Annotated in this window: 53 protein-coding genes (2 of these 53 cut by a window edge); 33 read left to right on the forward strand and 20 right to left on the reverse strand. The window is 37.1% G+C overall.

From position 1 onward, the window contains the following. Positions 1–343, forward strand: partial view of a methyltransferase domain-containing protein gene (locus BCF58_RS09900; RefSeq protein ID WP_121461628.1) — the 3' end only. 422 nt of this gene lie to the left of the window's left edge; only the last 343 of its 765 coding nucleotides appear in the window; the start codon falls outside the window, past its left edge; the stop codon is at positions 341–343. 12 nt (positions 344–355) lie between these two features. Then, the gene (locus BCF58_RS09905) at positions 356–799 is read left to right on the forward strand and encodes an adenylyltransferase/cytidyltransferase family protein (RefSeq protein ID WP_121461629.1); all 444 of its coding nucleotides are present in this window, start codon (positions 356–358) and stop codon (positions 797–799) included. Positions 800–834: 35 nt separating this feature from the next. On the opposite strand, the gene BCF58_RS09910 is transcribed toward BCF58_RS09905, so the two are convergent. The 5 genes from BCF58_RS09910 to pnuC form a co-directional block, all read right to left on the reverse strand. Beyond that, a complete protein-coding gene (locus BCF58_RS09910; RefSeq protein ID WP_121461630.1) occupies positions 835–3,339 on the reverse strand; it encodes a TonB-dependent receptor domain-containing protein in 2,505 nt (834 codons plus the stop codon). A gap of 167 nt (positions 3,340–3,506) precedes the next feature. Next, positions 3,507–4,532 (reverse strand): endolytic transglycosylase MltG, encoded by a 1,026-nt coding sequence (mltG, locus tag BCF58_RS09915; protein WP_121461631.1) that lies wholly within the window; start codon positions 4,530–4,532, stop codon positions 3,507–3,509. Positions 4,533–4,563: 31 nt separating this feature from the next. Then, the gene (dapF, locus tag BCF58_RS09920; protein ID WP_121461632.1) at positions 4,564–5,331 is read right to left on the reverse strand and encodes a diaminopimelate epimerase; all 768 of its coding nucleotides are present in this window, start codon (positions 5,329–5,331) and stop codon (positions 4,564–4,566) included. Positions 5,332–5,421: 90 nt separating this feature from the next. After that, the gene (locus tag BCF58_RS09925) at positions 5,422–6,060 is read right to left on the reverse strand and encodes a hypothetical protein (RefSeq protein ID WP_121461633.1); all 639 of its coding nucleotides are present in this window, start codon (positions 6,058–6,060) and stop codon (positions 5,422–5,424) included. Continuing rightward, a complete protein-coding gene (gene pnuC, locus BCF58_RS09930; protein WP_121461634.1) occupies positions 6,057–6,734 on the reverse strand; it encodes a nicotinamide riboside transporter PnuC in 678 nt (225 codons plus the stop codon). The genes BCF58_RS09925 and pnuC overlap by 4 nt, the downstream gene beginning before the upstream one ends. 165 nt (positions 6,735–6,899) lie before the next feature. Between pnuC and BCF58_RS09935 the strand changes: the two genes are divergently transcribed. The 4 genes from BCF58_RS09935 (at position 6,900) to BCF58_RS09950 (ending at position 11,849) form a co-directional block, all read left to right on the forward strand. Further along, a complete protein-coding gene (locus tag BCF58_RS09935) occupies positions 6,900–8,429 on the forward strand; it encodes an APC family permease (protein ID WP_121461635.1) in 1,530 nt (509 codons plus the stop codon). A 53-nt stretch (positions 8,430–8,482) separates the two neighbouring features. After that, a complete protein-coding gene (locus BCF58_RS09940; RefSeq protein WP_121461636.1) occupies positions 8,483–9,496 on the forward strand; it encodes a WD40/YVTN/BNR-like repeat-containing protein in 1,014 nt (337 codons plus the stop codon). Positions 9,497–9,665: 169 nt separating this feature from the next. Continuing rightward, positions 9,666–11,024 carry an oxygen-independent coproporphyrinogen III oxidase gene (gene hemN, locus BCF58_RS09945; protein WP_121461637.1) on the forward strand — a complete coding sequence of 453 codons (1,359 nt, stop codon included), beginning with the start codon at positions 9,666–9,668 and terminating at the stop codon, positions 11,022–11,024. A gap of 42 nt (positions 11,025–11,066) precedes the next feature. Then, positions 11,067–11,849 (forward strand): hypothetical protein, encoded by a 783-nt coding sequence (locus BCF58_RS09950; RefSeq protein ID WP_121461638.1) that lies wholly within the window; start codon positions 11,067–11,069, stop codon positions 11,847–11,849. Between the two features lie 134 nt (positions 11,850–11,983). Here BCF58_RS09950 and BCF58_RS09955 read toward each other — a convergent pair whose 3' ends face one another. Next, positions 11,984–13,348: a PQQ-dependent sugar dehydrogenase gene (locus tag BCF58_RS09955; RefSeq protein WP_121462033.1), complete on the reverse strand. Its 1,365-nt coding sequence runs from the start codon at positions 13,346–13,348 to the stop codon at positions 11,984–11,986. Between the two features lie 217 nt (positions 13,349–13,565). On the opposite strand from BCF58_RS09955, the gene secD reads away from it, so the two are divergent. From secD to BCF58_RS09980, 5 genes are all read left to right on the forward strand, one after another. Continuing rightward, positions 13,566–16,478 carry a protein translocase subunit SecD gene (secD, locus tag BCF58_RS09960; RefSeq protein ID WP_121461639.1) on the forward strand — a complete coding sequence of 971 codons (2,913 nt, stop codon included), beginning with the start codon at positions 13,566–13,568 and terminating at the stop codon, positions 16,476–16,478. Positions 16,479–16,597: 119 nt separating this feature from the next. Beyond that, positions 16,598–17,836, forward strand: coding sequence for a TCR/Tet family MFS transporter (locus BCF58_RS09965; protein ID WP_121461640.1), 1,239 nt, complete (start codon positions 16,598–16,600; stop codon positions 17,834–17,836). A gap of 269 nt (positions 17,837–18,105) precedes the next feature. Then, a complete protein-coding gene (locus tag BCF58_RS09970; protein ID WP_121461641.1) occupies positions 18,106–18,435 on the forward strand; it encodes a Sec-independent protein translocase subunit TatA/TatB in 330 nt (109 codons plus the stop codon). Positions 18,436–18,438: 3 nt separating this feature from the next. Then, positions 18,439–19,005 carry a phosphatase PAP2 family protein gene (locus BCF58_RS09975; protein WP_121461642.1) on the forward strand — a complete coding sequence of 189 codons (567 nt, stop codon included), beginning with the start codon at positions 18,439–18,441 and terminating at the stop codon, positions 19,003–19,005. Continuing rightward, complete coding sequence (locus BCF58_RS09980; protein WP_121461643.1) at positions 19,002–19,817, forward strand: tetratricopeptide repeat protein; 816 nt, start codon at positions 19,002–19,004, stop codon at positions 19,815–19,817. The genes BCF58_RS09975 and BCF58_RS09980 overlap by 4 nt, the downstream gene beginning before the upstream one ends. A 52-nt stretch (positions 19,818–19,869) precedes the next feature. On the opposite strand, the gene rlmH is transcribed toward BCF58_RS09980, so the two are convergent. Then, positions 19,870–20,343, reverse strand: a complete 474-nt coding sequence (gene rlmH / locus BCF58_RS09985) for a 23S rRNA (pseudouridine(1915)-N(3))-methyltransferase RlmH (RefSeq protein ID WP_121461644.1) — start codon at positions 20,341–20,343, stop codon at positions 19,870–19,872. Positions 20,344–20,433: 90 nt separating this feature from the next. Between rlmH and BCF58_RS09990 the strand changes: the two genes are divergently transcribed. Together BCF58_RS09990 and BCF58_RS09995 are read left to right on the forward strand one after the other, a co-directional pair. Next, the gene (locus BCF58_RS09990) at positions 20,434–21,435 is read left to right on the forward strand and encodes a YihY/virulence factor BrkB family protein (RefSeq protein WP_121461645.1); all 1,002 of its coding nucleotides are present in this window, start codon (positions 20,434–20,436) and stop codon (positions 21,433–21,435) included. A gap of 63 nt (positions 21,436–21,498) precedes the next feature. Beyond that, positions 21,499–21,873: a hypothetical protein gene (locus BCF58_RS09995; protein ID WP_121461646.1), complete on the forward strand. Its 375-nt coding sequence runs from the start codon at positions 21,499–21,501 to the stop codon at positions 21,871–21,873. Here the strand turns inward: BCF58_RS09995 and nhaA are convergent. The 12 genes from nhaA to BCF58_RS10055 all read right to left on the reverse strand — a co-directional run bounded on the left by nhaA (position 21,821) and on the right by BCF58_RS10055 (position 37,235). Continuing rightward, entirely contained in the window at positions 21,821–23,002 is a 1,182-nt protein-coding gene (gene nhaA / locus BCF58_RS10000; RefSeq protein ID WP_121461647.1) for a Na+/H+ antiporter NhaA, read from the reverse strand. The two genes, BCF58_RS09995 and nhaA, sit on opposite strands and share 53 nt — an antisense overlap. A gap of 9 nt (positions 23,003–23,011) precedes the next feature. Further along, complete coding sequence (locus BCF58_RS10005; RefSeq protein ID WP_121461648.1) at positions 23,012–25,216, reverse strand: RelA/SpoT family protein; 2,205 nt, start codon at positions 25,214–25,216, stop codon at positions 23,012–23,014. Positions 25,217–25,332: 116 nt separating this feature from the next. Then, entirely contained in the window at positions 25,333–25,698 is a 366-nt protein-coding gene (locus BCF58_RS10010) for a hypothetical protein (protein ID WP_121462034.1), read from the reverse strand. Between the two features lie 228 nt (positions 25,699–25,926). Beyond that, the gene (gene acs / locus BCF58_RS10015) at positions 25,927–27,837 is read right to left on the reverse strand and encodes an acetate--CoA ligase (RefSeq protein WP_121461649.1); all 1,911 of its coding nucleotides are present in this window, start codon (positions 27,835–27,837) and stop codon (positions 25,927–25,929) included. 56 nt (positions 27,838–27,893) lie between these two features. After that, positions 27,894–29,780 carry an AMP-binding protein gene (locus BCF58_RS10020; RefSeq protein ID WP_121461650.1) on the reverse strand — a complete coding sequence of 629 codons (1,887 nt, stop codon included), beginning with the start codon at positions 29,778–29,780 and terminating at the stop codon, positions 27,894–27,896. Between the two features lie 128 nt (positions 29,781–29,908). Next, on the reverse strand, positions 29,909–30,271 hold the full coding sequence (locus BCF58_RS10025; protein WP_121461651.1) for a response regulator transcription factor: 363 nt from the start codon (positions 30,269–30,271) through the stop codon (positions 29,909–29,911). Further along, positions 30,268–32,979 carry an ATP-binding protein gene (locus BCF58_RS10030; RefSeq protein ID WP_121461652.1) on the reverse strand — a complete coding sequence of 904 codons (2,712 nt, stop codon included), beginning with the start codon at positions 32,977–32,979 and terminating at the stop codon, positions 30,268–30,270. The genes BCF58_RS10025 and BCF58_RS10030 overlap by 4 nt, the downstream gene beginning before the upstream one ends. Next, positions 32,972–33,166, reverse strand: coding sequence for a hypothetical protein (locus BCF58_RS10035; protein ID WP_121462035.1), 195 nt, complete (start codon positions 33,164–33,166; stop codon positions 32,972–32,974). The genes BCF58_RS10030 and BCF58_RS10035 overlap by 8 nt, the downstream gene beginning before the upstream one ends. A gap of 77 nt (positions 33,167–33,243) precedes the next feature. Beyond that, a complete protein-coding gene (locus BCF58_RS10040) occupies positions 33,244–33,471 on the reverse strand; it encodes a DUF6814 family protein (RefSeq protein ID WP_121461653.1) in 228 nt (75 codons plus the stop codon). 43 nt (positions 33,472–33,514) lie between these two features. Beyond that, the gene (locus BCF58_RS10045) at positions 33,515–35,095 is read right to left on the reverse strand and encodes an MFS transporter (protein WP_121461654.1); all 1,581 of its coding nucleotides are present in this window, start codon (positions 35,093–35,095) and stop codon (positions 33,515–33,517) included. Between the two features lie 51 nt (positions 35,096–35,146). Further along, positions 35,147–36,526 carry a porin gene (locus tag BCF58_RS10050; protein WP_121461655.1) on the reverse strand — a complete coding sequence of 460 codons (1,380 nt, stop codon included), beginning with the start codon at positions 36,524–36,526 and terminating at the stop codon, positions 35,147–35,149. A gap of 292 nt (positions 36,527–36,818) precedes the next feature. After that, positions 36,819–37,235 (reverse strand): IS1/IS1595 family N-terminal zinc-binding domain-containing protein, encoded by a 417-nt coding sequence (locus BCF58_RS10055; RefSeq protein ID WP_121461656.1) that lies wholly within the window; start codon positions 37,233–37,235, stop codon positions 36,819–36,821. Between the two features lie 160 nt (positions 37,236–37,395). On the opposite strand from BCF58_RS10055, the gene BCF58_RS10060 reads away from it, so the two are divergent. From BCF58_RS10060 to argH, 8 genes are all read left to right on the forward strand, one after another. After that, on the forward strand, positions 37,396–37,995 hold the full coding sequence (locus BCF58_RS10060; RefSeq protein ID WP_170149001.1) for a GNAT family N-acetyltransferase: 600 nt from the start codon (positions 37,396–37,398) through the stop codon (positions 37,993–37,995). Further along, the gene (locus BCF58_RS10065) at positions 37,967–39,163 is read left to right on the forward strand and encodes an argininosuccinate synthase (protein ID WP_121462036.1); all 1,197 of its coding nucleotides are present in this window, start codon (positions 37,967–37,969) and stop codon (positions 39,161–39,163) included. Before BCF58_RS10060 ends, BCF58_RS10065 begins: the two co-directional genes overlap by 29 nt. Next, positions 39,160–40,122: an N-acetyl-gamma-glutamyl-phosphate reductase gene (argC, locus tag BCF58_RS10070; RefSeq protein WP_121461657.1), complete on the forward strand. Its 963-nt coding sequence runs from the start codon at positions 39,160–39,162 to the stop codon at positions 40,120–40,122. The genes BCF58_RS10065 and argC overlap by 4 nt, the downstream gene beginning before the upstream one ends. A gap of 51 nt (positions 40,123–40,173) precedes the next feature. Then, a complete protein-coding gene (locus BCF58_RS10075) occupies positions 40,174–41,331 on the forward strand; it encodes an aspartate aminotransferase family protein (protein WP_121462037.1) in 1,158 nt (385 codons plus the stop codon). An 11-nt stretch (positions 41,332–41,342) separates the two neighbouring features. Beyond that, complete coding sequence (locus tag BCF58_RS10080) at positions 41,343–42,296, forward strand: N-acetylornithine carbamoyltransferase (RefSeq protein WP_121461658.1); 954 nt, start codon at positions 41,343–41,345, stop codon at positions 42,294–42,296. A 47-nt stretch (positions 42,297–42,343) separates the two neighbouring features. Continuing rightward, entirely contained in the window at positions 42,344–43,138 is a 795-nt protein-coding gene (argB, locus tag BCF58_RS10085; RefSeq protein WP_121461659.1) for an acetylglutamate kinase, read from the forward strand. After that, the gene (locus BCF58_RS10090) at positions 43,113–44,207 is read left to right on the forward strand and encodes a M20 family metallo-hydrolase (RefSeq protein ID WP_121461660.1); all 1,095 of its coding nucleotides are present in this window, start codon (positions 43,113–43,115) and stop codon (positions 44,205–44,207) included. Before argB ends, BCF58_RS10090 begins: the two co-directional genes overlap by 26 nt. Before the next feature lie 245 nt (positions 44,208–44,452). Next, on the forward strand, positions 44,453–45,757 hold the full coding sequence (gene argH, locus BCF58_RS10095) for an argininosuccinate lyase (RefSeq protein ID WP_121461661.1): 1,305 nt from the start codon (positions 44,453–44,455) through the stop codon (positions 45,755–45,757). A gap of 18 nt (positions 45,758–45,775) precedes the next feature. Here argH and BCF58_RS10100 read toward each other — a convergent pair whose 3' ends face one another. After that, positions 45,776–46,237, reverse strand: a complete 462-nt coding sequence (locus tag BCF58_RS10100) for an Lrp/AsnC family transcriptional regulator (RefSeq protein WP_121461662.1) — start codon at positions 46,235–46,237, stop codon at positions 45,776–45,778. Positions 46,238–46,481: 244 nt separating this feature from the next. On the opposite strand from BCF58_RS10100, the gene BCF58_RS10105 reads away from it, so the two are divergent. The 12 genes from BCF58_RS10105 to BCF58_RS10160 form a co-directional block, all read left to right on the forward strand. Next, positions 46,482–47,372 carry an aspartate carbamoyltransferase catalytic subunit gene (locus BCF58_RS10105; protein ID WP_121461663.1) on the forward strand — a complete coding sequence of 297 codons (891 nt, stop codon included), beginning with the start codon at positions 46,482–46,484 and terminating at the stop codon, positions 47,370–47,372. Between the two features lie 112 nt (positions 47,373–47,484). Further along, positions 47,485–48,570 (forward strand): carbamoyl phosphate synthase small subunit, encoded by a 1,086-nt coding sequence (locus tag BCF58_RS10110; RefSeq protein WP_121461664.1) that lies wholly within the window; start codon positions 47,485–47,487, stop codon positions 48,568–48,570. Positions 48,571–48,580: 10 nt separating this feature from the next. Continuing rightward, entirely contained in the window at positions 48,581–49,045 is a 465-nt protein-coding gene (locus tag BCF58_RS10115; protein WP_121461665.1) for a DUF1572 domain-containing protein, read from the forward strand. 132 nt (positions 49,046–49,177) lie between these two features. After that, positions 49,178–52,360, forward strand: a complete 3,183-nt coding sequence (carB, locus tag BCF58_RS10120) for a carbamoyl-phosphate synthase large subunit (protein ID WP_121461666.1) — start codon at positions 49,178–49,180, stop codon at positions 52,358–52,360. Between the two features lie 129 nt (positions 52,361–52,489). Next, positions 52,490–53,626 (forward strand): ankyrin repeat domain-containing protein, encoded by a 1,137-nt coding sequence (locus BCF58_RS10125; protein ID WP_121461667.1) that lies wholly within the window; start codon positions 52,490–52,492, stop codon positions 53,624–53,626. A gap of 51 nt (positions 53,627–53,677) precedes the next feature. Then, the gene (locus tag BCF58_RS10130; protein WP_121461668.1) at positions 53,678–54,280 is read left to right on the forward strand and encodes a hypothetical protein; all 603 of its coding nucleotides are present in this window, start codon (positions 53,678–53,680) and stop codon (positions 54,278–54,280) included. A 419-nt stretch (positions 54,281–54,699) separates the two neighbouring features. Continuing rightward, positions 54,700–55,050, forward strand: a complete 351-nt coding sequence (locus BCF58_RS10135) for a hypothetical protein (protein WP_121461669.1) — start codon at positions 54,700–54,702, stop codon at positions 55,048–55,050. Positions 55,051–55,087: 37 nt separating this feature from the next. Beyond that, a complete protein-coding gene (locus BCF58_RS10140) occupies positions 55,088–55,807 on the forward strand; it encodes a hypothetical protein (RefSeq protein WP_121461670.1) in 720 nt (239 codons plus the stop codon). Positions 55,808–55,859: 52 nt separating this feature from the next. Continuing rightward, positions 55,860–56,357, forward strand: coding sequence for a hypothetical protein (locus BCF58_RS10145; RefSeq protein ID WP_121461671.1), 498 nt, complete (start codon positions 55,860–55,862; stop codon positions 56,355–56,357). A gap of 44 nt (positions 56,358–56,401) precedes the next feature. Continuing rightward, entirely contained in the window at positions 56,402–56,914 is a 513-nt protein-coding gene (locus tag BCF58_RS10150; protein WP_121461672.1) for a methylated-DNA--[protein]-cysteine S-methyltransferase, read from the forward strand. A gap of 29 nt (positions 56,915–56,943) precedes the next feature. After that, entirely contained in the window at positions 56,944–57,549 is a 606-nt protein-coding gene (locus tag BCF58_RS10155; protein ID WP_121462038.1) for a DUF2911 domain-containing protein, read from the forward strand. A gap of 3 nt (positions 57,550–57,552) precedes the next feature. Further along, a protein-coding gene (locus BCF58_RS10160) for a GNAT family N-acetyltransferase (protein WP_121461673.1) crosses the window boundary here: on the forward strand, positions 57,553–57,671 show its 5' end (the start). It continues 412 nt past the right edge of the window; 119 of the gene's 531 nt are visible here — the first part of the coding sequence; its start codon is at positions 57,553–57,555; the stop codon falls past the right edge of the window.

Consider the following 57,671-nt stretch of genomic DNA (forward strand, 5'->3'; position numbering starts at 1 on the left):
ATTATTGGGTGAAGTTGCGGATAAGGAGCCGTATAAGGAAGTATATGCTTCGTGGAAAAGAGCATATACCGTATTAAAGATAGAAGACTATGCCGGAATATTGTTCAACAATAAAGGAAGGGAAATTACCGTTTTTGAAAAGGTATTTCCTCACGTCCTTGAGAATGCCGAAGCAGTGTACAACTGGGCATCAGGGACTGCGATGATTCCTTATGTTGAAAAGCTTCCGGAAGATCTGAAAGAACAATTTAAAAACGATTATAAAAAAGAACTGCAGGGAATTTTTCCTGTATCGCCGGTGTTTTATCCGTTTAAAAGGACATTTATCTCGGCGAAATTTTAAAAAGAAACTCATATGAAAACAGAAAGAATAGGTATTACATTTTCCTCATTTGATTTGCTGCATGCCGGCCACATTAAAATGCTGGAAGAAGCTAAAACCGTTTGCGACTATCTGATTGTAGGGTTACAGATTGATCCCTCACATGATCGCCCGAATAAGAACAAGCCCACGCAAACTATTGTGGAAAGGTACATCCAGTTAAAGGCTGTGAGTGCCGTTGACGAGATTATTCCTTATTATACGGAGCAGGACCTGGAAGATATCCTGAAATCTTTCGTGATTGATGTAAGAATCATCGGGGACGATTATATGGACAGGGATTTTACCGGGAAAAAATACTGCGAAGAAAAAGGAATCGAAATCTATTACAACAAAAGAGATCATCGGTTTTCCTCCAGTGATTTAAGGAAAAGAATTTATGAAGCAGAAAAAAATAAAGTAGAAGTATTAAAATAAAAAAATCCCGAAATGTTTCGGGATTTTTTATGGTATTACATTGGGCCTTGCTGGTCATCTCCGCTTTCATTCGCATTGATGTCCTTTTTCTTTTTAGGCTGGTCTATCTTTTCTCCTTGCTTGAATCTGTACGTTAAAGACAAGGCAAACTGTCTCGGTTGCCATTGCATATAAGATTCTCTGCTGAATTCCGATGTATTGGTAACGCTTCTCATCGCACGGGTATTAAAGATATCCTGGATGTTGAAACTGATCGTTCCGTTACCCTTCCAGATTGTTTTTGATGCCCCGAAATTGATTGTATACATATCCTGTCTGTTCTGATTTTCTGTCTTCTGTCCTCCTCTGTAGAAACCTTGAATCTGGAAACTGAAAGTCTTATCTATTTTGAATGTGGAAGTAAGTCTTGCTCTTGAAGAGAATCCGGAACCTTCAAAAGACATAGGCTCATTTAATATTTCAGGATCATAGTAGATTCCTTTTGTATTGTACCCGAATAAATCCACGTTTCCTAAGAATTTCAACCATTTTGTAGCGTCCCAGCTAAAATTAAGGTCTAGTCCAAAACGGTCATCTGTTCCTAAGTTGATGGGTTTAGTATAAAATATGCCATCGGCAGAATATACCAGCATTTTTACATCATCGGTAGAATGTCTGAAATATAGAGTAGGGTTGATGGTGAACTTGCTTTTCGAAATGCTGTATCCTACTTCATAAGAGTCCACATAAGAAGGATTAAGGTCAATGTTTCCAAGGAAAATATTCTGGTTATCCGAATAGCTTGGATTAGGGATCAGGAAGAAAGATCTCGGACGGTCTATTCTTCTTGAATAGTTCACCAAGAACTGGTTATCTTTTGCAATCTCATAGCTTAAGAAAACACTTGGAAATAAATTATTATAGTTCTTGGTTTTATTGATATTGGATTGTGGGTTCAGATTCAGATAATCAATGTCAATTTTTGAATTTTCATTTCTTAATCCCAATTGATAACCTACATTTCCTATTTTACTCTTAAACTGCACATACGCTGCATTGAACATTTCTTTATAGTTTGCATCGTAGGTGAAGTCAGCAAGATAGTCGAAATTCGCTGTAGGCGAAGTTCTTTCCAATACATCATTGTTATAGGTGTTTTTATTGATGTCTAATCTGTACCCGGCTTCTATCCTTGATTTTTCACCGATAGGAAGCTCATAATCTGCTTTGGCTACAACCGTATTGTTTTTAGTTGTCTGATCAATAACGTTTTGAAGAGCAAAAATATCATCATTAGTCTGCGTAACGTCAGTATCATTATAAGATCTGTTTCTCTGCAGGCTTAATGACAATGATAAATTCTGCCCCTTGTCATCAAACTTATGATCAAGTCCGAAGTCTCCCTGGAAAGCAAGGTTGTTGTTTGAACCGTCGTTTAATCGTTGGGTTAAAGAACGTGTTCCGTTCAGGAAGCGGTAATCGTAGATTACATTTCCAATATTATCACTATCGAATGTTCTTACAGTCCCGGAAGCATTCACTGAAGTTTTATCGGAAATATCATATACCAAACCTGCCGAAGCATTATAATTGTCATTTTTATTTTCACTGATGGATTCCTGGTTCATCTGGGTTCTGTCCAACGGAGATACCGCATTGAAATATGTTGCATTATTTCTGTTGGTATTTTTAGACTCTCTGTAGCCACCACCACCATTCAGGAACCATGTAAGATTCCCTTTTCTCCAGCTTAAATTGGTGTTCAGTGAAGTTTGAGGCAAATATCCTACAGTTCCGGTTACACTCCCGTTAAATCCTGTTTTCTTATTCTTTTTAAGGATGATATTCAGGATACCCGCTGTTCCGCTTGCTTCAAATTTGGAAGAAGGATTGGTAATCACTTCAATTCTTTCGATCTGATCAGCCGGAATACTTTGTAATGCATTAGCACCATCATCAATTCCCAATAAGGCAGAAGGCTTTCCGTTGATCAAAAATCTTACATTGGAGCTCCCTCGCATGGACACCGTACCATCCGTATCCACAGAAACCGAAGGTACATTCGCCAACACATCCTGAAGATTTCCTCCTTTGCTTACAATATCCTGTGACGGATCATAGGTTTTTTTATCTAATTCTACTTTATAAGCTTTTGTATTGGCAGCGGTAATCACAACCCCTTGGATATCCTGGGTTTTCAAATCGTTACCTGCAGCCTCAGGGACTATGGAAAGAGCACCGATACTTCCGGCTGCCGTAATTTGTTTATTGATTACACTTTTTTTGTAATCCACCGCCTCTACTGTAATATCGTAATTTCCAGGAGCGAGATCCAGTTTATACTGTCCTCTTTCATCTGTAAGGGTAGCATCACTCAATGCTTTATTCGCTTTATTGCTGAAGGTTACAGAGGCATAGGGAACAGCCTGATTGCTCTTGTTAACGATATTTCCCGTAATGCCTACTTTTTCCTGGGCAAATGCCAAAGCTGCTGCCGAAAGAACAAAAGTAAGCCCTAAGGTTTTTTTCGTGAAAATGTTGATAATTTCCGTCTGGTTCATAAGGTATTGTTTGGGTAAATCGTAAAAAAATGTTTCTTTAAATTATTAAATCATTAAAGAGATGAAGTTTAAAATATTACGATTTATTTATTATTTATAAAAGGATATGTCGTTTTTGGATACTAAATGTTAATTATTATTTTGTTAAAATAAAGTTAATTTTTTTCTTATTTTATATTTTTAGAGTTCAGCCAGTCCTGATATGCCTTTGCATTAATGGCATGTTGCTCTGCACTGGCCGTAAATTTGTGATACCCGAATCTTGCGGGATCTGCACACATAAAAATATAATTGTTGTTTTCCGCATTCAAAACAGCATCTACAGAGTTTTTATCTACCACACAGATCGGTCCGGGAGGAATCCCTACATTGGCATACGTATTATAAGGAGAAGGGGTAGAAAGATGTTTATATAACACTCTTTTAATGGATTCTTTAAAGTTGGTTTGCTTGTTCATTGCATAAATTACCGTTGGGTCAGACTGCAGTTTCATTCCTTTTCTGTAACGGTTTAAATATAATCCGGCAATCGTTTTCATCTCATCTTCTTTTCCTCCCGATTCTTTATATACAATAGATGCTAACGCATAGATCTGGTTTCTGGTCAATCCTGATTGCTGTTCTTTAGCTTTTCTTTCGCTGTTCCAGAAGCTGTTATACTGGTCTTCAAATTTTTTAAAAAATTCCTTAGGAGTTACTGTCCAGAAAAAGTTATAGGTATCGATAAAAAAATACTTTTTTAAATCTTCAGCGTTATTATATCCTTTTTCAGCAGCGATGGCATTAAAATCATTTACAAAACGTAACGAATCCAATTCTGTTTTTTTAGTCACTTTTCCTACCATCTGATAGATGTCACCAAAATCACCGATTCGGAAAGTATTCTCCGTCTGGTTTCCCGCTTTGATCATATTCACGAGATTCGTATTTCCCGTTCCTCTTTGGATACGATAACGACCTGCTTTGAAATATTTGTCAAGATCTTTATCCTTTGCTACAGCTTCAAAAGATTCCTTATTCTGAATATAAGGACCAATAGAATCTAAGAGCTGCTTGAAACTTGCGTTATGAGGAATCAAAACATATCCCTCTTTTTCCACATTGTTCCCGTAATATTTATTATAAAATCTAAAACCAAAAAATCCTGCCACTAAAAAAACGAGCAGAATGATAATGAGAATAGCTTTTTTCATTATAGATAAGTGTTGTTTAAAAGTTTTTTGTTTAAATAAGGTCTACTTTACCTTTAAATACCTGTTTTGCAGGACCTTCAAGCCAAATGTTCTGGAAAGAATCTCCATTTTTTTCAGCATATACCTTCAGGTCGCCGCCAAGTGTTTTAACTTTTACAGAGATTAGATTGTTTTTTTGCAGAAAAGTTAAAGCTGATGCCGTAACTCCTGTCCCGCAGCTGTATGTTTCGTCCTCAACGCCTCGTTCATAGGTTCTTACAAAAATTTCATCATCATTAATTTTTTCAACAAAATTCACATTGATTCCTTTTTCGTGATAATTTTCGGAGTTTCTGATCTCATTTCCTTTGGCAAAAACGTTGTAGTTCACCAAATCCTCAACATATTTTACATAGTGTGGAGATCCCGTATTCATTACAGTATCATTTCCATCTTGAGAAATCGTATCCACATCAATCATTTTTAGCTTAATGATCCCATTATGGATTTCTGCTTCGTGTTCACCGTCAATCGCAATGAATTTGCATTTATCTTCGAAGATGTCAAGGAAAAAAGCAAAAGCCACAAGGCATCTTCCACCGTTTCCGCACATCGTACTTTCTCCGCCATCTGAATTATAATACACCATTTTGAAATCATAGTTCTCGTCATTTTCCAGAAGAATAAGTCCATCCGCTCCGATGCCGAAGCGTCTATCACAAAGTTTTTCTATGATATTTTTATCTTTCGGGAATTGAAGATCTCGATTATCAACCATTACAAAGTCGTTCCCGGTACCCTGATATTTATAAAATTCCATAATTCGTTGTCTAAAAATGAACTTGCAAAATTACATATAAAAACGAAAAAACGAACAGTGTTAGCTGTTCGTTTCCTTAATTTAGAATGATTATCTTCTGAATCCGCTTCCTGATCGTGAGGAATTGTCCTGCTGATTGTTCTGCGAATTATTCCTGAAGCCGCTAACGGAGTTATTGGAGGAATTATTACTGTTGTTATTGTTTCTGAAACCGCCGCTGTTCTCCTGTCTCTGGTTGTTGTTTTGTTGTTGCTGTTGCTGTCGGTTTCTATATCCGCTTCCCTGATTGTCTTGGTTTCTGTTGGAATTAGAATTTCTGAAGCCGCCGCTATTGTTTCTGTTATTATAACGGTTACTATTGTTATAGTTACTGTTATTATAATTACCATTATTGGTAGGGGTATTTCGCAAGCCGTTGGAAGGTCTTTGCGAAGTTGTGTTACGCCTTTCTACATATACCTTTCTTCTATCATTTCCGCTACCGTAATAATAGTAAGGAATGCCATTATCATAATAATAATTGATGTCATTTCGGTAATAATAACCGTCATTTCCATAATATCCTCCGCTTCCGTAATATCCGTAAGGAGCATAATAATATCCATTGTTATAATAAGGATCTCCATATCCGTAAGATGGACCGCTTGCGTAGCCGTCAGTATAGGCCATACAAGATGATAAACTAGCTATAGTAAAAACGCTGAATGCTATTTTTAATAAATTTTTCATGACTTTTCTGTACTTTTTTCTTTAAAACTTTTTTTCCAATTAAGGTATCCGAGGATAGCCATTACTGTAAATACCAAATATTGAACCGAAGTGATTCCGAGACCCTTAAAAATCATCATAGGGATACAAATTAGATCTCCAATAATCCAGAAAATCCAGTTCTCAATGCGGCGTTTGGCCATAAACCACATACCCACTAAAAATATGGAAGTTGTAACCACATCCAGCCAATTGGCCCAATCCAGATGATCCAGTCCTAAGCTGGTACCTGCCATTGAAAAGTGATTGTCGATATAGGGTTTATAATAATAAATAACGGTAACTAAAAATAAACTTATAATAAATAACAGTGTTCCTAATAACCAATCTTTTCGAGTAGCCCAGGTTACATCCACATGAATATGATCTTCAGAATTTTTTGCCCATAGAATCCATCCGTAAATACTCATCACCGTGTAATAAACATTGATCATGCAATCCCCCAGTAAGCCAAAATTGAAAAGAATGTATACATAGATCAGCGTGGAGATAATTCCGGTAGGGTATACCCAAATGTTTTTTTTGATGGAGAAATAGACGCTCAGAATTCCGAAAACAGTTCCTGAAGCTTCCAGAAGAATTTGTAAACCAGTGTAGCTCTCATACGGTTTTACAAAAAGATCATATACATTCATGTGATCAAAAGTAAATAAAAATTTACATACCCGGAAATACTTCGAATAGGGTGGAAATCAGATTTTTAAGTTTTTTTATTTAAATTAATTCATGAAATTTTGTCAATAAATGTTAAGATTTCTAAATTTTTTATATTTTCGTAAATCTTTAATAAATAATAAAATATGTCAAAAATTTGGGTTAAGAAACCAATGAGCGCCTATGAAGCTGATATCAAAAAAAGCCAGTTGAAACGCGTTTTAGGAAAATGGAGCCTTACAGCTATCGGAATCGGGGCCATCATCGGAGGAGGAATTTTCGTGCTTACCGGAACCGGAGCTTACTATAATGCAGGACCTGCATTGGCTCTTTCTTTTGTAATTGCGGGAATTGCCTGTGTATTTGCTGCTTTATGCTATGCTGAGTTTGCATCCATATTACCTGTGGAAGGTTCAGCTTATGCATATGCGTATGGAACAGTGGGAGAGATTTTCGCATGGATAATAGGTTGGGGATTGATTCTGGAATATGCGATGGGATCTATGACGGTCGCCGTATCCTGGTCGGGATATTTTAGTAAATTACTTAAAATGTTCGGACTCCATCTGCCAACATGGCTTACTACAGACCCGCAGACATATTGGGCAGCAGGAAATGAAGGTTTTTCAATGAATCTACCTGCATTTTTGATTGTATTATTTGTAATTTCTATTTTATTAAGAGGAACTAAAGGAGCTGCAAAAGCCAATAATTTTATTGTTTTGCTTAAAGTTTCGGCAATTATCTTCGTAATTATTGCAGGTGCTTTCTTCATAAACACTGAAAACTGGGTGCCATTTATCCCGGAAGCTACTACCATTACAGAGAATGGAGTTTCCCATTCGGCATATGGCGTAGCCGGGGTTGTAGCGGGAGCTTCTGCTATTTTCTTCGCTTATGTAGGATTTGATGCGGTTTCTACGCAGGCCGGAGAAGCGATTAATCCTAAAAAAGATGTTCCGTTTGCGATTATTGCATCATTAATTATCTGTACACTTCTATACATTCTTGTTTCACTTGTTTTAACGGGGATGATGCATTATACAGATTTCAATCCGCTTGGTAAATATCCGGATGCCATTAAAGCTCCTGTAGCGTATGCATTTGATATTGCGGGTCAGGCTTGGGCAGGATATATTATCACGATTGCTGCTACAGTTGGGTTAATTTCTGTATTAATGGTAATGATCATGGGACAGTCAAGAATTTTCTTAGGAATGTCTAAAGACGGTCTTATCCCTTCCACTTTTGCAAAAGTAAACCCTGAAACAGGAGTGCCTACTAAAAACCTTATCATTTTAGGAATTGTAATTTCTATCGTAGCTTCGTTAACTCCAATTAATGACCTTGCACACATGACAAGTTTCGGAACATTGTTCGCGTTTACAATGGTTTGTGTGGCTGTTTGGGTATTGAGAGTAAAAGAACCAAACCTGCAGAGAAACTTTAAAGTTCCTGCTTTACCGGTAATCGCTTGTTTAGGTATCACTATCAATGTTTACTTGATCATCAACTTAAGTAAGGAAGCTCAAATGTATTCATTGGCTTGGTTAGCAATTGGTTTTGTTATTTATTTCCTTTACAGTAAAAAACACTCTAAACTTCAGAACGGAGGATATGGAGAAACTTTTAAAGCTGAACAGGAGCCTCTGGAAAAGCCAGATTTAGATCTATAAAAAATATAACTTAAAATCCACAGAATTCTGTGGATTTTTTATTTTTGTCTATTATGAAAAAGATTTTCTCCCTATTATTTTCAGTGTTGGGAATATTGATATTTTCCCAAGAGATAGAAAGTTTCACTACGATTTTCAATGATAAAATCAGTATAAGAGCTTTAGAAATCTATGACCATAAAGTCTGGTACAGCGGAACGAATGCTAAATTCGGTTTTGTTGATTTAAAAAATCCTCAGAATCAGAAACAGATTCAATTATCTGAAAAAAAACTTCAGTTCAGAACTCTGGGACAGGATAAAACTTCCTTTTATGCAATCAATATTGAAAGCCCGGCTTATTTCTTTAAAATCAATAAAAAAGACTTGAAGTATCAGATTGTATTTACAGATACGGTAAAAACTGCATTTTATGATGCCTTGCATTTTGTTGATGACCATCGGGCATATACTTTCAGTGATCCGGATAAAGACAGTCATCTGAAGCTAGCTGTTTATAAAAAAGGACAATGGGGCTTACTTAAAAATGATTTAAAACTCAATGAAGGGGAAGCTGCTTTTGCCGCAAGCAACACCAATATAGCATCTGCTAAAAATTATTTATGGATTGCTACAGGAGGCAAAGCTTCAAGAATTTTAAGATTGAATTTAAAAAATGAGAAACTTGAAGTTTTTAGTACTCCTTTTATCCAGGGAGAATCTTCTCAGGGTATGTATTCCATCGATTTTCACGATGATAATTTTGGAATTGCCGTAGGTGGAGATTATACGAAGCAAGCTGATAACATCAATAATATCGCTACTACCAATGATGGTGGCAAAACCTGGACGGTACAAGCTTCCGGACAGAATGCAGGATATACAACATGTGTGAGAATTAAACCCAATTCTAAAGGAGAAGAAATGATAACAGTGGGAGACCAACACATTAGCTATTCTTCAGATTACGGGAAAACCTGGAAGAAACTGTCTGATGAAAAAGGATTTTTTGTTTGTGAGTGGATAAATAAAAATACGGTTGTTTTTGCCGGGAAAGATAAGATTTCAGTAATGAAATTAAAATTTTAAATAGTCAAGATAGAACATATCTCTGTACATTTTGCCCCATTGTTGTTTCTCAGATTTAATTTTGAGTAAAGCTTTGCAGAAGAAGTATTTAGACTGATTATAAATTTCGGAAATAAACCCTAATATAATTCATGATTTGTAATTCATAAGTTATGATTAATTTTGCAGTATGAATTCTTTAATTGATAAATATAATATTCCCGGACCGCGTTACACATCGTATCCTACCGTTCCTTATTGGGACGAAAGCACATTTTCCCCTGAAAAGTGGAAAGAAAGTGTGATAAGATCTTTCCATGAAAGTAACTCCGGAGAAGGAATTTCCATTTATATTCACCTTCCTTTTTGTGAGGCATTATGTACGTTTTGTGCATGTCATAAACGTATTACCAAGCAGCATAGTGTAGAAATACCTTATCTGGAAAGTGTTTTAAAAGAATGGAAGCTTTATCTTGAACTTTTCGAGGAAAAGCCAAAACTGAAAGAACTTCATTTAGGAGGCGGAACTCCCACATTTTTCTCCCCGGAAAATCTAAGGGCATTACTGGAAGGGATTTTTGCAACTGTTGAGATTGCAGATCATCATGAATTTTCTTTTGAAGGACACCCTAACAATACTACCAAAGAACATCTTCAGACATTATTTGATCTGGGTTTCAGAAGAGTAAGCTTCGGAGTACAGGATTATGATCCTAAGGTTCAGAAAGCCATCAATAGGATTCAGTCTTTTGATAAAGTAAGAGAAGTAACGGAATGGTCCAGAGAGATCGGGTACAAAAGTATCAGCCATGATCTGGTATTCGGACTTCCTCATCAGCATTGGGATGCAATGGAATATACTATTCATAAGACATTGGAATTAAAACCGGACAGGTTAGCTTTTTATTCTTATGCGCATGTCCCATGGATAAAAGGAGTGGGCCAGAGAGGGTTTGACGAGAATGATTTGCCAAGCGGAGAAGAAAAACGCCGTTTGTATGAGGACGGTAAAAAACTGTTACAGGATTTAGGATATATTGAAGTAGGTATGGATCATTTTTCTTTTGAGCATGATGACCTTTACCAATCACTGATTCAGAAAAAGCTTCACAGGAATTTTATGGGCTATACTTCAAGCAAAACCCAATTAATGATAGGTCTTGGAATGTCTTCCATCTCAGATTCATGGTATGCTTTTGCCCAAAATGTAAAAACGGTGGAAGAGTACCAGAAAATGGTGGAAGAAGGACATATTCCTGTTGTAAAAGGACATATACTGAATGATGAAGATTTGCTGATGAGAAGACATATTTTGAATCTGATGTGCCAGCTTGAAACCACTTTTGATCCCCAAAATTCTTTGCCGGAGCTGGAAAATGCTTTCGAAATGCTGAAGGAAATGGAGAATGATGAGCTGGTTGAAATTCATGGCAATACAATTAAGATCACGGAAAAGGGGAGAGCGTTTACAAGAAATGTGGCGATGGTTTTCGATTTTAGAATGATGAGGAATAAGCCTGAAACAAGGATTTTCTCAATGACGGTATAAAACTGTTAAAATTTTCATAAATTTGTTGGAAACTAAGGTACTATGAAAAATTATACAAAAATTGTATGGGTTCTGCTCCTATTTTGTTTCCAACAATCATATTCACAAGGCTTACAGGAATCACTGGATTGGATCAACTCTAAACGACTGGAAGGGTTTGATTATTTTAGCGGATCTGTACCTGTAAATGCTGAGAATAAGCTGCAAGTCACTCCTGAAAAAATAAGGATAGAAACAGGTACTGCAGAAGGGTATACATGGTTTGGCTGGAATACTATCAACGATTTAAGAATCAATGATGAAGAAGCCGGTAAATATGTTTTATATATTGTATCCAATTATATTCATGAAGGATTGCCTTTATATATTGGAATCCACTTCAAAACAAAAGATTTAAGAGATCGATTTTCAAAGGCCGTAGAACATGTGGCCAAATTACAGGGAGGACCTAGTTTAGTTTATGATAGCTACGAATCCTCTAAAAGTGCTGCCGTTGCATGGTTAAAATCCAGGGGAATAGATGTTTTTGAAGGGGATAATAAACTAAGGATAGAGATTACTGAAAATCAGATAAAGAAATATTATTTAAAATCTACGGATATTATAGAGATCAGCTGGAAAGATGTGAAGGAGATCAAATCCGAGATTTACGAGAAGAATAAAAAATATACAAGCATTCAGGTTGTGGGGCCCACGGATGAAAAGGGGAATATAAAAATGATTAAATATTATGTATTCCAGAATATTGCAGACAAATATGTGAGTGCCCTTAAATCATTGGCTGTTAAAAGCGGAGCCAATCTTGTAAAAGACGACCTGTTTTAAGAAGTTGACTTTAATTATAGATTATAAGGATATTTAAAATAGCGATTCAATTGAATCGCTATTTTATTTTTGGAGTTTTCGGGGTTGCTTTGCAACCCCGAAAACTCCAAAAAACTAATCATGTAACAAAAAAGCTACTTAATGATCAGTTTCTGACTGTAGGATTTCAAATCTCCGGATTTAACAATAATATAATACATTCCGGCAGGAACCCACGAGATATTTAAACTGTTATCTTCGTTTACTTTTGCATTTTCCATTACCATTCTTCCGTCTGTACCAACAAGATCAACGGATGTTTGTTTATTTGTGAAACCATCGATGAAAATTGTTTCGGAAGCAGGATTCGGATAAATTCTTATTGGATTAAACTCAGTCTCTGAGATTGCTAAAGACGAGTTCGTTTTTACTTTGAAGATTTTTCCGCTATTCACTGCAGCCACGTACAGTTCTTTCTGATTATCTTCTCCGAAAGTTGAAAAGTTGTTTCCTGTAAATGCGGGAGTCCATGTAATAGAATTATCAGAATTCAGTATTCCGATCTGGGTAGAGCAGTAATCGGCAAAAATATACTTTCCTTGCAATGCGGGATAAAGAGTTCCCCTGTATACATAACCTCCGGTTATGGAGCATTTTCCACCGGAATGGTCATAAACGGCCACCGGAAAAGTCATAGTCGTTGCACTTGGGCATCCTGCAGTATTGTAAGGATCATTCCCTTCATAGCAGCGCCATCCGTAATTGATTCCCGCTTGTGTCAAAGGCATTCTGTTAATTTCTTCAATAGCGTTCTGTCCTACGTCGGCAATCATTACATTCCCGGTAGTAAGGTCAAATGAATATTTCCAGGCATTTCTGAGTCCATACGCCCATACTTCATCGGCGCCATCAACACCTATAAAAGGATTGCCTGCAGGGATATTATAAGCGGCTGTTGAATTCACGTCAATCCTCAGCATTTTTCCTAATAAAGAATTTTTGTTCTGAGCATTGTTATTAGGATCTCCGCCACTTCCCCCGTCTCCGGTAATAATCCACAAATTGCCATCTGGAGCAAAGCGAATGCTTCCTCCGTTATGATTGGAAAAAGGTTTTGGGATGTTCAATAAAATTTTTTCAGAATTGGGATCTGCTACATTCGGATTGGTAGAACTCACGGAATATCTGGCTACAATAATGTTTCCGGCCGTATTGTTATAATACACAAAAAAATAACCATTGGTAGCATATTGAGGATGGAAAGCTAATCCTAAAAGCCCTCGTTCCCCACCATAAACAATTTTAGTGCTTATATTCAGGAAATTAGTAGCATTAATGGTTCCGTTAGGCTGGATAATTTTGATGATTCCATCCTGCTGTACGACAAACAGACGGCTGTCGTTGGCGTTTGTAATTTCAACGGGACTGGTAAGCCCACTCGCAAAATCTTCCAAAATAATACTTTGAGAATTAAGGATTAAGGAAGAAAAAATACTTGCGGTAAAAAGTAGTTTTTTCATAATATTTTGATAATTAGGGTGTTGTTTGATGAATGAAAATTTCATACCAACTTTTATTTGAAAAAATGATAAAAATATAGAGTGAAAATTGAAAAATGTGGAATGATTGATAAAAAACCGATATCCCTGAAAATAAACGATTTCTGATGTTAAAAAATTCATAAAATAGAAAGAAATCATTATATTTGCCGACTTAATTTAACGTAGTTATAACAAAATGCAAGGAAAAGGACTTATTACAATTGTTGCTATTGTATTAGGGTTAATTTGCTTAAATGAGCTATTACCGACCTGGTACGCCAGCAAAATTGAAAAGCAGGCGACTGCTGTAGCAGGAGACAATCCGGAGAAGTATCAGAAAGAAATTGCAAGACTTTCTAAAGATACTCTGAACCTGGGGTTCACAAAACTTTATTACACCAAAGCGAAAGACAAGGAAATGAAACTTGGTCTTGACCTGAAAGGGGGAATCAATGTTCTTTTGGAGATCAACCAGAGAGATTTGGTGAATGATTTAACCAATTATTCTACGAATCCTGTTCTTATTGAAGCTTTAAACAAAACGGATGAAGCCCAGAAGAATTCCACAAGATCTTATATTGATAATTTCTTCGAACAGTTCGATGCTGTAAACAAAGCAAAAGGAACCAATCTTAAACTTGCAGATCCGGAAATTTTCGGAAATACCAACCTTACAGAGATCAAGTATAATACCAGTGATGAGCAGGTAAAAAGCATCATTAAAAAAAGAATTGACCTTTCTGTAGGAACTGCTTTTGAAGTAATCAGAACGAGAATCGATAAGTTGGGAGCTATCCAGCCGAATGTTCAGAGAGTTCCGGGAACCGCAAGAATTTCTGTGGAAATGCCTGGTATGAAGGACATTGACAAGGTAAAGAAAATGCTTCAGACTTCTGCGAAACTTCAATTCTGGGAAGTACAGCAAATTCCTGAAGTTGCCCCTTATTTCCAGACTTTGACTACCATGGTAGCGGTGAAAGGAGATTCAATGGGAGTGGCTAAAAATGTGAACTTCATGAACCTTATGCAAGGTGGAAAATCTGCTAATCCAAGTTCTGTAGGAAGTGTAAAACTATCAGATACAGCTGTTGTAAATAAGATTTTAAACAGCAAAGTAGCTCAGTCCTTACGTCCTGCAAACATTAAATATACTCAATTCATGTGGGGATACAAGCCGGAAGCCACAGATGCCGAAAGCTTAGTATTGTATGCTGTAAGAGGAAACGTTAACCAAAAAGCTCCGGTAGATGGTGCTGTTGAAACTGCTAACATCAGCTATGATGAGTTGGGAAGAGTAGTGGTAGATATGCAGATGGATTCTAAGGGAGCGAAAGATTGGAAAACTTTAACAGAGAAAAACGTTGGTAAACCGGTAGCGGTAACTCTTGATAACAGAGTATATACTGCACCAAACGTAGTAAATGCTATTCCTAACGGTAGAACTCAGATCTCAGGAAATTTCTCTCAAGATGAAGCTAAAGAATTAGTAGACGTTCTGGGAGCGGGTAAACTTCCTGCAGGTGCAAAAGTAGTTCAGGCTACTCAGGTAGGTCCGTCTTTAGGGCAGGAGTCTATTGATGCAGGTTTCATGTCATTTATTATAGCATTCCTTATCATTATCGTTTATATCATTTTCTATTACGGTGGTGCGGGAGTATATGCGGTAATTGCAATGATCATCAACTTATTCTATATTTTCGGTATCATGGATTCAGGAGATTTTACTCTTACGCTTCCTGGTATCGCGGGTATTGTTCTTACGATGGCGGTGGCAGTAGATACCAACGTTATTATTTATGAAAGGACCAAAGAAGAATTATTTGCAGGAAAAGGGATCTTGGAAGCTTATAAAGATGGTTTCAAGCATGCCTTAAATGCGATTATCGATGGTCACAGTACGACTTTCCTTACGGCGGTAGTATTATTCTTCTTCGGAACAGGACCTATCAAAGGTTTTGCATTGACACTGATGATCGGTATCGCAATGACCTTATTTACTTCAGTATTGCTTTCAAGAGTAATGATCTTCAGCAGACTGAATAAAGGAAAAGGTCTTTCTGTATGGACGCCTCCAACGAAGAACTTATTCAGAAATACATGGATTGATTTTATTGGGAAAAGAAAATATGCTTATATCATTTCTGCTATTTTAACAGCGATCTGTATCGGATCTATCTTTACTCATGGGTTTAAATATGGTATTGACTTCACAGGAGGTAGAAACTATGTGGTAAGATTTGATAAAGAAGTAAATGCGAATGATGTTGAAGAAAATTTAGTAAAGCTATTCAAAACAGAAGATGGTAAGAATTCATCTGTAGAAGCTAAAACTTTCGGAAACAACAAGCAATTGAAAATCTCTACGGATTATCTTATCGAAGATGAATCTTTAAAAGCTGACCAGACAATTGAACAGAAATTATACGAAGGGTTAAAATCAGATTTACCGGCTGGAATTACATTAAAAGATTTCAAAGCGGCTGATAAAGACCATGCTGGAATTATTTCTTCTGAAAAAGTTGGTCCTACTGTCGCTGATGATATTAAAACTCATGGTATTTTTGCTGTGGTAGGTGCTTTAGCAATTATCTTCATCTATATCCTGGTAAGATTTAGAAAATGGCAATTCTCTCTTGGTGCTGTTGCGGCTCTATTCCACGATGCGGTGATCGTTTTAGGAGCATATTCTTTGCTTCACAAATATATGCCGTTCAATATGGAGATCAACCAGGATTTCATTGCTGCGATCCTTACGGTTTTAGGATACTCAATCAATGATACCGTGATTATCTTCGACAGAATCAGAGAATATCTGAGAGAAAAGAAAGCGATTACATTGGCCGGATTATTTGATGATTCTATTTCCAGTACGCTAGGTAGAACATTCAACACTTCATTCACTACGATCCTTGTAATTTTGGCAATCTTCATTTTCGGTGGAGACAACCTGAGAGGATTTATGTTTGCCATGTTGATCGGTATCGGATTCGGTACCTATTCATCTATCTTCATCGCTTCGGCAATCGCTTATGATTTCCTTAAGAAAGGAAAAGAAGAGGAAGTTCATGGTAAGTCTACCAGTAATAAAGAAGTCCTTGCTTCAAAATAACAATAAACTACAATAAAAAAGGCCTTTCGTTTCGAAAGGCTTTTTTTGTGAGTATACTACTTTTTAATGTTTCTTATTTAGAATAATTATTTTTCAGATTTCATTAATTTTGCACAATTATGGAAAACTCAAAGAAAAAAGCGGCTATCGGCTTCATATTTATCACCTTGCTGATTGATATTACAGGATGGGGAATCATTATTCCCGTTGTTCCTAAATTGATCGAAGAACTCATTCACAGTGATATCAGTGAAGCTGCAAAATATGGAGGCTGGCTTGGTTTTGCATATGCATTCACTCAATTTATATTTTCTCCGATAGTGGGGAATTTAAGCGACAAATACGGACGGAGGCCAATCATATTGATCTCTTTGTTCGGATTTGCGGTAGACTATATTCTACTTGCCCTTTCTCCAACGATCTGGTGGTTATTTGCAGGAAGAGTGATTGCGGGAATTACGGGAGCCAGTGTTACTACGGCGAGTGCATATATTGCTGATATTTCTACTGATGAAGACAGAGCGAAGAATTTTGGACTGATTGGGGCTGCCTTCGGTCTAGGGTTTATTATCGGGCCTGTTCTGGGAGGTCTTTTGGGGCATTATGGTTCCAGGGTTCCTTTTTACGCAGCGGCAGGTTTATGTTTACTGAATTTCCTGTACGGATATTTCATACTTCCTGAAAGTCTGGATAAAGACAAAAGAAGAGGTTTCAGCTGGAAGCGTGCGAATCCTGTCGGGTCATTCAAATTTTTAGGAAAGCACCCCGAAATTTCAGGGCTTATTGTTGCCCTTATTTTAATTTATATTGCCGGACATGCCGTACAAAGTAACTGGAGCTTTTTCACTATGTATAAATTCAGCTGGACAGAAAAGATGGTGGGAATTTCCCTTGGAGTAGTAGGATTATTGGTAGGTATTGTTCAGGGAGGTTTAATACGATGGACAACTCCGAGATTGGGGGAACAGAAAAGTATCTATTACGGTTTGGCTCTTTATGCCATAGGAATGCTGCTGTTTGCCTTTGCAACCAAGGGATGGATGATGTTTGTATTCCTTATTCCGTATTGTTTAGGCGGAATTTGTGGCCCGGCACTTCAATCTGTTATCACCAAAAGTGTTCCTTCTAATGAGCAAGGTGAATTGCAGGGAGCCTTAACAAGTTTAATGAGTGCTACGTCTATTATCGGGCCCCCGATGATGACCAACCTCTTTTATTATTTTACTCATGATGAAGCACCATTCAAGTTTTCAGGCGCACCGTTCTTTTTAGCTTTTATTTTAATGGCGATCAGTGTAATCGTCACTTATATGAATTTTAAGAAAAAAGAAGAAGTCAAGAAAGAGATCATTGAATAATAAAAACCAGGGAAGCAATACATTGCTTCCCTGGTCTGATAATATAATACGGAAAGAATGTTATACAGATTGTTTGTATATTAAATTTACATAAAATTATATCTAATTCTCTTTCTATAGAATTAATTTTCAATGAATTTTGTATAAATCCATTATTAAGTGCCAGAGCCTGTATGATTTTTTCATGATAAATCTTAAAATTTATTTAAAATTGAGATATCATAAGTAACTTGTGTTATAATATGTATAATCTTTCGTAATTTTACACCATGGAATTAAGCTTTGGAGAAATGGCATTGATTGCGGTGGCAATTGTTGTATTATTCGGACCGGATAAACTTCCTCAGATTGCACGTGACCTAGGATCAGGTGTAAGAAAAATGCGTGGTGCTGTGGAGGACATCAAAACGGAGATTATGAAAGAAACGGATAACCCTGTTTCCGAAATCAAGCGTGAAATAGAGAAGGTAAAAGATGCAGCAAAAGACTTTAATCCCATGAAAGATATTGAAAAGGATATCATTACCGAACCGTCCTCCGGACCCGAAAAACCGAAACCTTCAGAAGATGAAACCTATGAAGGGCCTGTAAGCAGATAATTCATGGAGGAGATCATTCAGGAAGATAAAAAAATCTTTTTATATCTCAATAATTTAGGAGATACTGCTTTTGATCAGTTTTGGTTACTGATTTCAAGTACATGGTTATGGATTCCTTTATATATTATTTTTCTTTATTTCTTATACAAGAATTACCAATTAAGATCACTGATCTATATTCTTCTTTTCATTGCTATCGGAGTTACTGTTTCAGATCAGTTAGCCGGAATATTCAAATATGGTGTTGCCAGATTAAGACCTTGCCATGATCCTGAATTGGAGCATCATATGCGAATTGTAAAATGTGGCGGATCTTTTGGATTTTATTCGGCACATGCATCCAATACGTTTTTTTTAGCGACTTATTTAAGTATTTTGCTCAAAAATAAACTTAATTGGTTTCCTTATGTTATATTTGTATGGGCTGTTGTGGTTTCCTACAGCCGTATATATTTAGGAGTACATTTCCCAATAGATATTTTGATGGGGGCGTTGGTTGGATTTTTATTGGGAGGGCTGTTTGCCACACTCGCCAAAAAAGTCATCAACAAACAAAATATAACCTCATGAAAAAATATTTATTACTTTTATCACTTGCTGTTACCTCATTTAATGTCTATGCTCAGGATGCAAAAGCAGCCGAAGAATGTTTCAAAAAAGCAGATTACAAATGTGCAGAAGAGCAATATTCCAAATTAGCAGATAAAGAGCAGATTCAAAAATTTCAATCCGAGTATTATAACCAGTTAGGAACTGCGCAAAGAAGGCTGGGAAAAACAGCACAGGCTTTTAAGTCTTATGAATCAGCCTTGAAATCCAACCCCATGTCGGCTTCCGTATATGCTAATCTGGCGTCCCTGCACAGCCAGAGAGGCAGCAAAACAAAAGCATTGGAATATATTGATAAAGGGCTGCAAATAGACCCGGAAAACGTAGATATGTATCTTACCCGTGCTAAAGTTTATGACAGTCAGGGTAAGAAAGATCAGGCGGTAAAAGAACTAAACCATATTTTAAGCTTTGCGCCGGAAAATTTATTTGCCAGAACAGGTTTGGCCAATCTGAAAAAGAACAATGGCGATCTGGAAGGAGCGTTAAAAGATTATAACCAATTGATTTCAGAAAAGCCTGAATCTCTATTATATAACGGAAGGGCTGACCTTTATCTGAAGATGAAGAAAACTAAGGAGGCACTTACAGATATCAACAAAGCCATTTCCATCGATTCCAAGTTTTCAACATCCTATGTCACGAAGGCACTGATATTATTTGATACCCAGAAGCCTAAAGAAGCCTGTGCAAATCTGGATAAAGCCGTGAGTCTTGGGTATGAGAAAGCTTTGTTAACGGAATATTATTCCAAATGTCCTGTAAAAAAGTAATTAAAAACGGTTCCGGCGCAACATTTCATGTTGCGCCGGAACCGTTTTTAATTTAATCGTTATGATATGGTTTCCCCTGTAAAATCTGATCGGCACGGTATAATTGTTCAACGATGAACAGCCGGATCATCTGATGGGTAAAAGTCATTTTGGATAAAGACATTTTTTCATTGGCCCTGCTATAGATATCTTCTGAAAATCCATAAGCTCCGCCGATCAAAAGATGGATTTTTTTTACTGAAGAATTCATCCAGTTGTCTATTGTATGGGAGAATTCCCTACTGGTAAATTGTTTTCCCTTTTCGTCCAGAATGACGACAAGATCATTTTTATCTATGTGATTCAGAAATAATTTAGCTTCTTCTTTTTTGAGAAGGTCCGGGGAAAGGTTCTTTGCATTTTTAATATCAGGAATTTCGGTGATCTCAAAATTCCAATGTTTAGGCAGACGGTTGAGATAATAATTGATTAGAGAAGTGATCTCCTTATCATCTGTTTTACCGATACAAAGTAGACTGATTCGCATTTGTTTTTCAATAAAAGAGCTCAAAGATATTCATAAATTAGATTTTTTTCATATTTTCATCATGTTTTTTTAACTCCTATAAATCAATAGATGGGTATAAAGGTTCCAAAATTTATCTTGAAAATTCAAGACTTCTTTGATGATATACATATTCCTGTTTTAGGAATATCGCTTTGGCAGATGTTCCAGATCTATATATCAGGGATTTTTAAAGGGCAGATAGGGCGGAAGGCTGCCGCTATTTCCTGGAGCTTTACCATCAGTTTATTTCCATTTTTACTCTTTTTGTTATCTGTGCTGCCGTATATGCCGCATTATGATAAGCTGCAATTTTATATTTTCGAGGTGTTGATTCATAATGTTTTCCCTTCTAATATGGAAACAGATGTCCGGGATTATATAGAAAAAAGTATAGTTCCCAACATGAGGGGAATCAGTAATCTGACAATCATTCTGGCGTTGGTGTTCGCTACAAACGGAACATTTTCCCTGATTAACGGATTCAATGAAAATACGGATGAAAAACTGAGTGATGTAAAAGAATTTATTCTTTCGTTTTTTATTACCATAGGGTTTATCAGCATTGTATTCCTGGCACTTTTCGGGGTGTATTATGTAGAGGTTGTGATGAAACTCTTTACTCCGGCTTATGATATTTCATGGCTGGTGAATAACTTATCTAAAATTATCGGATTTGTTTCTTTTCCGGTATTCTACTTTATTTTATTGGCTTTGTTTTATTGGTTGGGAACCGTTAGGATTACGAGATTCAGACAAGCGGTACCGGGAGCTATCCTCACCACTATTTTGTTTGTCCTTACCACATATATTTTCGCCATTTATGTGAAGGATATTGCGAGATATAACGTTCTCTACGGATCCATCGGAAGTATGATCCTGCTCATGGTTTGGGTGAATGTAAATGTCTATTTATTATTATTTGGAAGCGAGCTTAATATGGCTATCAGAAAGCTCAGAATAGAGAAATTACTGTCCGATGAGCTTAAAAAAGAAGCATCCCATTTTCATGGAGAAGTTACCGAACCTGATCTGAACGTTGATGAAGAACATAACAGAAAACTTGAACAATAAATGAACCCATCTAAGTATTTGATTTTTGTCTTACTTTTTAGCCTTTCTTCCTGCAATTATATTATGGACGAGGTTTATCGTGACAAGGAAGAAGAAAACTATACCACACCTTATATGGGAAAATGGCAAGGTAGCTATACCGGAGACGAAAATGGGACTCTGACTTTAAATGTAAATAAAAATGGATCAATAGAAGTCATACTATCTTCAGGCAATTTCCAGGAAACCTTTTATGTTTCTTTGTTAGGCGGCGGAAGCGGATCTATATACAGCAATTCCGGTTCTGCAACAGGATTTATCCTATACGGAAATTTTGGAATCCAAATCCGGGACATGGACAAAAGGAGACCTGAAAGGAAGCTGGAGTGTAGTGAAAAATTAAATATTATTCTTCTTCGTTTTCTTCTATATGGTGGACGGAATTTATCTTTAAAATAATAAATCCAAGGACAGCCGCTAAAAAAGAGGCAACCAGAATAGCAAATTTGGCTTCATCCTGAATCTGAATCTCATTTTTAAAGGAAAGCAGGGCAATGAAAATAGACATCGTAAATCCGATACCCGCCAGAAAACCTACACCCAACATTTGCGTCCAGGAGCTTCCGTGAGGCAAAGTACTGAGTCTGGTTTTGATGGCAATGAATGAAAACAAGTTGATGCCAAGCAGTTTTCCAATAACCAGCCCACTGATAATTCCAATTCCCAAAGAGCTCGTTAATCCTTCAAGCATTTCAGTATTAAAGGTAATATTCGTATTGGCTAAAGCAAAAACGGGCATGATAAGAAAGCTTACGGGGAAATGTAGTTGATGCTCCAATTTTTCCAATGGGGAAATTTCCACATGAGAGGCGTTCGTCGGTATGGAAAATGCTAATATAACCCCTGCAATGGTGGCATGAATTCCGGAATGGTGCAGGAAATACCATAAAAATAACCCCGGAATAATATATAAAATAATCCTGGTAACCTTCAGGAAATTCAGAAGGAATAATAGAACGGAAACACCAACAGATAAAAAGAGGTAGGTCCAGTGTATCTGTTCCGTATAGAAAATGGCAATTACTAAAATAGCTCCCAGGTCATCTACAATAGCCAATGCAGCCAGGAAAATCTTGATGGAATTGGGAACCTTATTTCCCAACATGGAAATGATAGCCAAAGAAAAGGCAATGTCCGTAGCCATAGGAATTCCCCATCCATTACTGTATGTGGTACCAATATTGAAAATACCGAAAATAACTGCAGGAACAAGCATTCCGCCTATAGCAGCAATAATGGGCAATGATGCATTTTTAAAAGAAGAAAGTTCTCCCTCTACAAGCTCACGTTTGATTTCCAACCCTACCAAAAGAAAAAAAACCGCCATCAAACCATCATTGATCCATATGCTTACAGGATACGTAAGATGAAAAAGAGAGATACCCACTTTCTTGTCTAAAAATCTCTGAAAATCTTCAGCAATATTGGAATTGGCGATAAGTAAAGAAAGCAATACACAAACAATAAGGAGTATTCCTGATGATTGATTACTTTTGAAAAATTTTTTAAAGTAGAGTGTTAAATTCATTGTTTAAGATTATAGCCGCCTTACTCTCGATACCCCATTAATGGTTCTAAGCTTTTTAAATGATTCTTCCAATTGGACCTTGTTTTTTACTTCCAGAGTGATATTCCCGGTAAATACTCCGTCATTGGACTCAATAGACATACTTTTCATATCCATTCCCATAGAATTACTGATTACAGCGGTAATATCGTTAATCATACCCATTCTGTCAAGCCCTTCGATCTCAATTTTCACACGGTTTTTAAAGCTTTCGGCATTTACCCATTTTGCAGGAATCACCCGATAATCGTATTGTGCTCTTAAGTTGATGGCATTGGGGCAGTTATCATTATGAACCTTTATCCCGTCAGAAATTGTAATGAAACCGAATATTTTATCACCCGGAATTACCGTACAGCATTTGGCATAACTGTAATTCAGCTTCTCTTCATCTTTTCCGAAGACAATCATATCAAGATTGGTTTCCTTCGGTTCTTCAAATACCTGGTTTTTAGCCGGTGATTTTCTGAATCTGGAAAGTAAATTATTGAAGACGTTTTTACTTTCAATATATTTCCTTAAGCTGCTTGCATCCAGTTCATTGGTCTGGAATTTCAGGAACAGTTCCTGGGAGGTTTTCAGATTGAAAAACTTCTGAAGCTTATTAACCTCCTCATCATTGAAGTTGATTTTGGCATGTCGCAGTTTTCTCTGCAGAATTTCTTTTCCTTCTTCAACCAATTGGTTTTTCTGTGAATTCAGGAAACTTTTAATTTTTGATTTGGCTTTTGAAGTTACCACGAACTCCAGCCAGTCGGATTTCGGTTTCTGATTCTGGGAAGAAAGAATATCCACCTGATCTCCGTTTTGCAGAACATAAGAAATGGGAACCAGCTTTCCGTTGATCTTGGCGCCTAAGCACTTCATTCCTAAATCCGAGTGTACGGAAAAAGCAAAATCCAGGGCGGTGGCATTGGTAGGCAATATTTTAATTTCTCCCTTCGGAGTAAATACAAAAACTTCTTTAGAATATAAATTAAGCTTGATATTATCTAATAATTCGGAAGTGGAAAGATTCTGCTGCTGTTCCAATACCTCCCGGATTTCTGTGACCCATCTTTCAAAATTCCGGTCTTCAGAGCTCTGCTTATAGCCTTCTTTATATTTATAATGGGCAGCAACACCTTTTTCGGCAATTTCGTCCATTCTTTCGGAGCGGATCTGGACCTCTATCCATTTTTTATCAGGCCCTAAAACCGTTAAATGTAAACTTTCATATCCTGTAGCACGAGGTTGGGTTATCCAGTCACGCATTCTGGAAGGGTTACTGTGATAGACATCCGTAACGATAGAATAGATTTTCCAGGCCAGGAACTTTTCATTTTTGGCATCCGACTTGTAGATGATCCTGATCGCATAATTATCGAATACTTCTTCAAAAGAAACTCCCTGCTTCAGCATTTTCCTGTAAATGGAAGAAATGGCTTTGGCACGGCCCTTAATAGTAAAGTTCAGGCCTTCTTCCTTTAATCTTTTGGAAACCTCCTTTTTGAACTCTTCAATATACCTTTCCCTGTTTTCTTTGGCCAGCTCCAATTTTTCCGTGATCTCATTGTAAACATCCGGATTATTGTATTTTAAGGAGAGGTCTTCAAGCTCGGATTTTATGTTATATAAGCCGAGACGGTGAGCCATTGGGGCATAAATATAAACCGTTTCTGACGCGATCTTCTTTTGCTTGTCAGGAGCCATACTTTCCAATGTACGCATATTGTGAAGACGGTCTGCGATTTTGATCAGAATTACCCTGAAATCTTCAGATAATGTCAGCAACAGTTTCCTGTAGTTTTCTGACTGTACAGAGATATTCTGGTGATTCATAATAGAGATTTTCGTAAGCCCGTTCACAATATTGGCTATTTTCTCTCCAAAAATCTTTTTGATATCCTCGTAGGTATAATCGGAATCTTCTATGACATCATGCAGTAAGGCGCAGGCAATAGAAGTGGCACCCAAGCCTATTTCTGTCGCAACAATTTTTGCAACGGCAATAGGATGATAGATATAAGGTTCTCCTGTTTTTCGTCTTTGGTCTTTATGAGCATCCAGCGCTATATCAAAAGCTTTTCGGATCAGTTTATTGTTTTCCTCATCAAGACTCCGGTACGTGTTAGAAATCAGGTCCTTATATCGAGTAAGTATTTCTTTGTTTTCTTGTTCTAAGTTATAACTCATTTGTGTAAAAAGCCTATATTCAGACGAAAATACGAAATTTTTTCCAGTTTTCAAACCGCAAAAAATCCGTAGAATGCTCTACGGATTTCCGGTTATTAGAATTTTAGTTTTTATGGTTAGAATTTTACTTCAGAATCGATCCCGTTACTGGATGCTTTTATTCTGACATCGGGGCTGTCGTGAATTTCTGCCTTGCTCCTTGCATCAATGAACCTTCTGATACTATGGTAGTTGGCCTGATCAATTCCCATATTTTCAAATAAATAGGTTTTCAGTGCTGCATTTTGACTGAAAACATCTTTGGCATTCTCTGTTTGACTTTGATCTTTAACTGATACACTCGCCAGGTATTGGGAGTTATGGTGACTTTCATCAAGATACACAATGTAATCTGAATTTCTGAAACCGGAGCTTTCTAAATCCGCTTCAAGCTTTTTGTAATCGCTGTGATGTGCAAATAATCCAGCTAATATATTTGACATAGCAATAGTTTTAAAATTGTACTTAAAGTTAATCATTATTTCCTATTGTTTTGAAAAATAAGTAAAAAATTTATCAATTAATTATTTTATCTATAACATAATCTTAAATATTTGAAATTATCTATATTAAACAAATGTTTAATTTATGGTGGTATTAAATCATTTTTAGAGTTATGACATTTTGTTTATTAAATAAAAAATGGGCTTTAGCCCATTTTTTAAGATTACCTAATTGATTCTTTCATTTTTGATTTCCTCAACAATTTCAGGGTTCAATAGTGTGGAAATATCTCCGAAATTACTGAAATCGCCCTCAGCAATTTTTCTCAGAATTCTACGCATGATTTTCCCGGAACGTGTTTTTGGAAGTCCGGAAACAAACTGTATTTTATCAAGTTTGGCAATAGGTCCTATCTGATCAGAGATCAATTGATTGATTTCTTTTTTTAAGTTTTCCTTGTCACGTCCTTCTCCGGATTCTTTTAAAATAACAAAGCCGTATAATGCATTCCCTTTAATATCATGGGGGTACCCTACAATTGCAGATTCCGCCACGGCAGGATGTTCGTTGATGCTGTCTTCAATAGGTGCTGTGCCTAAATTGTGTCCTGAAACAATGATGACATCGTCTACACGGCCGGTAATTCTGTAATATCCGACTTCGTCTCTCAATGCACCGTCGCCAGTGAAATATTTCCCGGGAAAAGCCGTAAAATAGGTCTCTTTATATCTCTGATGATCGCCCCAAATTGTCCTTGCAATTCCCGGCCAGGGAAAGCGGATACAAAGGTTTCCGGTTACCTGGTTGCCCGTGATTTCATTCCGTTTGTCATCCATCAGAACAGGCTGAACTCCGGGTAAGGGAAGCGTTGCATACGTAGGCTTTGTAGGGGTAATGAAAGGAATAGGAGAGATCATGATTCCGCCCGTTTCTGTTTGCCACCACGTATCGACAATTGGACATTTTTTCTTTCCGACATGATCATTAAACCAATGCCATGCTTCATCATTGATAGGCTCACCAACGGACCCGATTACTTTTAATGTGCTTAAATCATGCTTATCTACCCATTCCGCACTTTCTTTTGCCAATGAACGGATAGCTGTAGGAGCCGTATAGAATTGAGTGACTTTATGTTTTTCAATCACTTCCCAGAATCTGTCCGGTTCAGGATACGTGGGAACTCCTTCAAAAATGACGGTGGTAGCACCATTTAACAAAGGACCGTACAGAATGTATGAGTGACCTGTAATCCAGCCAATGTCCGCGGTACACCAATAAATATCGTTTTCCTTATAATTGAATACGTTTTTAAAAGTATAAGCCGTATACACCATATAGCCTGCACAGGTATGAAGCATTCCTTTTGGTTTCCCCGTAGAACCGGAAGTATACAAGATAAAAAGCGGATCTTCGGCATCCATGATCACCGTAACGAAATCTGCAGAAGCCTTTTCATATAAATCAGCCATCCAGAAGTCTCTTCCTTCTTTTATTTTTACCTCATTGTTGGTTCTCTTTACAACCAAAACTTTTTCAACGGTCGGCGTTTTCTCTAAGGCTTCATCAACGATACTTTTTAAATCCAGGACTTTATTGCCTCTGTAGCTTCCATCTGAAGTGATCACCATTTTTGCCTCACAGTCATTAACTCTTGAAGCCACTGCGGAAGCTGAAAACCCTGCAAAAATAACAGAATGGACAGCTCCCAATTTCGCACAGGCCAACATCGTTACGGCCAATTCCGGGATCATCGGAAGATAAATGCAGACTCTGTCTCCTTTTTCGATACCCATTTCTTTTAAAACATTGGCTGTTTTATTGACCCTCTTATAGAGCTCGTTGTAGGAAATATGCTGTGCCTGCTCTTTCGGATCATTGGGTTCCCAGATAATGGCTGTTTTATCGCCTCTTTCGGAAAGATGCCTGTCCAGGCAGTTTTTGGTGATATTTAATTTGGCATTCTTGAACCAGGTGATTTTCGCTTCATTCATATCATATTTTACCACCTTGCTCCATCTCTGATACCACACAAAATTCTGATCAGCGATCTTGTCCCAGAACTTTTTCGGATTTTTGATGGACTTTTTATATTCTTCAAAGTAATGCGGTAAATCTTCTATTAGGTAATTTCTCATATCCCTTCCGTTTTTGAATTTAATTTTTTATATTTTAATGTATAGTAATCTCTTATTTAAGCCCGATATTCCTCGATTTTTTGTTGAATTTCTTCAATGATTTTCTCATCATCAATCGTCGACGGAACCTGAAATTCTTTCCCATCCAGTAAAGTTCTTATCAATTTTCTTAAAATTTTACCTGAACGGGTTTTGGGTAAACGTTTTACAGTCATTACATTTTTCAGACAAGCTACGGCGCCGATTTTTTCGCGGACACTTTTCACAATGTCTTTTTCCATGTCTTCTTCCGAAATTGAAGCGCTGTTTTTTAAAACTACTGCTGCAAAAGGAATCTGACCTTTCAGATCGTCATCAATTCCTACCACTGCACATTCTGCAACATCAGGATGTGATGAAACGATTTCTTCCATTTCAGAGGTGGAAAGCCGATGCCCTGCGACATTGATCACATCATCCACTCGTCCTGTAATGAATATATATCCGTCCTCATCTTTTATGGCACCGTCACCGGAAAAATAATATCCGTTGTATTGGGATAAATAGCTTTTTTGAAAACGCTCATTATCGTTCCAGATTCCCAGCAAAGCACCGGGAGGAAGCGGAAGTTTGATGATCAAATAACCTTCCTGGTGCGGATCAAGTTCATATCCGTTTTCATCAAAAATTTTAATATCATATCCCGGAATCGGTTTTCCTGCAGAAGCTCTTTTGATCTTGTAATTTTCGTTAAAAGTCATTAAACCCAACATCGGCCATCCGGATTCTGTCTGCCACCAATGATCGATCGCAGGAACTCCAATGTGTTCTGAAAACCAGTCTAATGTGGCAACATCACATCTTTCACCAGCCAAAAACTGCTTTTTAAAATGACTCAAATCATATTTTTTCACCAATTCTCCGTTCGGATCTTCTTTTTTTATGGCCCGGATTGCTGTTGGAGCAGTAAACATTACAGAAACTTTATACTCTGAAATGATTCTCCAAAAAGTACCTGCATCAGGAGTCATGATAGGTTTTCCTTCAAAAATAACCGTAGTATTTCTGTTAAGTAAAGGTCCGTAAACCGAAAAACTATGTCCAACTGCCCATCCAAAGTCCGATGCTGCCCAATAGGTTTCTCCCGGCTCAACCCCATAAATGTATTTCATGGAAAACTTCAACGCAGTTGCGTAGCCACCCGTATCACGAGTGATTCCTTTAGGTTTTCCGGTTGTTCCCGATGTATATAACAGGTAAAGTGGGTGAGTGGATTCCACAGAAACACAATCAGCAGGTTCTGATTGTTGAACCAATTCTTCATAATCAATCAATCCATCAAACATTTCATGCTGGTTATCGACTAATTTTCTATTATAAACAATGATATTATCCACTTTATCCTGGGCAAGCTCAATGGCCTTTTCAACTAAAGGCAAATAAGGGATTCTTTTGGCAATTTCCACTCCTGCAGTAGCTGTAATCAATGCTTTTGGTTTACAGTCATCAATTCTTACTACTAATTCATGAGGTGCGAAACCACCAAAAACGACATTATGAATGACTCCGATTCTTGCACAGGCCAACATGGCAAACAGCGTCTGCGGAATCATGGGCATATAAATAACGGCAGTATCACCTTTTTTCAAGCCTAAAGAAACCAAACCTCCCGCCAACTTTGCAATTTCTTCTTTTGCCTGATAAAACGTATAGGTTTTCTTTTGGTTGGTGACCGGAGAATCGTAAACGATGGCAATCTGTTCTCCGAAGCCGTCTTCAATGTGCTTATCGATGCATAAATAGCATATGTTCAGTTTTCCATCGGAAAACCATTGAGGGTAGTCATTTTCGTCTTTTGAAAGAATCTGTGTAGGAAATTCAAACCATTGGATTTCCTGAGCCTGTTCTTTCCAGAAATCTTCTTTGTCCTCTATACTTTGTTTAAATAAAGCATCTGCATTCATATTACTTTTGTGTTTTCATGTTTGTTATTCCGTATGCGGCGTGGGATTCTTCACTCCGTTCAGAATGACAAAGTTTATGTTGATTTGTTAAGTCTTTTATCTTCCTCTTTATTCTTTTCTCAAAAAAACTACTCAAACATTTCTTCAATCTGCTGGATCAGTTTTTTAATGGAATAGGGTTTCGTTACATACGCGTCAGCTCCCATTTCCAAGCCCTTTTCAATATCTTTCGGGTTGTTTTTCGCACTCAGGAAAATAACTTTGGTGTCTTTTAATTTTTCGTCTTGCTTGATGATGTCTAGAGTGCTGTAGCCATCCAGATTAGGCATCATAATGTCGAGTAGGATCACATCCGGAACCATTGTTTTTAAAAAATCCAATACTTCCGTACCGTCTCGGGCAATATAAACGTCATATCCGTTTTTTTTGAAACTGTATTCCAGTGACATTAATATTTTGTGCTCGTCATCTGCAATGATTATCTTTTTCATATCGTACTTTGGTTGTGTTCAACTTCATTTTTAATCTCTGTTGTTTTTTCGGGAAGGGTTATCGTGAAAGTAACGCCGAGGCCGCTGTTTTCCGCTTTTATGCTTCCGCCCTGCGCCTGGACTATTTTCTTTGAAATGGCCAATCCGAGCCCGCTTCCTGTAGGTTTTAAAATATTCTGGTTTCTGGACTGATAAAACTTATCAAAAATCATTTCCAGGTCTTCTTCGGGAATGTGTTTTCCGGTATTGAAAATGGTAATGATCAACTGGTTTTCCTTTTCCGCTAATTTAGTTTGAATTGTGCCTTGTTCTTCTGTAAATTTCAGTGCATTTCCCAAAATATTCTGGAATAATTGGATCATCCTTGCTTCGTCATATTCAAAGGTGAAATGATTCAATAGGTTTACTTCGCTTAAATGGATATTTTTCTGTTGAATTAAATGCAGAAGCGGGTTCAATGCCTTTTTATAGGTTTCAATAATGTTGTTTTGCTGAATATGTAATGCAATTTCGCCATGTTCCAGTTTATCCAGATATAGTATATCGTTGATGATTTCACTTAATCTGTCGGATTCTGTGATGATATTGTTTAAAAATTCTCTTTTAATGTCTAACGGAATCTCATCGTCATCCGCTAAAATTTCTCCTGCTGAACGGATGGCTGTAATCGGTGTTCTCAATTCATGAGCAACGGAATCGAGGAAGTCATCCTTTTGACGGTCTTTGATGATCAGGCTTTCGTTGGCATTTCTTAAGTCATCAGACAGTTTTTGCAGTTCTTCCGATTGTTCTGTCAATCTTTTATTGATGGTAATATTTTCTTTGGATTCCTCCAAAATATTTAAAACTTCCTTTAAAGAAATTTTATCTTCCTTGGTTACCCCTTCAATTAAAATCTTTGCAGAAGCAGTCCCGATTCTTCCGGCTAAAAGGTTTTCTGAGAATTTGATGAATCTCGAATCGGCAGTTTCTGTCTGAGAATCAATACTATATTTTAAATTGAAAATCCTCAGTGCCTGCTCGGTTTTGTTTTTGCCTAAAAACCGTTCAAGGATGTTCTTGATGTCTGAAACGTAAGCCGTTCCGCGCCAGATGAATGCGTTTTCATGGTTTTGAATGTATTTGTCTATATCTACATACAGCTCAGCGAAATTTCTTTCCCTGTAATTCCCTTTGATGCTCACTGAAATAATGGTGAATAAACCTGTATTCACTAATATCGACCAAAAGAAAATCTGAGGAATTCTTCCTAAATAAGGGATGGTGAAAAAGTCAAACGCATTATACATATCTCGTAAAACACCTTTGAATTCCTGGTTGTATGAGAAATAATACTGCGGAATGATCAATCCGAAATAACAAATCGCCAATCCTGCCAAAAGACCCGCAACAGCACCTTTGTAGCTTCCTCTTCTCCAGAATATGGCTCCGAAAAATGCAGGAGACAATTGGGCAATCACCACAAAAGAAATCAGTCCCACCGAATCCAGTGACGTTCTTAAAATGAAATATTTATAGAAGACAAACGCCATGATGATCAGGGCAAAAATGCTGAACTTTCTGATGTTGGTAATATTTCTTGTATTCTGAATTTCATTTTCCGATTTGAATTTTCCAAGCAATCCGTATGGAATGATAAGGTTATTCGAAAGCATAATGGATAAGGTAATCGCTGAAATGATAATCATTGAAATGCAGGAACTCAATCCTCCGAGGAATACAAAAACCGTAATCAGGGTATTGTCAAAATGTTGCGGAATTAAAATAGAGTAGAACTCAGGATTCACTTTTTGTCCGTCAAAGATCAATCTTCCTCCCCAGGCAATAGGGAAAATGAAAATAGTGAATACCAATAAATAAAGCGGGAAAAACCAGATGGCGGTTTTGATATGTTTCTCCTGTCTGTTTTCTACAATGGCAGTATGGAACTGTCTTGGAAGAATACAGATTGCCGTTGCCGAAATCATGCATAGGATCATCCAGTTCAATGCCCCCTCAATCCCGTTGAATGTATTTTTTTTCTTAAAATCTTCAAACTGACTGGCCTTTTGATAAATATCTGAAAACCCGTCAAACACAAAATAGATTACAAATACCCCTAAAATAATGATAAAGAAAAGCTTCAGAAAACTTTCCAGAGCGATGGCTGAAATAATTCCCAAGCGCTTCTCTGAAGCATCTACGTACCTTGTTCCGTAATAGGATGAAAATAAGGCAATTAAAACCACAACAAACGTAGCGTTATCCGTCAGGATATTTTTTGACATTGAAGTTTCTGTTACCAGGTGAAAGGTTTCAGAAATGGCTTTGATCTGTAAACCTATGTAAGGAACAATTGCCAACAGGCAGACAATGGTAATAATAGCACTGAAGCTCCTGCTGTTACCGTATCGCAAAGAAATAAAATCTGCAATGCTGCTTATTTTATTTACCCTGGAAATCCTTACGATCCTTGTATTAATATAGATCCATGCAGGAATAATCATAATGGGACCTATATAGATGGGAAGATAATTTAATCCGCTTGTTGCTGCAACTCCAATGCTTCCGTAGTACGTCCAGGCTGTACAATACACCGCCAAAGACAAAGCATAAATGTAAGGATTGTTGATCCAGAGCTTACTCCTTTTCTTCTCCGCCAGATGAGCGACTAAGAACAAAAGTGCCAGGTAAAACAAAACCACCGTAAATAACGCGAAACTACTCATCGTGCTTTTTTATGATTACAAAAGAGATCAGTATTGAAATCATCCAGACAACGAAAAGATAAATCAAAATCATCGGGTAACCGAAAACTTCCTTTTCACTATTAAACAACAGTGAAATAGGAATGCTAAAGGCAATCATCAGTCCGAGGCTGAGAATGATTAATTTTTGTTCGTGTCTCTTTTTCATAATGATAAGTGATGAATGATAATTAATAAATTGATAATCCATCATCAATTTATTAATTATCATTCATCTTTTATAGTCTAAATTTTGTCGTCAGAATATTCCCCGGTTAACGAATAGTACCCGAAAACAGCCATTCCACCGGAAATAATCGGCATCAGTACGAAAAGGATGATAACTCCGAATACCAGATCTTCCTGCTTACCGGAACTTATTTTTGGAATTCCCAAAACCGTAATCCCGAAATATCCTACCACCAATGCAATGGCGATCCAAACTATGCCTAATATTTTTTTTAGTCCGTTCATTTTAGTAGTTTTAAAATTAATAAAAATTTAAGTGATTGAGTGCCTAATCGTGGATATTATTGTTCTTATTTTTAAGATAAAATAATCCGATGATCAGACAGACTGCGGCAACACCAATCGGATACCAAAGCCCCTGCAGATACCATGTCGGATGACCTGCTTCTTTACCCACTGTAACTAAGTAGGTTGCCACCGCCGGAAGAAGCCCCCCAAATACCCCGTTTCCAATGTGATAAGGTAAGGACATTGAGGTATAACGGATTCTCACCGGGAACATTTCTACCAGGAACGCTGCAATCGGACCGTAAACCATCGTTACGAAAATCACCTGAATGAATACCATAAAGATTAAGTACCATTTTGTATTGTCTGCCAATTTTATAGTTTGTGAAACCTTCGGTTCTTCCGCTTTTCCGTCTTTCATCACAGGCCCGTTGGCTGACCAGTGAACAATACTGTCCTTTTTAACTAAAGTTCCATCTGTAAAAATGCTCTCCTTGTGAAAGGTAATCAGACTGTCTGTGGCAATTTTATCATGAATTTTTGCCGTTCTTTTCTCTGTAATTCCATTGGCTGCAATAGTTTTGCTTTCAAGGTTGACGCTTTTAAACATAGAATCGTAAATCGGTCTGTAGGCCAGAATTGCTATGAGCATTCCTGTCATCATCACTGCTTTTCGCCCGATTTTATCAGAAAGCCATCCAAAAAATACAAAGAACGGGGTTCCCAAAAATAAAGCGGTTGCCATCAATGAATCAACTTGTGCAGATTCCACATTCATTACTTTTTGAAGAAAGCTCATTGCATAAAACTGTCCTGTGTACCAGATCACACCTTGCCCCATTGCGGCTCCGAATAACGCCAATAAAACAAATTTGAAGTTAAATTTATTCCCGAAGCTTTCCTTTAAAGGATTCTTTGAAGTTTTTCCTTCGCTTTTAGCTTTGGCAAAAAGTGGAGACTCCTTCATGTTTTTTCTGATGATGTAAGATACTCCCACCATTAAGATGGAAATCCAGAACGGAACTCTCCATCCCCAACCGTCAAATTCTTCGGCAGAAAGTGTTGTCTTGGTGACTAAAATAACAATTAATGAAATGAAAAGTCCTGCTGTTGCTGTTGTTTGGATCCATGAAGTCCAGTATCCTCTTCGGTGAGGCTGTGCATATTCTGCAACGTAAGTGGCAGCACCGCCGTATTCCCCTCCAAGAGCTAAACCTTGTAATAACCTTAAAATTAGAACCAAAACCGGAGCTAAAAATCCAATGGTTTCATAACTTGGGATACATCCTATAAGAAATGTTGAAAATCCCATGATTAATAAAGTTACCAAAAACGTATATTTTCTTCCGATAAGATCTCCGAGTCTCCCGAAGAATAACGCTCCGAAAGGTCTTACCACAAATCCTGCGGCAAAAGTGGCGAGGGTTGATAAAAATGCTGCGGTGGGATTATCTGCCGGGAAAAATTTGGTAGCTAAAACTATGGCTAAACTTCCGAAAATATAGAAGTCATACCATTCTATCAATGTACCGAGTGAAGAAGCTGTGATCACGCTCCAAATGGTGCGGTTTTTCTGCTTTTCGGTCATATTCTCGTAGTTTTCGTGGTGATTCTCGCTCATAGGGGTTGATTTAGTTGTTGATTAATAATTGATATGAAATTCATCCGTAGTCTATAGATAAATTTGAAACTGTAATATAAATTCTCCTTTTGAAGATGGGCTTTCCGTCGGGTTTGTATAAACCGGTCTCGTTGAATATTGTGTTGTAATTTTCGCATGATGACCATCAATAAACCAGTTGGCTCCGACATCGAATTGGGAAGACGATTTATCATAGGCTTCAAAATTTTTGTGGGTATAAGCCGCAAATGGCTGAATTCTGATTTTTGGTTTTTCTGCCTGACTTGGGAGAAGTAACCCGGCTTGTGCGTAAATAATATTCCCCGTTCCGATGGTAGGCTGCAGATTTCCGGGACCGGCAATTGCTTTATTACCAATGAAATTCGGATCTGTAGCGGCAATATTCATAATTCCTAAATTCCGGATGTAATTAGGACCGAACTGATAGTTGTAATAGCCCGCATAGGCAGTAACTGCCATTTTATTTTTAGCATCTCCTATAGGAATATCAGCAAAAGCATCTACGGCAACAAGCGTAATATCATGCTTTTCAATTGTTGAATTAACTGAGCTTCTTGTTCCGTCCGCCTGATGATAGAAACCTGCCCCCACATTAAAAACTTTTTTAGTTCCTAAATATGAGCCTACTTTAAAAGGCAAAAGATTTGATTCCCCATCAAAGAACTGATACTCCACATAACCCGCTTTTGAGAAACTAGGGTTTCCGTTGTTGTCTACTGCCACTGCTTTTGAAGGATCTGTTACATTGGCGGGAGTTAAATCTGTTGCGAAAGGTTTATTTAAACTAAAACGATACTCCAGCTTTCCGTATTTTCCTTTGGCGAACATTCCAAGCTGTCTGGCAAACTGGTCAGAATTGTCAATCAACGGCCATGAGAAAATAGGAGAGTCAACGGTAAGAAAATTCAGGGTTGAAGCCATGGTCATACGGGAAAGTCCCATATAATAATGCAATCCTGCACCCAAAGATAAACTGAATTTTCCTGATTCTCCAGGTAAAATAACTGCATATTCATTCCAGGCATCATGAAAAAACATCTGTGGTTTTTTGCCGTTACCATAACCGCCGGTTCCTGAAGTTCCCGAACCGCCTCCATTGATGAACGTCTGATTATTAATTCCGAAATGAGCTAAAATCATATATCTCTTGGAAATCTGAGCATAAGCTAAAGCCCGTAATCTCCTGTTTCCGAGGCTCCACGAATTATCGGTGGGTTCACCTCCAACTATACTTCCGGGATTCATTTCAGTGTTTCTTAACCAAAACTGGTCCCATAAAATAAACCTGATATATTTATCTCCCTCCTGATTGAGGTTTAATTTTAATCCGCCTCCATAATCCGGAGAGCCTTGAGAGTATAAAGAACTGCTGATTAAAGCCAATCCAATACATGTGAATAATTTCTTCATAAATTATCAATTTTTGGCGTTGTTTTTTGTGAATACCAAATTGGAATTAATAATTTATTTGAGAAAATTTAATATATATTAATGGTAACTATATAGTTATTAGTTATGAGTTATGAATTATAAGTGTGGAGGTTTTAATTTTTTATTAATTAAACTATTGAATTTTAAATAGTTAATATAATGCTTGTATTTAATTAACTTATAACTTCTAACTTCTAACTTCTAACTTCTAACTTCTAACTTCTAACTTATAACTTATAACTTCTAACTCATAACTCATAACTTTATCAGCTTATTTTTTAAACCTTTCCCATTTGATCAGCATATATTTATCAGCAAATTGAGTGATAATAATCCCGGAGTTTTTAATGTTTTTTTCCTGAGCGATATATTCAATGAGTTCATTTTGTTTCAGGATTTTATAGACAGGGTGGAATTCCGAGTGTGGTGGTCTTTTGATATTGTATTTCTTAATCCATGAGCTTATTGTAACATGGGATACGCCGATAATCCGTTCTATTTCACGATAGCTTAATCCTTCAAGATAGAGCTGTAAGGCTTTAGTTACATAATAATCGTCAATCTGTTTTCCGAGTTTTTTTACCGTAAAATAATAATTACAGTCCTTGCAGTGGAAACGTTGTTTTTCGTTAACGATTCCGCTTTTTACGATTTTGTTGCTGCTGCATTTCGGGCATTGGGATTCCATAACTATATCATTTTAGCAAATATATAATAATTTAGCAAAATATTAATTTATTGTAAAGATAATTTTACCTGTATATTTATTTTAAACAAAAAAAATATCTTTTTAATTTGGTTTTTAAAGTTATTATGTTTTAAATTTGCCAAAAAATTTAGATAAATAAATGGAAATAGAAATTTCCTCATCCATACATTTGATGTATGTGAGTGAAATACAGCAGGAAATGTATGATTCTGCACAGCGTAGAGGAACGGGGATCGCCAAACGTTCTATAGAATATTTAAGCAAAAAGATTTCAGAAGGCAATGCTGTGGTAGCTACTGAAAATGGGGAGTGGGTAGGTTTCTGCTATATAGAGACCTGGTCGCATGGTCAGTTTGTGGCTAATTCAGGACTGATCGTTTCGCCGAAATTCAGGGAAAGAGGAGCTGCGACTTTAATCAAGAATAAAGTTTTCCAATTATCTAGAGACAAATATCCGAATGCGAAGATTTTTGGATTGACGACCGGGCTTGCCGTAATGAAAATCAACAGTGAGTTAGGATATAAGCCGGTAATTTATTCTGAGCTGACTCAGGATGAAGAATTCTGGAACGGCTGTAAAAGCTGTGTGAATTATGAAATTTTAATGAAAAAGGAACGTAAAAACTGTCTTTGTACAGCAATGCTTTTTGTTCCTGAAAAAGATAAGAAAAATGGGGTTGTAAACAACCAACCCGAAAATCAGTATGAAAATGAACAAGAAAGTCATCTTAGCGTTTAGCGGAGGTTTAGATACCTCTTACTGTGCTAAATATCTTAGTGAAACACTGAGATATGATGTGTACGCCGTTACTGTAAATACCGGAGGTTTTTCTAAGGAAGAGGAAAAAGAGCTGGAGAAAAAAGCCTTGAATCTCGGGGTAAAAGAGTACAGGTGCATCGACGCTCAGGAAGATTATTATAATTCTTGTGTGAAGTACCTGGTTTTTGGTAATGTATTGAAAAACAATACATATCCATTGTCTGTGAGCGCCGAACGTACGATTCAGGCGCAGGAGATTGCAAAATATGCTATAGAAATTGGTGCTGATGCAATTGCTCACGGAAGTACGGGAGCTGGAAATGACCAGGTCCGTTTTGATCTGATTTTCCAGGTAATGTGCCCGGACGTGCAAATCATTACGCCCATCCGTGATATGTCTTTGTCTCGTGAAGAGGAAATTGAGTTTTTAAAAAGCCATGGCTATGAAATGGAATTTCAGAAAGCGCAATATTCTGTGAATAAAGGGCTTTGGGGAACTTCAGTGGGAGGTAAAGAAACACTGACATCAAGAAATAGTCTTCCGGAAGAGGCTTTTCCTTCACAAATAAAAGAAACCCAACCTTCAGAACTGGAAATTGAGTTTAAGAATGGCGAAATCATCGCTGTGAATGGTGAAAATTTTGAGCATCCGGTGTATGGAATTCAAAAGATTGAAAAGCTGGCTTCTGCTTACGGAATCGGTCGTGATATCCACGTAGGAGATACGATTGTCGGAATTAAAGGGAGAGTGGGATTTGAAGCGGCTGCAGCCTCAGTGATTATTAAAGCACATCATTTATTGGAAAAACATACCCTTTCAAAATACCAGCAGATGATGAAATCACAATTGTCAGACTGGTACGGAAACTGGCTTCACGAAGCCCTTTTCTTAGATCCTGTAATGAGAAATATTGAGTCTTTCTTAGCAGATTCTCAAAAAACAGTAAGCGGGAAAGTCTTCATCACCCTGCATCCATACAGGTTTATTTTAAACGGGATTGAATCTGATCATGATTTAATGTCAGATAAATTCGGAAGTTATGGAGAAGCCAACAGGGCATGGACTGGAGAAGATGTGAAAGGCTATACTAAGATTGTAAGCAATTCTTTAAATATATATCATCAGATTAACGGAATAAAAGCATGAAAACAGTAGGAATTGTAGGGGCCAATGGCTATACAGGAAGCGAACTTATTCGTCTGCTGGCTTTTCATCCCAATGTGTCTTTGCGTTTTTTATATAGTCGTTCTTATTCGGGGACAAAAATTTCAGATTTGTACCCGGATTTGACGACGGTTTGTGAGAAAGTTTTAACAGACCAACCTGAAGATGTGGATATTCTTTTCCTGTGTCTTCCTCACAAGGAAAGCCGGAATTGGTTAACCCGGAATGCTGTAAAAGATGAAACTTTAGTGATTGATTTAGGCAATGATTTTCGATTAGATGGAAAATTTGGAAACAGAAATTTTATCTACGGATTGCCTGAAATCAATAAAAAGCAACTTCCGGGAGCAAAAAGTATTGCGAACCCGGGATGTTTTGCTACAGCAATTCAGCTGGCATTGCTTCCATTGGCAGAAAAAGAATGGTTGAATGAAGTGTATACAACCGGAATTACAGGCTCAACGGGAGCTGGGCAGTCTTTACAGGCAACAACGCACTTTACATGGAGAAATGATAATATTTCGGCTTACAAAACTTTAAGCCATCAACATGTCGATGAAATTTTGCAGCAGTTGGTTTCTTTTAATCATCAGGAAATAAGTCTGAATTTTGTTCCATGGAGAGGGGATTTTGCGAGAGGAATTTTTACGAGTTCCACCATAAAAACGGATATAGAGTTTTCAGATATGTATCAATTGTACAGGGATTTTTATGCAGATGCCCCTTTTGTAAAGATAAGTGAAACAGCAATTGATTTAAAGCAGGTTGTCAACACTAATCGCTGTGTGATTCAGATTGAAAAATGTGGGAATGTTACAGTCATTCACTCAGCGATTGACAATTTGTTAAAAGGTGCCTCCGGACAGGCAGTACAGAATATGAATATTGCAATGGGTTGGGAAGAAAACCTAGGATTGAATTTGAAACCCATAGCATTTTAAATGGCCATAATCAATTGTGAATTTAAAACTCACAACTATCAACTATCAAAAATGAATTTATTCAACGTATATCCATTATTCAATATCAATCCTGTTAAAGCTCAGGGGTCATTTCTTTGGGACGATAAAGGAGAACAATATCTTGATTTTTACGGAGGTCATGCAGTGATTTCTATCGGTCATAATCACCCGTATTATCAAAACAAATTAAAAGAACAGTTAGGGAAAATCTCTTTCTATTCCAATTCCGTTCAAAACGAATTGCAGACTGAATTAGCTGAAAAACTGGGGAAACTTTCAGGATATGAAGATTATAACCTTTTCCTGTGCAATTCCGGAGCAGAAGCCAATGAAAATGCTTTGAAATTGGCTTCTTTTCATAACGGAAAAAGTAAAGTCCTTTATTTTTCAGGCTCATTCCACGGAAGAACTTCGGCGGCAGTTTCTGTGACAGACAACCCTGAAATTGTAGCTCCTGTCAATTATTCCGGAAGATTTATAAAATCAGAATGGAATAATGTTGAACAATTGGAAGCTATTTTTGAAACTCAGGGAAGCGAAATTTCGTCTGTGATTATTGAAGGGATTCAGGGTGTTGGCGGAATTATGATTCCGACGGTTGAATTTGTAACTAAAATCAAAGAATTGTGCGAGCAGTATGATGCGGTTTTGATTTTGGATGAAGTTCAGTCCGGCTATGGAAGAAGTGGGTATTTCTTTGCTCATCAGGAATTCAGTATTAGACCGGATATCATCACAACCGCAAAAGGAATGGGGAATGGTTTCCCGATTGGCGGAGTTTTGATTCATCCTGAATTTCAGGCAAGCAATGGTTTATTGGGAACCACTTTCGGTGGAAATCATTTGGCTTGCGCAGCTGCCATTGCTGTGCTGGATGTCATAAAAGACGAAAATCTTATAGAAAATGCCCGGAAAATGGGCGATTATATTGAAAATGAAATTAAAGATTTTCCACACATTACATCGATCCGAAGGAAAGGATTGATGATAGGTATTGAACTCGACAGGAATTGTTCGGAAGTGAGGAGCAACCTGTTGTACAGTCATCATATTTTCACAGGAAACTCCAATGATAAGAGCGTTTTGAGGATTCTTCCGGCGCTTAACATCAGGAAAGAAGAAGCCGATCTTTTCAGTAATGCCTTGAAGACGGTTTTAGAAAATATTTCAATACAAATTAATGTGTAAATAAATTATCAATGAAAAAATTCACCGCTGTAAGTGATGTTGAAAACTTACAGGAAATTATACAAAAAGCTTTACAGATCAAAGAAAATCCTCTTTCAGAAACAGAGAAGGGGAAAGGAAAAACAATAGGACTTGTATTTTTAAATTCAAGTTTGAGAACACGTTTGAGCAGCCAGATTGCAGCACAGAATTTAGGGTTAAATGTATTGACTTTAAATGCAGCACAGGAAGCCTGGAATCTGGAATTTGCAGACGGAGCCGTGATGAATGGAGATACTGTGGAACATATCAAAGACGCCATTGAAGTGCTGAATCAATACTGCGATATCATTGCAGTTCGTTGTTTTGCAGGAATGAGGAGCAAGGAAGATGATGTGAATGAAAGCATTCTAAGCCAGTTTGAAAAACATGCAAAAGTTCCTGTTGTTTCTCTGGAATCTGCAACACGTCACCCCTTACAAAGCTTGGCAGACTGCATCACTATTACAGAAAACTGGAAAGAAGAACGTAAGCCAAAAGTAGTTCTGACCTGGGCTCCTCATATTAAACCGATTGCTCAGGCAGTAGGAAATTCTTTTGCAGAATGGATGCAGGAAATGGATGTAGATTTTGTGATCACCAATCCGGAAGGGTATGATTTGGATAAAAACTTTACTAAAGACGTGAAAGTTATTCATAATCAGGATGAAGCGTTGAAAGATGCGGATTTTATTTATGTGAAAAACTGGTCGTCTTTCGATGAATATGCAGCAATGCCGGAAGTGAAAGAAAACTGGATGCTGACCAATGAAAAATTAGAAAATACTAACCAGGCAAAAGTAATGCATTGTCTTCCTGTCCGTCGAAATGTAGAATTGAGCGATGAAGTAATGGATGGAGAAAATTCCATCATTTACCAGCAGGCAAAAAACCGGATTTTTTCTGCACAGGCTGTATTTTCTGAAATTTTAAATGAAATTAAGTAAGATAAAATGTTCAGAATTTTTTAATTTTTTAATCCTTTAATTTTTTAATGAAAGAAAAATTATATATCGTAAAAATAGGAGGTGCCTTGATTGATGATGAGGAATTATTGAACGAATTTCTGGAACAGTTCGCGGAGATTAAGGAAAAGAAAATTTTGGTTCATGGCGGAGGTAAGTTGGCGACAACATTGGCCGATAAACTGGGTATTGAACAGAAACTGATCAACGGACGAAGAATTACAGATAAAGATACCTTAGATATTGTGGCGATGGTGTATGCAGGAGGGATCAACAAAAATATTGTAGCCAAGCTTCAACAAAAAAAATGTAAAGCCATAGGATTTTCAGGTGCGGATGCGAATTTAATTAAAGCTAAAAAAAGAGAACATGCAGAAATAGACTTCGGATTTGTGGGGGATATTGAGAAGAAAAGTGTGAACAAAAAATTGATTTCAAAGCTCATCAAGCTTAACCTTGTTCCTGTATTTTCTGCCATTACACACGACAAAAAAGGAAATCTTTTCAATACTAATGCAGATACCATTGCTTCGGTAATCGCGCAGGCTTTATCGGCAAAATATGATGTGGAACTATTATATTGTTTTGATAAAGAAGGTGTTTTGGAAGATGTAAACAATCCGGAATCTGTTATAAAAAGTGTTTCCGAAGAAGAATTTTCTGTTTTAAAAGAAGAAGGAAAGCTTCACAAAGGAATTTTACCCAAACTGGAAAATGCACTCGGTGCAGTTAAAAATAATGTCAGTAAAGTATTCTTAATTAAAGAAACCGGGCTGAAAAACCATATAGAAAACCATCATGAAGGAACTGAAATCTGTTTATAGCAAAGAAGAATTACTGAGCAATGCAGTCGAATTGTTGAAAAAACTGATTGAAATTCCGTCATTCAGCAAAGATGAATTCAATACCTCTGTAGAGATTGAAAATTTTTTCAGCAAACATCAGATCCCAGTAAAACGTTTTAAAAACAATATTTGGGCTGTCAATAAGCATTTTGATGTTTTCAAGCCTTCTATTTTGCTGAATACGCATCATGATACGGTGAAACCCAATAAGGCTTACACGCTGGATCCATTTTTACCTGTTGAAAAAGATGGAAAATTATTCGGATTGGGAAGCAACGACGCAGGAGCCTCTTTGGTTGCTATGGCTCAGGTTTTTTTACATTTTTATGAGAAAGACAACTTACAATATAATTTAGTTATTGCTTTGACAGCTGAGGAGGAGATTTCAGGTTTCGACGGAATTGAAGCCTTGTTTCCCCAGTTACCCAATGTAGCACTCGCCATTGTAGGAGAACCCACGCAGATGAATCTGGCAATTGCTGAAAAAGGACTTTTGGTAATTGACGGGGAAATGAAAGGCACTCCTTCTCACGCTGCTCATCCGAATGATGATAATTCAATTGTAAAATGCATGGAAGATATACAGCATATTTTAAACTTTAAATTTCCAAAGGTTTCAGAATATTTGGGGGAAGTTAAAATTACCCTGTCAGGAATTCATGCAGGAGTTCAGCATAACGTAGTTCCGGAATCATGCACTTTCACTTTAGATGTAAGAGTTACGGACGAATACTCCAACAAAGAAGCTTTTGAAATGATTCAGTCACAGATGAAATCAACATTGACGGCAAGGTCTTTCAGGCTGAATTCCTCAAAAATTGAATTGGATCATCCTTTTGTACAGGCAGGTCTGGAAATCGGAAGGACAACGTACGGTTCACCAACTTCGTCTGACCAGGCAATTATTCCCTGTACGTCAGTAAAAATGGGACCCGGTGACAGCAGGCGCTCCCATACTGCGGATGAATATATCTATATAAAGGAAATAGAAGAAGGAATTGATATTTATATTCAAATCCTTGAGAAAGTTTTACAGGATGGAAGATAGAGACAAGAAGATGGAAGTTTTGCAGTTTGTGAATCACACTTCCAGCCTCCAGCTCAAAATAAATGATTTTAGGTTTAGTTTTTTAAGTTTTGATTACGCTCAGCAGACATTGAAGTTTGAATATTTTTAATAAAGATTTATGCAAAAAATGAAATTAGAAATGAAAGACTTAATGTTTAAAATTTTTACAAAATAATAAAGTGCTCTGCTGAGCCGGTCAAAACGAAACAGAAAAAAGAAGAAATATGAAAAAAATATGGCAGAAGGACGACCTTGCCACTAATATATTAGTCAATAATTTTACGGTCGGGAAGGATCTCGATTTTGATGAACGGTTGGCCAAATACGATGTCAAAGGCTCAATGGCACATTGTAAAATGTTGGCAGAAGCAGGAATTGTTTCCGGAGAAGAATCCAAGCAGATGCTATCTGTTTTATCCGGCATCTTAAAAGATATTGAAGAGGGAAGCTTTGAAATTGATAAAGAGGCGGAAGACATTCATTCTCAAATTGAAGCGATCCTAATTGAAAAATTAGGAGATACAGGAAAGAAAATCCATACGGCAAGATCACGTAACGATCAGGTTTTACTGGATATTAAACTGTATTTACTGGATGAAATCCGTGAAATTACAGCTTTGACGGATGAATTTTTTCAGATATTAATTAAATTGGCAGAACAGCATAAAAACGTTCTGCTTCCGGGATATACCCATTTGCAGATTGCCATGCCTTCATCATTCGGATTATGGTTTGGAGCTTATGCAGAAGCATTGCTGGATGATGTTGAAATGTTGTTTTCAGTGAAAAATATCATTAATAAAAATCCGTTGGGTTCGGCAGCGGGATATGGTTCATCTTTCCCGATTAACCGGGAGAGTACGACCTATCATTTAGGCTTTCAGTCAATGAATTATAATTCGGTATATGCACAGATGACCCGTGGAAAATCAGAGAAAATGCTGTCGATGGCTATGGCAACTCTGGCGGGAACATTGGGGAAGTTTGCATATGATGTTTGCCTGTATTTAAGTCAAAACTTTGATTTTATAAGCTTTCCGAAGGAATTTACCACAGGAAGCAGCATTATGCCGCATAAGAAAAACCCGGATATTTTCGAATTGGTTCGCGCACGCTGTAACAGAATTCAGGCGTTGCCTAATGAGTTTATGTTGTTGACAAGTAATCTGCCATCAGGTTACCACAGAGATATGCAATTAACAAAGGAAATCCTTTTCCCGGCCATCGACTCATTGAAAGAATGTCTTGAAATTCTGAATTACACTTTACCCAATATTCAGGTGAGAGATGGGATCCTGGAAGATGAAAAGTACAAATACCTTTTCAGTGTGGAGAAGATCAATGAAGAAGTGAAGAATGGAAGCTCATTCCGTGATGCTTATATAAAAGTAGGGCAGGAAATAGAAAATAATGAGTTTGAATTTGAAATAGAAAGCTTACACCATACTCATCAGGGAAGTATAGGGAATCTTTGTCTGGATAAAATAGAATATCAGTTTAATAAATTGAAGAATAAATTATTGGGGTAATAATTTTGAATCTGGAATTTAATCCAGATCAATTTTAAACTTGGTAGATTTTTTTACCTCGTGAAGCACGATAGAACTATGATATTGGCCGATATTAGGAATATTGGAAATGACATTTACGGCGAAGTCATTATAAGAGTTAATATCTTTTGCAATGATCTTCAGCATATAGTCATATTCACCGGATAAGCTGATGATTTCCTGTACTTCATCATATTTTCCGATATTTTTTTCGAAAGTTTCAAGGACCTTTTGAGATTGCTCCTTCAGACGGACGTTACAATAAACCACAATATTCAACCCCAGTTTTTCACGGTTCAAAAGACCGACATATTTTTCAATGATACCCTGCTTCTCCAATTGTTTGATACGTTCATAGGTTGGAGTAAAGGTAAGACCGATCTTTTCTGAAATTTCCTTTACAGATAAAGTAGAGTCTTCCTGAATAATACTGAGGATCATTTTGTCTTTTAAATCCATATAAAATTGGTTTGAGTTTTAACAAAAATAACATTTAAAAATGAAAATAAGGAGAGATTAAGATTTTTTAGTAGAATCGAAAAATAGGTTTTGTCAGTTTATAAAATTGTTGTATCTTTGCACCTAATGAATAAAAGAGTATTTATATCATTAGATTTACCGGGCGAAAGCGCCCTTTACGATATTTATTATTATTAAGCGAAGATTTGGTCTTCGCTTTTTTTTGTGTAAAAATTGAAGAAATATGTTTACGATTACAGAACTAAGCACCGAGAGAATCAACAGGATACTGACAGAAGCAATGGCCTTTGCCAATGGTAAGACTGCCAAAATTGAAGGAGAAGTTTTTTGTTCCAATCTGTTCTTTGAAGACAGTACAAGAACCAAAACAAGTTTTGATATTGCCGAAAGAAAATTAGGATTGCAGGTGGTTCCTTTTGATGCCTCACACAGTTCAGTTAATAAAGGAGAAAGCTTATATGATACGGTAAAAACAATTGAAAGCTTAGGCGTAAACTTAGTGGTCATAAGAGATAAGAAAGACAGATATTTCGATGAACTGAAGAATATTACAATTCCCGTGATCAACGGAGGAGACGGAACGGGAAACCACCCGTCACAATGTATGCTGGACTTGATGACGATTTATCAGGAATTCGGAAAATTTGAAGGCTTAAAAGTAGGAATTGTAGGTGATGTAAAGCACAGCCGCGTTGCCAACTCCAATGCAGAAGCATTAAGAAGATTAGGCGCTAAAGTATACTTCTCCGGTCCGGAGCAATGGTTTGATGAAGGAGCTTTAATTAACGGGACTTATCTGGCTGTAGATGAATTGATTGCTGAAGTAGATGTTGTAATGCTGCTAAGAATCCAGCACGAAAGACACGATGCCAAAATGAGTTTCTCCGCTTCGGAATACCACAGAAAATACGGGTTGACGAAAGAAAGAGAAAAAGCGATGAAAAAAAACGCCATTATCATGCATCCGGCTCCAATTAACAGAGGCGTTGAGATTGATACAGATCTGGTAGAGTGCGAGCGTTCAAGAGTTTTCAGGCAAATGCAGAATGGTGTTTTCGCAAGAATGGCCATCCTGAAAGAAGCATTGGAAGAAAAAGGATTTACATTCAAGTAGAAAGAGTTCCATAATTCGCTTGAAAAATTCCCCTCCATCGGAGGGTGTCAAAAAATGAAAATTTTTGACGGGGTGGTTAAAAAAAGAATAAAATAGAATCTAAATAAAGAAAATGAAGAAAAAATTAATACTGGAGTCCGGTGAAGTATTTCATGGAGAAGGTTTCGGAGCAGAGTTGGAAACTGCAGGAGAAGTGGTTTTCAATACCGGAATGACAGGATATCAAGAATTGATTTCAGACCCGTCTTATTGCGGTCAGATTGTGTGTATGACCTATCCGCTTATCGGAAATTACGGGATCAACCGTGATGATTATGAGAGCATTGAGCCGGCTATTAAAGGTCTTATTGTAAAGGAGCTTTGCGATTTTCCATCCAACTTCCGTACTCAGATCACTTTAGATGAATTGTTTAAAAAGAAAAACCTTTCAGGAATTTCAGGAATCGATACGAGAAAACTAACAAGAATTCTTCGTAACCATGGAGTAGTGAAAGGAAAGATTGTGAATGCAGATGCAGATGAAAATGCAGTAGTGGCAGAATTAAAATCTACCACTTTCCCTACCAATCAGGTAGAGACTGTTTCCACAAAAACACCTTATGCAAACCCGGGAAGAGGTTTCAAAGTGGTATTAGTGGATTTTGGTTCCAAATTAGGGATCATCAGAGAATTATCTCAGAGAAACTGTGATATCATTGTAGTTTCACAAGATACAACAGCAGAAGAAATTTTATTAATGAATCCGGACGGAATCATGCTGTCAAACGGTCCTGGTGACCCGGAAGACAATCCGCACGCATTGGAAATGATCCGTGGGTTATTAGGAAAAGTTCCGATCTTCGGAATCTGTTTAGGACACCAATTGATCGGCCTGGCTTGCGGAGCAAAAACGTTCAAGTTAAAATTCGGACACAGAGGAGGAAACCATCCGGTGTTAGATTTAGAGAAAAACAAAGTAGCTATTACTTCCCAAAATCACGGGTATGCTGTAGACCAGGAAAGTTTGAAAGAAACAGATTTAATTGAAACACACATCGCATTGAACGACAGAACAAACGAAGGATTAAGACATAAAATCCATCCATGTTTCTCCGTTCAGTATCACCCTGAAGCAAGTCCGGGGCCAGAAGATGCGAACTATCTGTTTGATGATTTCATCCACTTAATGGAAGACTTTAAAAACAAGAAAAACCAATAAAATTTTCAACATGGAAACTCCCTTACAATTAGCCAATCGTTTTCGTGAAGTGTATTTGAATGGAGAATGGGTAGTATACACCAATTATAAAACCCAGCTTTCAGAAACCGGCAGAGAAGTTTTGATAAAAAAAGTGGAAGACCTGAATACCATAGAATCTATCGCTTTTCATATTCATTATTATGTACACGGAGTTCTGAATGTGCTGGAAGGAGGAACATTAGATATCAGCGATAAGTACAGCTTTGATTTTCCTCCTACGAAATCCGGAGAGGAGTGGAAGAGTTTCCTTACGACATTCATCAGCGACTGCGAAAAATTTGCAGACATCATTGAAAAAATGTCAGACGAAGATTTGGATGGTGATTTTTCCGAAAATAGATACGGAAGCAAAAGAAAAAATATCAACGCTTTAATCGAGCATGGATATTACCATTTGGGGCAGATAATTTTAATTAAAAAGCTAATAAAATAAAAATTTATCATGTCATTCTGAACACAAACTGAAGGTTTGCGAACAAAGTTCAGTAGCGAAGTGAAGAATCTTAGAAAGCAGATTTTCGATTCCTCGGAATGACAAACAGAAAATAAATTAGATAAAAGTAAAATGGCAAAACGTACAGATATAAAAACAATTTTAGTAATCGGTTCAGGACCTATCATCATTGGTCAGGCAGCAGAATTCGATTACGCAGGAACGCAGGCTTGTTTATCTTTGAAAGAAGAAGGTTACAAAGTAATTTTGATCAACTCCAACCCTGCAACGATCATGACGGATGTGGAAATTGCAGACAAAGTGTATATCGAGCCGATTTCCCTTCAGTTTGTAAGTCACATCATCAGAAAAGAGCGTCCGGATGCACTTTTACCGACCCTTGGAGGCCAGACTGGTCTGAATATGGCGGTAGAATTGGAAAAATCGGGAATTCTTGAAGAATGCAAAGTAGAAGTACTGGGAACAAAACTTTCTGCCATCAACAGAGCAGAAGACAGGGATTTGTTCCGTGAATTGATGAGAGAGCTCAATGAGCCTGTTCCGGAATCAGACATCGTAAATACAGTTGAAGGAGCCCTTACTTTTGCGGATGATATCGGTTATCCTGTCATTGTCCGTCCTGCGTTCACCATGGGTGGAACAGGAGGAGGTATTGCCTCAACAGAAGCTGAATTGAAGGAAATTGCCGAACTGGGACTGAAACACAGCCCGGTTACGCAATGTCTTATTGAAAAATCAATTGCCGGTTTCAAAGAAATTGAATACGAAGTAATGCGTGATGCCAACGACAACGCGATTGTGGTTTGTAACATGGAAAATATAGATCCGGTGGGAGTTCACACAGGTGATTCCATCGTAGTAGCCCCTTCTCAGACACTTTCAGACAGAGAGTATCAGTTGTTGAGAAACGCTTCCCTAAAAATCATCAGAGCACTAGGAATTGAAGGAGGCTGTAACGTGCAGCTGGCTTTGGACCCGCATTCATTCGAATATTATGTGATCGAAGTGAATCCTAGAGTTTCCCGTTCATCAGCTTTGGCAAGTAAGGCGACAGGTTACCCGATTGCAAAAATTGCTGCAAAAATTGCTGTAGGATTAACTCTTGATGAAATCATGAACCCGGTAACAGGAAAAACATATGCTTGTTTTGAGCCTGCTTTGGATTATGTGGTAACCAAATTCCCAAGATTCCCGTTCGATAAATTCGAAACTGCGGACAGAAGATTATCCACTCAGATGAAAGCTACGGGAGAAGTAATGGCAATCGGAAGGAACTTCGAAGAGTCCTTGCAAAAAGCAATCCGTTCACTGGAAACCGGAATCAGACATTTAGGATTAAAAACTAAACAGGCTCAGGCTCTTACGGCAGAAGAAATCGAAAGAAGAATCAGGGTATGTGATGATGAAAGATTATTTATCATCGGAGATGCCTTAAGAAGAGGATATGACTGGGAACAGATCGTGGAATGGAGTAAAATAGATAAGTTCTTCATCTGGAAGCTAAAAAAGCTGGTTGATTTTGAGAAAACCATTGCCGGAAATAAATTTGACAAGGAAACTTTAATCCAGGCAAAGAAATTAGGTTTTGCAGATATCAATATCGCGGTTCTTTGGGAAGTGACAGAGCGTGAAGTTTTCAACTTCAGAAAAGAAAACGGAGTAATGCCGGTTTTCAAAATGGTAGATACCTGTGCCGCTGAATTTGAAAGTGAAACTCCATATTTCTACGGAACGTATGAAGAAGAGAACGAAAGTGTTGTTTCAGATAAGGAAAAGATCATTGTTCTGGGTTCCGGACCGATCAGAATCGGACAGGGGGTTGAATTCGACTATGCCACGGTTCACTCGGTTTGGGCAATCAAAGAAATGGGGTATGAAGCGATCATTATCAACAATAACCCTGAAACAGTTTCCACAGACTTCTCGATCTCAGATAAACTATACTTCGAACCTTTAACGGAGGAAGATGTAATGAACATCATCGATCTTGAAAAACCTAAAGGAGTAGTTGTACAGTTCGGAGGACAGACTGCAATCAACTTAGCAGATAAATTAGCTTCTCACGGAGTTCAAATTTTAGGAACTTCCTTAGAAGACTTAGACAGAGCTGAAAACAGGGATAAATTTGAAAAAGCACTTCAGGAGTTAGGAATTCCTCAGCCTTTAGGAAAAACTTCCACTTCAAAAGAAGAAGCGATAAAGATTGCCAACGAGATCGGTTATCCGGTTTTAGTACGTCCAAGCTACGTATTAGGAGGTAGAGCCATGGAAATTGTGTACACAGAAACAGAATTGGCTCACTATATGGAGTATGCCGTGGAAGCAAGCCCGGAGCACCCTGTTTTGGTTGATAAATACATGGTGGGGAAAGAAGTGGAGGTTGATGCCATCTGCGATGGGGAAACCACCGTTATTCCGGGAATTATGGAACATATCGAAAGAGCGGGAGTCCACTCCGGAGACTCAATCGCCGTATATCCGCCACAAAATGTTTCCCAAAAAGAAATCGAAACTTTAGTAGATTATACAAAGAGATTAGCAAAAGGACTGAATGTAATCGGATTAATGAACATCCAGTACGTTCTTTTCGAAGGAAATGTATATGTAATCGAGGTAAATCCGCGTTCATCCAGAACGGTTCCTTTCTTATCCAAAATCACGGAAGTTCCGATGGCCAACTTAGCAACCAAAGCTATCTTAGGTCAGAAACTGAAAGATTTAGGGTATCAGGACGGATTGGTTCCCAATAAAGAAGGAGTCTACGTAAAAGTTCCGGTATTCTCATTCTCGAAACTAACGAAAGTAGATATCTCTTTAGGCCCTGAAATGAAGTCTACAGGAGAAGTAATGGGGAAAGATACCACACTGGAAAAAGCGCTTTACAAAGGACTGATCGCAGCAGGAAGAAAAGTTCCGATGCACGGCTCCATTCTATTCACCGTTGCGGATAAACATAAGCAGGAAGCAGCAGATTTAGCGGCGAGATTCCATGAAGTTGGTTTCAGAATCTGGGCTACGGAAGGAACGGCAAAATTCTTCGAAGAAAAAGGAATTCCTTGCAAAATAGGATACAAAATCGGAGAAGAAAGTGTAAACCTTATTGATCTGATCCAGAAAGGAAAAGTACAATACGTAGTCAATACCACAACAAAAGGTAAACAGGCAGAAAGAGACGGTTTCCAGATCAGAAGAATGAGTGTGGAAAATGGTGTTCCTTGTTTAACCTCGATGGATACGGTAGAAGCTATTCTTAAAGTGATCGAAAGCATGAGCTTCAAGATGGAGACGATGTAATTTCGAAATAAATAGATTCAAAACGCACCTTCCTTTAAGGTGCGTTTTTTTATTGATAAATATTTGCTTAGTTATCGAAATATATAAATTTTGATGTAATTTTATTGAAGTCTCATAATAAATAAAGATATGTCATTCTTTAAAAGACTTTTTGGGAAAAGTAAAAAGGAGGAAAACAAAGAAGAGAAAGAATCTGTTTTAAAGCTACCATGGCTAGAATCTTCGGAAAACCAGTGGAATGTAAGGCTTCTGGATTTGCGGCCTTTGATCAATAGCATATTTTCCGCTTCATCAGATCCAAAAATGGCAGAAAATGCGATTTCTTATGGTGGTGATGACGGAACTAGCTTTTGGGGTATAAAACCCAACAATAACAGAACTATCCCTGCAAACCTTTCTCTACCTATTGATACTGTTTTGGAGTCGGGTGTTCTATTTACACCTAATACGATGGAACATAAATGGGCCATCTATTTTGATGGAATATATTTGATATTCATCCGTAGTTGGCTAAGACAAGTTTTTGTAATAGCAAAAACTTCACAAAAAAATAATCAACTCATTATAGAAAATATAATCGGTGAGTTTACCGAAAATGAAACTCCTGAATTTACAATAGCGGTATTAAATTTCTTATTGATCAGCCATGCAATGGGAGAAGTTGTTCCTGCTCCATTACCGAAAGAATTAGAACTGGATACAAACAGAGCAGGAACATGGGCGTTTTCAAGCTATGGCAATATGGCACATTTAGGAATTTTTGACGAAAATTTTATTCCGCTTCCAAAAGGGATACTCCGTTCCCATTCATTACTGCATATTGCTGTAGCAAAATCTAATATGGATGAAATAGAAAGACAGGTTAAAAAAGGGACCAATGTAAATTTATTGGCAGGAGATGGGTTAGCTACTTTACACTGGTCGATAGCATGTGAAAGCATTGAATCTATGGATAAATTGATTGAATTAGGAGCTGACCCAAATGTAAGAACCTTACAAGGTGCTACACCATTAATGAACGCTGTTCAGTCAAATAAAATAGAACACTTCAATTTACTTTTACAGTCAGGAGCATTAGTAAATGCCAAAGATAATAGAGGATTTACGGCATTACACAGAGCGGCGGAAATGGGACATTTAGAAATTGTAAAGATTTTATTATCAAAGGGAGCCGACAAAACCGTTGAAGCTGAAAATCATACGGCATTCTCGCTTGCGAGAGCAAGCGAGAATAAAGAGATTGTAGAATTATTAACAGATATATAAAAAGTTATGCATAATAATGGTTTATGATAGTAAATGTCAAATAGAGACCAAATGAAAATTTTGAAATATTTTTTAACTTTTATATTCCTGATTTTAGCCGGTTATATTTTGTATTTCTATGTAGCCGTCTATTCAAAGCTTATTCCTGCAATAATTGATTCAAATGTGAAGAAGGAAAAAGCATTCCGTTTAATGGATATGCAAAAAGAGATTATAAACGGTACGGAAATCTATGATTCAATTCCGAGAAAAAAAAGCTCAAGTGTTATTTTGTATGCAGATAAAAAGCCTGTTACAAAAGATGAACTAAAAATGGCAGGTTTCAATAATTGTAGAGCAATCAGATGGAAAGGAAAAACAAGAATAACAATTGGATACAACTCAGGTTTTAGCGGAGGAGGCTATGAAATAGAATATGTACTGGGAAGATTCAAACTACAGCCATATTCTTTTACCGATGTTGTTTCCGAAAACAGCAAAGAACCTCTTTATAAAATTATAAAGCAAGAAGTAACTTTGGACAAAATCAACTATAAAGAGGGAGACAGTATATATGGTAAAATAGATTTTATTATGGAGAACAATGATTTCGCCCCGAAAAAAATCATCATATATGGTAATGGATATTTTAGAACAAAACTTGAGAGTTTATAATGACATAGGAGAACAATTATAAAGTTCCGACTCAAAAGCAAAAATGGTATAGATGTTTTTCAATTCAACAAATTTCCATAGTTTAGTTCTATTGAAAAAAGTTTATGAAAACATTTTATCTTATCATTTTACTGCTCTTTTTATCTCCCGTTTTTACATTCTCTCAAAATTTAAAAGATGAAAATGAGCTAATCTCATCAATGTGCAAAGAGTTTCAGAAAACTGAACACTTATCAGATTCTTTACGTGTTCAAAATACATATTCAAAATTTTTGCCTTCATATCTTGAGAAGATTTAACCTGCAAAGCTAGATTCAGTTGGTAGTTCAATATATTTCCGTCTTCAGAGAGAGTGTGAATCATTTAGAAGATTTCTTGATAGAGTAGATCCTTTACCCAATTGGAAAGAAATAAAAGAAATGCCTAAAAGTGAATTAACGGTTAAAGACAGAAAGGAATTTGAAAAAACCAAGAATTTCTACTATTTAGAAGGAAATAATGAAACAACCAATGTTGTAATTGAAAATGGAAGATGGATGGATATATTTCCGGACAATACTTTTTCAAAAACTAAATTTAAATGGTTTGGGAAAGACAATGAATTCGAATTGGAGTTTATAGAAAGCACTAATTTAAATAGAAAAGGATACAGCAGAAAAGGAGATAAATATTTTTATAAAATAATTCGAAAAGAAAAAAAATATTTTGAAGTTGCAGCACAAATACCGAATCAGGAACAGATTTTACTTTTTAAATTATATATCAAATAATTGACCCCTCATTTATAATCGCTAAAAACAATACCCTATGAAAAAAATCACATTATATTCATTTCTGCTTCTATGTTTACTTTCATGTAACAAGAACACTGAAAACATAGAAAGCCAATCCAAAACAAAAACAGAAGAATCATCCATTAAGAATTTAAATATCCAAATGAACTCCTTTACTGAAATTGACAGTACAGGGATTCTAATTTTCCCATTGCAAATGGGACAAAACAAAAGGGATGACGGAAGCTATTCTTATAAAAAAATGCCTGATAATGCATATTGGAACATTATCTTTTTAAATTCAAATACAAACGAATATCATTTACTTACAGAAAAGAAAATTCTGATACTGGATTATGATTACAAATACAATGCAGAAGAAGGAATTAATATTTCCAAAAAAACCGATCATATTTTTTATGACGTAAGGAGTTTAGATTATAATAACGATAAACTAATCAATGAAAAAGATCCGGTGTATTTATTTGTTTCAGACAGGTTTGGAAATAATTTCAGACCGATTTCACCTGCGAATTACAGTTTAAATACCTGGAAATATATCCAAAGTTCAAATAAAGTTATAATGACTGTAACAAAAGACAGTAATCGTGACAAACTGTTTGATGATAAAGATGAAATCTTAACTTTTGAAATTGTCTTGGATCAATCGGAAACACCCAAAGAAGTTTTTCAGACAGAGCTTAAAGATAAACTTAAGAAGCTGTATGACAGAGACTGGAAAAGAATAAAATAAAGAATTGGCAAAATTGTAATAAATAAAATCGTTAACAATCAAATAAATAACCATGACAGAATATCAGGCAAAATCTAAGGAAACTCTATCTTTTGACATCACAAAGGAAGACCAATTAATCGGGAAACTTATTTATAAAAGTTGGTTTAAGTTTAATGCGGAAATAGAGATGGCCCATAATTCAAAATATCAGATTGAGCCTAAAGGTTTTTGGGGCACAACTATCGAACTTAAAGAAGGAGATAAGGTATTGTTAAAATTCAAGATGAACTGGAATGGCGAGATTCTCGTGCAGACTTTTTTTGACGGCATTGAGAAAGATTATATTTTTAAGCACAGAGGCATTTTCAAAGAATCGTTTGTATTGATAGATCAAAAAGGAACAGAGCTTTTGGTGATGAAGCCGCACCTGAAATGGAATTGGATGAATTATGAATATACGGTTACTACATCCGATACTTTTGATGCCTTACCTCATAGAGAAATTATATTGATCAATTCATTGCATTGTGCCAATTACTATATGTCGATGGCGATGTCTGGAATATAAAATCAGACATTTTTAGTAGTTAAAAATTTATTACTTTTGGTTTAATGAAAATCATACATCTTACCACCATAGCAACTCCGCTCGGAGATATGTTTGCCTGTGCCGTAGACGAAGGAATCTGCTTATTGGAATTTACAGACCGGAAGAATATGGATAAACAGTTCCAATCATTATCAAAAGCTTTGGGTGGAGAAATTGTTGAAAAAGATCATCAACATTTCAGGCAGCTTGAAAATGAACTGCAAGAATATTTTGAAGAAAAAAGAAACCAATTTGAAGTTCCGTTATTCATTACCGGAACAGAATTCCAGGAAAAAGTATGGCAACTCTTGCGCGAAATTCCAATGGGGGAGACCAGAACCTACAAACAGCAGTCAGAATTTTTAGGAAACCCGAAAGCCATTCGTGCTGTAGGAACCGCAAATGGCATTAATAAAATAGCGATCCTGATCCCGTGTCACCGGGTGATAGGTTCCAACGGTGAACTGGTAGGCTATGCCGGAGGAATCTGGAGAAAACAAAAATTGTTGCAATTGGAGAAGGCTATTTTGTTTTGATTTTTGTAATTTTAAACAAAAATTTGCACGTGAAAAAGTTTATCATAACACTTTGTTTATCAGTTTCAGCTTTAAGTTTTGCACAGGATTATTCAGTTCCGGCAGCAAGTCCGAGACAAAAAGTAGAACAGCAGTTCTCAATGTCTAAAGTAACGATTGATTATGGAAGACCGGGAGTGAAAGGGCGTAAAATATTCGGAGAGCTGGTTCCTTATGGCCAGGTTTGGAGAGCAGGAGCCAATTCATCTACCAAAGTTACATTCGGACAATCTATAAGTTTCGGAGGGAAAATAGTTCCGGCCGGGACGTACGGTTTATTCATCGTTCCTACAGAAAAAGAATGGAAGGTGATTCTGAATAAGGATTTCCAGCAGTGGGGCGCTTATACGTATGATCCTAAACAGGATGTCGTAGACGTTACCGTTCCGGTGAATAAATTGGCAGACAAGCAGGAATGGTTTGAAATTACCTTGAATCCTATTGATGAAAACTCGGCGAATCTTGTTTTAAAGTGGGATTTCACACAGGCTGAAGTTCCGTTGAAACCGGCTAAACCCGATGCCGTAATCAAAATTACGGATAAGCTGAAGGAGATTAAAAAAATAGAATCTGACGCCAGTAAAACCAAAAGCTAAGAAATGAACTTTTCAATTCAACCTGTTTTGGAAAATCAGGAATATCAGTTAATCCCCTTACAGCAAGGGGATTTTGAGTCTTTATATGAGGTGGCTTCCGATCCTAAAGTCTGGGAACAGCA

This window comes from Chryseobacterium defluvii (assembly GCF_003634775.1).
Taxonomy (GTDB): domain Bacteria; phylum Bacteroidota; class Bacteroidia; order Flavobacteriales; family Weeksellaceae; genus Chryseobacterium; species Chryseobacterium defluvii.

Coding starts and splice junctions, on each gene's coding strand:
- BCF58_RS09905 (WP_121461629.1), top strand. CDS start 356: ATGAAAACAGAAAGAATAGGTATTACATTTTCCTCATTTGATTTGCTG.
- BCF58_RS09910 (WP_121461630.1), bottom strand. CDS start 3,339: ATGAACCAGACGGAAATTATCAACATTTTCACGAAAAAAACCTTAGGG.
- mltG (WP_121461631.1), bottom strand. CDS start 4,532: ATGAAAAAAGCTATTCTCATTATCATTCTGCTCGTTTTTTTAGTGGCA.
- dapF (WP_121461632.1), bottom strand. CDS start 5,331: ATGGAATTTTATAAATATCAGGGTACCGGGAACGACTTTGTAATGGTT.
- BCF58_RS09925 (WP_121461633.1), bottom strand. CDS start 6,060: ATGAAAAATTTATTAAAAATAGCATTCAGCGTTTTTACTATAGCTAGT.
- pnuC (WP_121461634.1), bottom strand. CDS start 6,734: ATGAATGTATATGATCTTTTTGTAAAACCGTATGAGAGCTACACTGGT.
- BCF58_RS09935 (WP_121461635.1), top strand. CDS start 6,900: ATGTCAAAAATTTGGGTTAAGAAACCAATGAGCGCCTATGAAGCTGAT.
- BCF58_RS09940 (WP_121461636.1), top strand. CDS start 8,483: ATGAAAAAGATTTTCTCCCTATTATTTTCAGTGTTGGGAATATTGATA.
- hemN (WP_121461637.1), top strand. CDS start 9,666: ATGAATTCTTTAATTGATAAATATAATATTCCCGGACCGCGTTACACA.
- BCF58_RS09950 (WP_121461638.1), top strand. CDS start 11,067: ATGAAAAATTATACAAAAATTGTATGGGTTCTGCTCCTATTTTGTTTC.
- BCF58_RS09955 (WP_121462033.1), bottom strand. CDS start 13,348: ATGAAAAAACTACTTTTTACCGCAAGTATTTTTTCTTCCTTAATCCTT.
- secD (WP_121461639.1), top strand. CDS start 13,566: ATGCAAGGAAAAGGACTTATTACAATTGTTGCTATTGTATTAGGGTTA.
- BCF58_RS09965 (WP_121461640.1), top strand. CDS start 16,598: ATGGAAAACTCAAAGAAAAAAGCGGCTATCGGCTTCATATTTATCACC.
- BCF58_RS09970 (WP_121461641.1), top strand. CDS start 18,106: ATGGAATTAAGCTTTGGAGAAATGGCATTGATTGCGGTGGCAATTGTT.
- BCF58_RS09975 (WP_121461642.1), top strand. CDS start 18,439: ATGGAGGAGATCATTCAGGAAGATAAAAAAATCTTTTTATATCTCAAT.
- BCF58_RS09980 (WP_121461643.1), top strand. CDS start 19,002: ATGAAAAAATATTTATTACTTTTATCACTTGCTGTTACCTCATTTAAT.
- rlmH (WP_121461644.1), bottom strand. CDS start 20,343: ATGCGAATCAGTCTACTTTGTATCGGTAAAACAGATGATAAGGAGATC.
- BCF58_RS09990 (WP_121461645.1), top strand. CDS start 20,434: ATGGGTATAAAGGTTCCAAAATTTATCTTGAAAATTCAAGACTTCTTT.
- BCF58_RS09995 (WP_121461646.1), top strand. CDS start 21,499: ATGGACGAGGTTTATCGTGACAAGGAAGAAGAAAACTATACCACACCT.
- nhaA (WP_121461647.1), bottom strand. CDS start 23,002: ATGAATTTAACACTCTACTTTAAAAAATTTTTCAAAAGTAATCAATCA.
- BCF58_RS10005 (WP_121461648.1), bottom strand. CDS start 25,216: ATGAGTTATAACTTAGAACAAGAAAACAAAGAAATACTTACTCGATAT.
- BCF58_RS10010 (WP_121462034.1), bottom strand. CDS start 25,698: ATGTCAAATATATTAGCTGGATTATTTGCACATCACAGCGATTACAAA.
- acs (WP_121461649.1), bottom strand. CDS start 27,837: ATGAGAAATTACCTAATAGAAGATTTACCGCATTACTTTGAAGAATAT.
- BCF58_RS10020 (WP_121461650.1), bottom strand. CDS start 29,780: ATGAATGCAGATGCTTTATTTAAACAAAGTATAGAGGACAAAGAAGAT.
- BCF58_RS10025 (WP_121461651.1), bottom strand. CDS start 30,271: ATGAAAAAGATAATCATTGCAGATGACGAGCACAAAATATTAATGTCA.
- BCF58_RS10030 (WP_121461652.1), bottom strand. CDS start 32,979: ATGAGTAGTTTCGCGTTATTTACGGTGGTTTTGTTTTACCTGGCACTT.
- BCF58_RS10035 (WP_121462035.1), bottom strand. CDS start 33,166: ATGAAAAAGAGACACGAACAAAAATTAATCATTCTCAGCCTCGGACTG.
- BCF58_RS10040 (WP_121461653.1), bottom strand. CDS start 33,471: ATGAACGGACTAAAAAAAATATTAGGCATAGTTTGGATCGCCATTGCA.
- BCF58_RS10045 (WP_121461654.1), bottom strand. CDS start 35,095: ATGAGCGAGAATCACCACGAAAACTACGAGAATATGACCGAAAAGCAG.
- BCF58_RS10050 (WP_121461655.1), bottom strand. CDS start 36,526: ATGAAGAAATTATTCACATGTATTGGATTGGCTTTAATCAGCAGTTCT.
- BCF58_RS10055 (WP_121461656.1), bottom strand. CDS start 37,235: ATGGAATCCCAATGCCCGAAATGCAGCAGCAACAAAATCGTAAAAAGC.
- BCF58_RS10060 (WP_170149001.1), top strand. CDS start 37,396: ATGGAAATAGAAATTTCCTCATCCATACATTTGATGTATGTGAGTGAA.
- BCF58_RS10065 (WP_121462036.1), top strand. CDS start 37,967: ATGAACAAGAAAGTCATCTTAGCGTTTAGCGGAGGTTTAGATACCTCT.
- argC (WP_121461657.1), top strand. CDS start 39,160: ATGAAAACAGTAGGAATTGTAGGGGCCAATGGCTATACAGGAAGCGAA.
- BCF58_RS10075 (WP_121462037.1), top strand. CDS start 40,174: ATGAATTTATTCAACGTATATCCATTATTCAATATCAATCCTGTTAAA.
- BCF58_RS10080 (WP_121461658.1), top strand. CDS start 41,343: ATGAAAAAATTCACCGCTGTAAGTGATGTTGAAAACTTACAGGAAATT.
- argB (WP_121461659.1), top strand. CDS start 42,344: ATGAAAGAAAAATTATATATCGTAAAAATAGGAGGTGCCTTGATTGAT.
- BCF58_RS10090 (WP_121461660.1), top strand. CDS start 43,113: ATGAAGGAACTGAAATCTGTTTATAGCAAAGAAGAATTACTGAGCAAT.
- argH (WP_121461661.1), top strand. CDS start 44,453: ATGAAAAAAATATGGCAGAAGGACGACCTTGCCACTAATATATTAGTC.
- BCF58_RS10100 (WP_121461662.1), bottom strand. CDS start 46,237: ATGGATTTAAAAGACAAAATGATCCTCAGTATTATTCAGGAAGACTCT.
- BCF58_RS10105 (WP_121461663.1), top strand. CDS start 46,482: ATGTTTACGATTACAGAACTAAGCACCGAGAGAATCAACAGGATACTG.
- BCF58_RS10110 (WP_121461664.1), top strand. CDS start 47,485: ATGAAGAAAAAATTAATACTGGAGTCCGGTGAAGTATTTCATGGAGAA.
- BCF58_RS10115 (WP_121461665.1), top strand. CDS start 48,581: ATGGAAACTCCCTTACAATTAGCCAATCGTTTTCGTGAAGTGTATTTG.
- carB (WP_121461666.1), top strand. CDS start 49,178: ATGGCAAAACGTACAGATATAAAAACAATTTTAGTAATCGGTTCAGGA.
- BCF58_RS10125 (WP_121461667.1), top strand. CDS start 52,490: ATGTCATTCTTTAAAAGACTTTTTGGGAAAAGTAAAAAGGAGGAAAAC.
- BCF58_RS10130 (WP_121461668.1), top strand. CDS start 53,678: ATGAAAATTTTGAAATATTTTTTAACTTTTATATTCCTGATTTTAGCC.
- BCF58_RS10135 (WP_121461669.1), top strand. CDS start 54,700: ATGCCTAAAAGTGAATTAACGGTTAAAGACAGAAAGGAATTTGAAAAA.
- BCF58_RS10140 (WP_121461670.1), top strand. CDS start 55,088: ATGAAAAAAATCACATTATATTCATTTCTGCTTCTATGTTTACTTTCA.
- BCF58_RS10145 (WP_121461671.1), top strand. CDS start 55,860: ATGACAGAATATCAGGCAAAATCTAAGGAAACTCTATCTTTTGACATC.
- BCF58_RS10150 (WP_121461672.1), top strand. CDS start 56,402: ATGAAAATCATACATCTTACCACCATAGCAACTCCGCTCGGAGATATG.